Annotated in this window: 34 protein-coding genes, 6 pseudogenes and 1 riboswitch (1 of these 41 only partly in view); of the genes and pseudogenes, 19 read left to right on the top strand and 21 right to left on the bottom strand. The window is 58.8% G+C overall.

Translation table 11 applies throughout. The annotated features are described in order from the left end of the window. Nucleotides 1-78 precede the first annotated feature (78 nt). A complete protein-coding gene (locus SO140_RS22520; RefSeq protein ID WP_498543159.1) occupies nucleotides 79-681 on the top strand; it encodes an SPASM domain-containing protein in 603 nt (200 codons plus the stop codon). A gap of 969 nt (nucleotides 682-1,650) precedes the next feature. Here the strand turns inward: SO140_RS22520 and SO140_RS22515 are convergent. Next, nucleotides 1,651-2,090: pseudogene (locus SO140_RS22515) on the bottom strand (IS5 family transposase); the annotation flags it as partial. A 385-nt stretch (nucleotides 2,091-2,475) separates the two neighbouring features. Here SO140_RS22515 and SO140_RS22510 point away from each other — a divergent pair. The 3 genes and pseudogenes from SO140_RS22510 to SO140_RS22500 form a co-directional block, all read left to right on the top strand. Beyond that, a pseudogene (locus tag SO140_RS22510) lies at nucleotides 2,476-2,859 on the top strand (carbamoyltransferase N-terminal domain-containing protein); the annotation flags it as partial. Nucleotides 2,860-2,918: 59 nt separating this feature from the next. Continuing rightward, nucleotides 2,919-3,098 (top strand): hypothetical protein, encoded by a 180-nt coding sequence (locus SO140_RS22505; protein WP_498543158.1) that lies wholly within the window; start codon nucleotides 2,919-2,921, stop codon nucleotides 3,096-3,098. An 84-nt stretch (nucleotides 3,099-3,182) separates the two neighbouring features. Continuing rightward, nucleotides 3,183-4,285: pseudogene (locus SO140_RS22500) on the top strand (S-(hydroxymethyl)glutathione dehydrogenase/class III alcohol dehydrogenase). Nucleotides 4,286-4,552: 267 nt separating this feature from the next. Here SO140_RS22500 and SO140_RS22495 read toward each other — a convergent pair. The 3 genes and pseudogenes from SO140_RS22495 to speD form a co-directional block, all read right to left on the bottom strand. Next, nucleotides 4,553-5,362, bottom strand: a pseudogene (locus SO140_RS22495) (IS630 family transposase); the annotation flags it as partial. A gap of 291 nt (nucleotides 5,363-5,653) precedes the next feature. Continuing rightward, entirely contained in the window at nucleotides 5,654-6,685 is a 1,032-nt protein-coding gene (locus tag SO140_RS22490; RefSeq protein WP_498543157.1) for a spermine/spermidine synthase domain-containing protein, read from the bottom strand. Nucleotides 6,686-6,941: 256 nt separating this feature from the next. After that, nucleotides 6,942-7,349, bottom strand: coding sequence for an adenosylmethionine decarboxylase (gene speD, locus SO140_RS22485; protein WP_449378417.1), 408 nt, complete (start codon nucleotides 7,347-7,349; stop codon nucleotides 6,942-6,944). A 1,476-nt stretch (nucleotides 7,350-8,825) separates the two neighbouring features. On the opposite strand from speD, the gene SO140_RS22480 reads away from it, so the two are divergent. Continuing rightward, entirely contained in the window at nucleotides 8,826-9,665 is an 840-nt protein-coding gene (locus SO140_RS22480; protein WP_498541620.1) for an RMD1 family protein, read from the top strand. Nucleotides 9,666-9,988: 323 nt separating this feature from the next. Here SO140_RS22480 and SO140_RS22475 read toward each other — a convergent pair. Beyond that, a pseudogene (locus SO140_RS22475) lies at nucleotides 9,989-10,207 on the bottom strand (transposase); the annotation flags it as partial. A 17-nt stretch (nucleotides 10,208-10,224) separates the two neighbouring features. Here SO140_RS22475 and SO140_RS22470 point away from each other — a divergent pair. The 4 genes from SO140_RS22470 (at nucleotide 10,225) to SO140_RS22455 (ending at nucleotide 13,016) form a co-directional block, all read left to right on the top strand. Next, on the top strand, nucleotides 10,225-10,416 hold the full coding sequence (locus tag SO140_RS22470; RefSeq protein WP_498543156.1) for a hypothetical protein: 192 nt from the start codon (nucleotides 10,225-10,227) through the stop codon (nucleotides 10,414-10,416). 3 nt (nucleotides 10,417-10,419) lie between these two features. Continuing rightward, a complete protein-coding gene (locus SO140_RS22465) occupies nucleotides 10,420-10,674 on the top strand; it encodes an ATP-binding cassette domain-containing protein (RefSeq protein WP_498543166.1) in 255 nt (84 codons plus the stop codon). Between the two features lie 291 nt (nucleotides 10,675-10,965). Then, nucleotides 10,966-11,769, top strand: a complete 804-nt coding sequence (locus tag SO140_RS22460; protein ID WP_498543155.1) for a hypothetical protein — start codon at nucleotides 10,966-10,968, stop codon at nucleotides 11,767-11,769. After that, the gene (locus SO140_RS22455; protein WP_498543154.1) at nucleotides 11,769-13,016 is read left to right on the top strand and encodes an alpha/beta hydrolase; all 1,248 of its coding nucleotides are present in this window, start codon (nucleotides 11,769-11,771) and stop codon (nucleotides 13,014-13,016) included. The genes SO140_RS22460 and SO140_RS22455 overlap by 1 nt, the downstream gene beginning before the upstream one ends. Nucleotides 13,017-13,536: 520 nt before the next feature. Here the strand turns inward: SO140_RS22455 and SO140_RS22450 are convergent. From SO140_RS22450 to SO140_RS22440, 3 genes are all read right to left on the bottom strand, one after another. Then, the gene (locus tag SO140_RS22450; RefSeq protein ID WP_498543153.1) at nucleotides 13,537-14,691 is read right to left on the bottom strand and encodes a ribonucleotide-diphosphate reductase subunit beta; all 1,155 of its coding nucleotides are present in this window, start codon (nucleotides 14,689-14,691) and stop codon (nucleotides 13,537-13,539) included. Between the two features lie 10 nt (nucleotides 14,692-14,701). Continuing rightward, a complete protein-coding gene (locus tag SO140_RS22445; protein ID WP_498543152.1) occupies nucleotides 14,702-17,605 on the bottom strand; it encodes a ribonucleoside-diphosphate reductase subunit alpha in 2,904 nt (967 codons plus the stop codon). 122 nt (nucleotides 17,606-17,727) lie between these two features. Then, a riboswitch (cobalamin riboswitch) is annotated at nucleotides 17,728-17,944 on the bottom strand. Nucleotides 17,945-18,008: 64 nt separating this feature from the next. Beyond that, the gene (locus SO140_RS22440; protein WP_498543151.1) at nucleotides 18,009-18,455 is read right to left on the bottom strand and encodes a glycosyltransferase; all 447 of its coding nucleotides are present in this window, start codon (nucleotides 18,453-18,455) and stop codon (nucleotides 18,009-18,011) included. A gap of 546 nt (nucleotides 18,456-19,001) precedes the next feature. On the opposite strand from SO140_RS22440, the gene SO140_RS22435 reads away from it, so the two are divergent. From SO140_RS22435 to SO140_RS22390, 10 genes and pseudogenes are all read left to right on the top strand, one after another. Further along, complete coding sequence (locus SO140_RS22435) at nucleotides 19,002-19,583, top strand: hypothetical protein (RefSeq protein ID WP_498543150.1); 582 nt, start codon at nucleotides 19,002-19,004, stop codon at nucleotides 19,581-19,583. Between the two features lie 1,357 nt (nucleotides 19,584-20,940). Beyond that, nucleotides 20,941-22,011 carry a Gfo/Idh/MocA family protein gene (locus tag SO140_RS22430; protein ID WP_498543149.1) on the top strand — a complete coding sequence of 357 codons (1,071 nt, stop codon included), beginning with the start codon at nucleotides 20,941-20,943 and terminating at the stop codon, nucleotides 22,009-22,011. A gap of 1,073 nt (nucleotides 22,012-23,084) precedes the next feature. After that, complete coding sequence (locus tag SO140_RS22425) at nucleotides 23,085-24,158, top strand: DUF2169 family type VI secretion system accessory protein (RefSeq protein WP_498543148.1); 1,074 nt, start codon at nucleotides 23,085-23,087, stop codon at nucleotides 24,156-24,158. A 57-nt stretch (nucleotides 24,159-24,215) separates the two neighbouring features. Next, nucleotides 24,216-26,237, top strand: a complete 2,022-nt coding sequence (locus SO140_RS22420; protein ID WP_498543147.1) for a pentapeptide repeat-containing protein — start codon at nucleotides 24,216-24,218, stop codon at nucleotides 26,235-26,237. Beyond that, a pseudogene (locus SO140_RS22415) lies at nucleotides 26,227-26,595 on the top strand (pentapeptide repeat-containing protein); the annotation flags it as partial. The gene SO140_RS22420 and the pseudogene SO140_RS22415, both read left to right, overlap by 11 nt. Nucleotides 26,596-26,634: 39 nt before the next feature. Further along, nucleotides 26,635-27,303, top strand: a complete 669-nt coding sequence (locus tag SO140_RS22410) for a pentapeptide repeat-containing protein (RefSeq protein ID WP_498543165.1) — start codon at nucleotides 26,635-26,637, stop codon at nucleotides 27,301-27,303. 3 nt (nucleotides 27,304-27,306) lie between these two features. After that, the gene (locus tag SO140_RS22405) at nucleotides 27,307-27,714 is read left to right on the top strand and encodes a DUF4150 domain-containing protein (RefSeq protein ID WP_498543146.1); all 408 of its coding nucleotides are present in this window, start codon (nucleotides 27,307-27,309) and stop codon (nucleotides 27,712-27,714) included. 32 nt (nucleotides 27,715-27,746) lie between these two features. After that, nucleotides 27,747-28,691, top strand: a complete 945-nt coding sequence (locus tag SO140_RS22400; protein WP_498543145.1) for a hypothetical protein — start codon at nucleotides 27,747-27,749, stop codon at nucleotides 28,689-28,691. Between the two features lie 17 nt (nucleotides 28,692-28,708). Then, nucleotides 28,709-29,365, top strand: a complete 657-nt coding sequence (locus SO140_RS22395; RefSeq protein ID WP_498543144.1) for a DUF3540 domain-containing protein — start codon at nucleotides 28,709-28,711, stop codon at nucleotides 29,363-29,365. Nucleotides 29,366-29,370: 5 nt separating this feature from the next. Further along, nucleotides 29,371-31,146, top strand: a complete 1,776-nt coding sequence (locus tag SO140_RS22390; protein ID WP_498543143.1) for a tetratricopeptide repeat protein — start codon at nucleotides 29,371-29,373, stop codon at nucleotides 31,144-31,146. A gap of 629 nt (nucleotides 31,147-31,775) precedes the next feature. Here the strand turns inward: SO140_RS22390 and SO140_RS22385 are convergent. From SO140_RS22385 to tssF, 13 genes are all read right to left on the bottom strand, one after another. Beyond that, a complete protein-coding gene (locus SO140_RS22385; RefSeq protein WP_498543142.1) occupies nucleotides 31,776-32,615 on the bottom strand; it encodes a radical SAM family protein in 840 nt (279 codons plus the stop codon). Between the two features lie 375 nt (nucleotides 32,616-32,990). Next, a complete protein-coding gene (locus SO140_RS22380; RefSeq protein ID WP_498543141.1) occupies nucleotides 32,991-34,043 on the bottom strand; it encodes a type III polyketide synthase in 1,053 nt (350 codons plus the stop codon). 473 nt (nucleotides 34,044-34,516) lie between these two features. Beyond that, nucleotides 34,517-36,112 carry a hypothetical protein gene (locus tag SO140_RS22375; protein WP_498543140.1) on the bottom strand — a complete coding sequence of 532 codons (1,596 nt, stop codon included), beginning with the start codon at nucleotides 36,110-36,112 and terminating at the stop codon, nucleotides 34,517-34,519. Nucleotides 36,113-36,711: 599 nt separating this feature from the next. Next, nucleotides 36,712-37,224, bottom strand: a complete 513-nt coding sequence (locus tag SO140_RS22370; RefSeq protein WP_449380408.1) for an Hcp family type VI secretion system effector — start codon at nucleotides 37,222-37,224, stop codon at nucleotides 36,712-36,714. Between the two features lie 574 nt (nucleotides 37,225-37,798). Continuing rightward, complete coding sequence (locus SO140_RS22365) at nucleotides 37,799-39,280, bottom strand: type VI secretion system Vgr family protein (RefSeq protein WP_498543139.1); 1,482 nt, start codon at nucleotides 39,278-39,280, stop codon at nucleotides 37,799-37,801. Nucleotides 39,281-39,405: 125 nt separating this feature from the next. Beyond that, the gene (locus SO140_RS22360) at nucleotides 39,406-40,332 is read right to left on the bottom strand and encodes a serine/threonine-protein kinase (protein WP_498543138.1); all 927 of its coding nucleotides are present in this window, start codon (nucleotides 40,330-40,332) and stop codon (nucleotides 39,406-39,408) included. 256 nt (nucleotides 40,333-40,588) lie between these two features. Then, a complete protein-coding gene (gene tssM, locus SO140_RS22355) occupies nucleotides 40,589-44,203 on the bottom strand; it encodes a type VI secretion system membrane subunit TssM (RefSeq protein WP_498543137.1) in 3,615 nt (1,204 codons plus the stop codon). Between the two features lie 10 nt (nucleotides 44,204-44,213). Continuing rightward, nucleotides 44,214-45,086 carry a type IVB secretion system protein IcmH/DotU gene (icmH, locus tag SO140_RS22350; RefSeq protein ID WP_498543136.1) on the bottom strand — a complete coding sequence of 291 codons (873 nt, stop codon included), beginning with the start codon at nucleotides 45,084-45,086 and terminating at the stop codon, nucleotides 44,214-44,216. Then, nucleotides 45,079-46,449, bottom strand: coding sequence for a type VI secretion system baseplate subunit TssK (gene tssK / locus SO140_RS22345; protein ID WP_498543135.1), 1,371 nt, complete (start codon nucleotides 46,447-46,449; stop codon nucleotides 45,079-45,081). The genes icmH and tssK overlap by 8 nt, the downstream gene beginning before the upstream one ends. A 65-nt stretch (nucleotides 46,450-46,514) precedes the next feature. After that, entirely contained in the window at nucleotides 46,515-47,021 is a 507-nt protein-coding gene (gene tssJ, locus SO140_RS22340; protein WP_498543134.1) for a type VI secretion system lipoprotein TssJ, read from the bottom strand. Next, on the bottom strand, nucleotides 47,018-48,760 hold the full coding sequence (locus SO140_RS22335) for a type VI secretion system-associated FHA domain protein (RefSeq protein WP_498543133.1): 1,743 nt from the start codon (nucleotides 48,758-48,760) through the stop codon (nucleotides 47,018-47,020). Before SO140_RS22335 ends, tssJ begins: the two co-directional genes overlap by 4 nt. Before the next feature lie 609 nt (nucleotides 48,761-49,369). Beyond that, nucleotides 49,370-50,353, bottom strand: coding sequence for a type VI secretion system baseplate subunit TssG (tssG, locus tag SO140_RS22330; protein WP_498543132.1), 984 nt, complete (start codon nucleotides 50,351-50,353; stop codon nucleotides 49,370-49,372). After that, a protein-coding gene (tssF, locus tag SO140_RS22325) for a type VI secretion system baseplate subunit TssF (RefSeq protein ID WP_498543131.1) crosses the window boundary here: on the bottom strand, nucleotides 50,317-51,422 show its 3' portion. The gene runs 649 nt beyond the window's last position; only the last 1,106 of its 1,755 coding nucleotides appear in the window; the start codon falls outside the window, past its right edge; it ends in the stop codon at nucleotides 50,317-50,319. Before tssF ends, tssG begins: the two co-directional genes overlap by 37 nt.

The raw sequence follows: 51,422 nt of genomic DNA, 5'->3' as shown, positions 1-51,422 counted from the left end.
TGTGAGTATGCCTGTCCATAAGGACAGTTCTCAACACAACGGTCCACCTGACAAGGCGGCCCCCAGCGGAGGATTACGATGGTCGAGCAGGCTCACGCGTGTGGCCATGGCATCCGAATCTACACAACGCTTGTGGGAATGAACGAGCGCGATCTACGCCGCTTACAGCTGCTGCGCTTTAAAGCGTTTGTAGTCCACGTATTTGATAGCGGCGAGCACATGAATAGCCGCCTTGTCAGGAAACCTTATCTCGATTTTTTCCGTCAATTGGTGGACGCAGACATTCCCTCGATACAATTCCTTGCCTTCGGCGAGATCCATCCTGATCTCGTCAAGCTCATCCCCGCCGAGGCGCTGGTTCGCAAGGGATCGCTGATTAGCAGGGGTGGAAGCGTCGACCCTAAGATCGCTGAACCACGAGCGCCGATAGCTGGAGTTCTCACATGTGCTGAAGGAAGGCATTATCGCAATGTTCTTTTGCCAAACGGCGACATCACACTCTGTTGCATGGATTTCGAGAGGCGCCATGTTTTTGGAAATCTTCTACGTGATGACTACAACGAACTCTTCGAAGGGCAAGATTTTCGGCAGATCGTTGATCGTATGAACGGGGCGAGTGGCTTTCTGCTTTGTAGAATGTGTGAACACGCCAGGCCAAAGTTGCTGGATCACTGGCGTTGATCGCCAACACGTCGCGCATGCACTGATCGATCAGCCGACCGTATGGTGTGGAGTTGCTTCGCGCTTTGTATATTCGGCCGAAACGCCCGTGACTTGAGCGCGTCGCAAGCGATTGGGCTCTATGCGCTGTGTGTGTCGTGCCGGGCCCGGCCTGCCGGTGGCGCTTTCTCGCGCGTCCTGGTTGGACGACTCCGCCGACGGTGTCACGCGGCCGGCCAAATAGGAGATCACTTCAATCCAATGAGCCTGTATTCAAAAAAGGAGGACGTTCGCGTCACCCCGGCATGACTTCCACGTGGCCTATCAGGCGTGCGCTCTCGAGCGCGATCGCCACTACGATCGCGAAGACGAGAAGTTGTATGGCGGGCCAAGAGCGACGGCTGAAAACCCGCATCCTTCAACCAGCTCAATCGACTTCTCGAACCGCCGTCGCGATTTGGAATCCGTGCGCCTACTAGCGGACTGGGTAGCCCTTTCGGCTCCCTGCTTGAGACAGGTTCTCTGACTTTCAGCTTTGGAACGTTGAGCAGGTGCTCCGCTTCCCGGCGCCCGCAAGGGCCGACGGCGCTCGCGCTGCGGTCTCCCCGGCCTTCGGCGCTGCGCTTGAGCAGGCCAGGCGATGCCACTCGGTAGCCGCGCCCCTGCGTGCGCCCCCCTCCTTCTGGGGCTCGGCAAGACGTTTCGGCCCCGGAGTCTGGTGCAGACTGTAGTTTAGCTAACTATCAGCTGGACCACCTTCCAGGTCGGCACGGCGTCCCTGCGGCGGACGGGGAGAATAGATTGTCCGATTTTTTTCGGCCTAGTATCGTATTCTACGACGAGGACGTCATCGACCTTTACCATCGGATCTGCGCGCTGTATCGATAAGTAAGGAAGATGCAGAAACAAAGGAAAAGTAGCCGTGCGACGTCCGATCTTAAAACGTCCCACGAGACTCGTTTTGTTCTCTACAGACATCTGGCGAAGCTATTGTGTTGCATCGCCCTTCTGGCCCGCAGCGAGCATGAACCATACCGGACATCCCAAGCCGCGAACGGTCATATGTACCTTCGGCTCAGGCCGCCGCGCGAGCGGCAGGCGCCTGATCTTCAGCCCCCCTTTTTCGCCCCGGCGGCGTTCTGATCCGCCCGGACGATGGTGGAATCAACGATCAGATATTCGAAGTCTGGATTATCGGACATCGCCTCGAAGATCCGCCACCCTTGATGCTCCATCGACTGAAGCGCCGGAATACGCTCTTCCGAACGCCTCCGGAAGGTCACGCCAGGGTGAGCCCGTGCGCACGATCCAAAGCACACCTTCCACACACATCCTGTGTCCCGCCCGGTCGAGCCCTTCTGATCGGGCCGGCCTATGATCAGCGGCGCCAGTCGCTCCCAGGCGGCCTCGCTCAACACCAAACGATCCATCACACCCGAGGCCGCCTCCCAAAAAGAGAAAAGGGAATCTGCGAGCAGCCGTCTCTTTCTCGTTCTGCAGATCGAGATTCAAACGCGCCCCATTCCAGGTCCCACTTCCTAGCGCGGAGCAACTTTAGGCCAACTTTGGTGTCGCTCGCCGAGAGTCCACAACGCCGCGTCTCCTATAGCCCGCTGACGGTGCGGGCAGTCACTGCACATCACGTGTGTGGTTACATCAGACCGAACATGCCTGAGTCTGCAATCAGACAAACCTGCTAGCTGAAACGACATTCGGGAGCGAATACATCGCGCGATTCCGCTGGTTCGCTTGGCCCAGTTTCTGCATCGAGATACGGCGGAAGCTAGATTTTTGGACGTTAGACATGGAGGCGCTATGCGAATTTGCGGCCTCAAATTGAGCCATGACGGAGCGATTGCTCTTATCGAGAACGGACGGCTTGTCTTTTGCGTGGGGCAAGAGAAGCGGAATAACAATCTGCGGTATCAAGCTATCGAAACTCTTGATGCCGTTATCTCCACCTTGGCGGAGCACCGGCTGAATTCGCGCGATGTTGATCAGTTCGTGATCGACGGCGGCGCGGACGGCCAGTCCCAGGTGCTCAGTGGTACTGAGTTGGTCATTCTCAAATGGGGACCGTATGTGGAACCTCATGCGGAAGGGCTTGTCACTTCGTACGACGGCTCTGGTCTGATTCTCGAACGCAAAGCATTTCCCTATAGAAGCTATTCACATGTCTCGGGCCATGTGGCCTCCGCATCACGCCGAATGCGCAAGTATGTCAGAGACACCTGGAGGCCAGCACCGCGGTTGCGACGGTGCTCACCCCAGCGATCGGCTACGAGCGTCCGGCCAAGCTGGCGAAGAAGATGCTCATCTCGAGCAAAACAATCCGGGAGGTGCTCGACGACCAGTCGGATCTTTTCCCGGACTTGATCGCCCAAACGACTGATTCGCATCGTCTTACAAGGCCGACGCGAACGCGAGCGGCACCATAGATCGCGATCACTGACGCAAAGAGAATTACGGGGTGACGAATGCTGATCGTCGTCCTGCAGAATTTGTCACTCGAAGGAGCATGTATGAAATCCAGAGCAGCCGTCGCCTGGGAAGCCAAGAAGCCGCTGTCGATAGAATCGATCGAAGTCGGCGGTCCGCGACAGGGAGAGGTGCTTGTCGAGATCAAGGCGACGGGCATTTGTCATACCGACGCCTACACGCTGTCGGGTCTGGACTCGGAAGGTAAATTTCCAGTGATCCTCGGCCACGAGGGCGCGGGAATCGTGCGCGAGATTGGCGAACGTGTAACCTCGCTGAGGCCAGGCGATCACGTCATTCCGCTCTACATGCCGGAATGCCGGCAGTGCACGACCTGCCTGTCGCAGCGGTCCAACCTGTGCACTTCGATACGCGCTACCCAGGGCCAAGGTCTAATGCCTGACAAGACGACCCGCTTCTCCTGCGACGGACGTGAAGTCTTCCACTACATGGGCTGCTCGACCTTCTCAAATTTCACGGTGTTGCCGGAAATCGCTCTGGCGAAGGTCCGCGAAGACGCTCCCTTCGACAAGATCTGCTACATCGGATGCGGCGTTACGACCGGAATCGGTGCGGTGATCTACACAGCGAAGGTGCGTCCGGGATCGAACGTAGTGGTCTTTGGCCTCGGCGGCATCGGTTTAAACGTCATTCAAGGCGCGCGAATGGTGGGCGCCGACAGAATCGTTGGCGTCGATATCAACCCAGCGAAGGTCGAAATGGCCAAGAAGTTCGGTATGACGGATTTCATCAGTCCGTCCGAAGTCGGTCATGACAAGGTCGTGCAGGCGATCCAAGACTTGACGGACGGGGGCGCCTCGATGCCACGGGCAACGTGAACGTCATGCGACAAGCGCTCGAATGTTGTCATCGCGGTTGGGGTGAATCGATCATCATCGGTGTCGCGGAGGCCGGCAGGGAAATATCGACCAGGCCGTTCCAGCTCGTCACCGGTCGTGTGTGGAAGGGCACCGCCTTCGGCGGAGCACGCGGTCGCACGGACGTGCCGCGGATCGTGGACTGGTACATGGAAGGCAAGATCAAGATCGACGATCTGATCACCCATACGATGCCTCTCGACGAGATAAACACAGCCTTCGATCTCATGCATGGGGGCAAATCCATTCGATCTGTCATTGTCTATTGATCGCGACCATTGCGCTTTACGAGGAGGGAAGTATGACGAAAAGACTGTTGCATCGGACGATTCATGACGCTGGCTTTCGCGGAGGAAGCTCCTCATTCGCGGGAGGTCGCCTGCCATTGAGACCTTGCCCCCTGGACTTACCCCAGATTGACGTTCGCTCTGGCGCATATGAGGACCAGAGCATGAAGCGCAGCCGCCTTTCTGAAGAGATGGGGTATTCGGTCCCGGTCGCCTGACCTATTTGCCGTGCGGCCGGCCTCAGATCAACACGTTGTTGAGCACCACGCGAAAGCGCTCCGCTGCACGATAATGGATATCGGTAAGGTCGCGCATGCAGGCAGCGAAGTCCTCTGCGACCCGGCGCTCAGTGATCTTCACTCTGCGCCAGGGGCGACTTACATCGACGAAGACAAACAGATTGGCGGTACCGTTGCGTCGGTACTCGCAGTCGTAGCGCTCGAGCTGCCACGGCTTCGCCGGGATCGGCTGGCGAACCTCGCCGATCAGCTGGATCGGGCTCTCGTCAAAGCAGACCACCGGGTGCTTCGGATCGGGTGCCTCGGCATAGAGATCGAGAACGTCCTCCATCCGGGCGACGTAATCGCCGTCAACCTGGGGAATGCACCACATGTCCTTGCGCCACGGCTTCAGACCGTTCTCGGCCAGGCGGCGGCGCACCGTCTCGGGCGACAGGCTTCCGTGCGCGGTCAATGTGACCATTGCGCCCGCCAACAGCTCCAGCGTCCAACGCGCGCGCCCTGCGGGCGGGCTCGAGCGGGCGGTCGCCACCAGCAGGGCTTCCTCCTTGCCGGTGAGCTTGCGCTCTGCTCCGGGGCGCGGTTCTTCGCTCAGCGCTCGCTCCAGGTTGCCTTCGACAAACCGCCGCTTGGTCCGGTAGACCGTCGAGCCGCCAACCCCGACGCTTGCAGCGATGTCCTCGTCGCTGACGCCGGCGTCGGCAGCCAGCAGGATCTGGGCTCGCTTGAGCTTGCGCGCCGCCTGCTTGCCGCCGCTCATAAGGTGCATGAGCTCTGCACGCTCGCTTTGGCTCAATTCGACCCGATAGCGTACATTCATCCGTGCCTCCTCGTGTTGAGGCACGGATCACCAGCTGAATCGGATGGCCGGCGTGAGTCGCTCGGGAAAAACCTTCACCGCCAAGCAGGGCCAATATCTGGCCTATATCCACCTGTACACGCGGTTACACCGCCGTCCCCGGCCGAGACCGACATGCGGGAATACTTCTGCGTCAGCCCGCCATCGGTTCATCAGATGGTGCTGACGCTCGAACGGGCAGGATTCATCCGAAGGCGGCCGAGGACACCCCGCAGCATCGAACTGCTCGTTGATCCCAGCCAACTGCCGGACCTACTCTGATCCAACGCTCAAACGGTCAAATTCACCGTGCAGAGGTACCAGTTGTGCGAGTATCTTATCGAGATCGCCCATCTTATTATCTTCAAAGATAGGCCCGTCCGACGCAAGTAGCCTTTGCGCTTGTGAGCAATGGGTACAACACGACCTAAAGAATTCACCGGTTAAGTGAGAGAGAGATGCCTCCAAGCGTTTTGAGATTGTCGAATTCATAGCCGACGCGGATAGTCGGCTCGGGTCGAACCAGTCAGATGCGACGAGAAACCCCCAACCTCGCAAGAATGACGGAATCAACGCGCTGTAAGTATGAACTTGCTCAAAGACGCTCTTGAGCGTTCGCGCCAGCATTGCATGAGCGCGGCCGTCAGCAAAAGAAAACCTCAGCGCCTGAACGGCAACAACGCCGCCAGGCCTCAGCCGCCTTTTGATACGCAGATAAAATTCCCGAGTGTAGAGAGCCAGCGCCGGGCTGTCGGAAACGAGATCGCTCAAATCGATGACAATGACATCATAAAGATCTTGGTCGTTTACGATGAACTCTCTACCATCCGAGAAAACGAGCCTGCATCGGGGATCATCGAAGGCTCCTCGATGCCAGTCTTTCAGATATTTCCGGCACACATTAATCAGTTCGCTGTCGAGATCAACCATCGTTGCCGTCTCGACCGACTTATGGCGTAGCGCCTGCCAAATGGTCGCTCCTTCTCCCCCGCCGATAACCAGTACATTCCTAGGTGCTGGATGAGCGAGCATCGCGGGTTGGACCAAGAGTTCGTGATACAGTTCCTGATCCAAAGCAGCGCTTTGGATCATGCCATCCAAGAAAAGAGTGACGCCATGATTCGCGGTCTCCGCAACGCATACAGTTTGAAAAGGCGTATGGCCGAGATGAATGATGCGGCGCAGACAATAGCTGTATCTATCGAAGAGATCGCTGTCTTCCGAGAACGCAAGATAAGTCGGATGTTGATTGCGTTGCCTTGACACCTCGGGTTTGCGCGTATGCGAAGAAGAATTCTCACTCATCATTCGATGACCTTACGCTTGAAGATCAATGGAGTTTTGCAGTGCGGACGACAAATCCAGATGCGGTGACTTGACGAGATCGGCGCGAAACTATGTCTGTCTGTCAAGACTATGAGGGTGAGCGGCAGTAGCCCGATGCGAGAGATCCGGCGGGCCGAACTGATCGGCTCCCTTGGTGCGTTGTGCCCTACTGTCGACGGGTCATGACCACCAATCGCATGCCCCTCCCGCGACCACGTCTGGCTGCGGCGCACCCTTATGGGCTTTGGTCGTAAGTTCCACTTGCCTGACCGCTACCTCTTCTCACACTGCGGACGTCAGATCGTCTAGGCTGGAAAGCCTCGATCAAAACCGCGACTGCACTTTTTGCATCACCGCTGCCACAGACAAAAACATCAGCAGCCACGTAGCCGCTCTCAGGCCAAGTATGTAAGGTCATGTGCGATTCGGCCAGCAACGCTACTGCCGAAACGCCGTGACTTGGGACGAACCTATGCACATGAAGGTGGATCAGCGTCGCTTTCGCTGCGCGAACGGCTTTTCGGATTGCGTCTTCCGCGATGGACGGATCGTAAAGGTGGTTCGCTTCCCAAAGGTCAAGCAGGATATGAGATCCACCAATAGAGTTTACCGGTCCAGCATCAATCGCTCCGTCATCGGTCATTTTGCATTCTCAACTGAATTTTCGATCCGATAGTCCTTTTGAAGGCGCGGGGCAATTGCCAACGGAAGACGAGGCGACACGATCGCAGGTATTGAGAGAGGTGTGACGCAGCGCGGTGAAATCAAACCGCATCGATTCTTCTCCCCTCCCGGCCTCGCGTTGCGCGCACGACATGTGCCTTCCGAAACAGCTAACTTAGCTGATAGGTGAAGAGCAAGAAAACTATCAACTCTGGTAGTATGGCCGTGCCTAAGTCCGACTGGCGCAGCAACGCTCGCGCAGCCGCCGGGCGCTTACAGAAAGGCAATCAGTTTCCGACGAGCACATCCAAATGGATTGTTGCGAGCCCGTTTTTGGCGGTGCGAAGTTGTCCTCTATGGTCCGGCGATGGCCTTCCACCGACACCGGCTTCTGCATGAACGTGCCCCTCGAGATCTGCGATGAACGGCATCATCATTGATGCGAGGGTTGGTTCAATACTCTCATGTTCGGCAATTTGGAAAAACTTGGGGCGCTGACGACAGGATCTGCATTACCCGGTAAAGGTCCACTTCCTTCACAGCCCAATGCTTGCGCTGCGATTCAAATTCGTGGAGCATGTCAAGCGCCGTACGATTGAGGTAGATCGTGCTGTTTTGGAGCGGAGACACCTCGGCATGGAGTGGCATTCAAATGAAACTCCCCGCGGTCCGTTAAGCTGACCAACATGCGCAATCTCGTCCGGCACTTCTTCCTGCATGATCAAGCAACCAAGAGGGAGCCGGCCCACCAATTCCGGCAGGTTGTTAGCGGCGAGAGCGAAGCGTAGATGCTGGCCCGGAGATAGCGCATGTTCTACGTTTACAAGTACGCGCGCATGCCCGGCCGGGTAAATGGACCTTTGCGTTGCAGCACTCGAAGTTGGAAGACCCGAATTGGCAGCGCGGAGGCTTTGCCCACAAGGCATTGACATATGCACGGAACCAACCACCAAACCGCGACATGGCTCCCTCGGCTCCGTGCAGGGGCTTGATTGCTGCGCAATGATCGTGCGGCAGAAACTCAAGTAGAAGCGGATAAGGGATGGAGACTCACCAGCCCATTGCCCATCCTTGACATGCTTCGCTGGGTCGAAGTGTACGCGCCAGCCTCAAGCATGAGACAGTCACTTGCTTGATATTCGCTTCAGTCGCGACAATGCGCCGCCGAGCCGCCTGATCACGAGCGGAACATGATCGCATTAAACGGCGCTCCCGAACGAACAGTAGGTGCAACTTGCCCAAGATGACAGAAAGCCGACCTCATCGCGATGGAAGTGACTGTGTCCTCGCGTGCGCGATCCGACGAGCGTAATCGACTTTTATCGCGAAGATTGTCGGGACAGTGCGACTGATTACATCCCTGCAAGGATGGCGGCCCTTTCGGCGTGCGGCCGTCGCGTCTCGACGAGCAAGCAAGCAAACGGGTGATCTGGATCTGTCCAATGAGGATTTTCGTGTGAACGCCGATCAACTTTCTGTGGCCACGTTCGCAACATCACCGGGGCAGGACGCCGCGCCGAGTTTGGAGTTTCGTGCTCTGATGCTGGGCGACCGCATCAATGCGGCGGGCCTGGAGATCGGAACGATGGTGTCGTCGACGCCGGCCGCTTTCCGGGTCCATGCCGGGCTCGCCGTGATCTTCCGCTACGGCATCGTGGTGCTGATCGGCCTCTCGCCCTCCGAAGAGAAGGTTCTGGTCGACACCTTGAAGCCGCGCGTGATCGGCGAATTCAGTCCCTACGAGGAAGAGACCGCGCAGGCGCAGCTCTGCAACGATGACGCCTCCGAGACTATCCAGCCTGGCGGGCCAATCTGCATCGCCAAATTCTCCGACGACCGGCTGCTCCTAATCGCGGACGCGATCGCCAAGAGCACCGCGCTTGCCCGCGACGAGCGCCGTGTCGGCGCCGTGTTCGACGTCATCGAGCCCTTTGCGCGAGAGCTCGCCCAGCGCGGCCGCACGCCGCGCCGACGCAAGGGAATCCTGCAACTGATTGGTAACGTGCTGTTGGTGCAGCAGCGCGTCGCTGGCCGTGTCGCCGTCGCGGAAAAGCCTGACGTGCTCGGGGAGAGGCCCGGGCTCGACCGTCTCTATTCGCGTCTGGAGGACGAATATGAACTGCTTGAGCGTCTCGACACGCTCGAGCGCAAGCTCAAGGCAATCTCCGAGACTGGGAATGCGCTAACGGATATTATCGACACGCAACGCTCTTTTCGCCTGGAGGTCGCCATTGTCGTGCTCATCCTGATCGAGGTCGTGATCGGCTGCGTCGAGATCCTCATTGGAACTCACTAGCGATTACGTTCGCTCAATCGCGAAGTCCTAAGCGTCTACGAGCATTTCCGATATAGCATCGGTGGCCAGAGCTCCCCCCAAGCCGTTCAGTTGGCTCGACGTTTGCGAGACGTGTTCCGCGCTCCGGGACGCCTTCCCTCCCATTTCGCTGGGGCAGCAAGCTGGCCAAACGACATCGGCGGCAAAAAAAAGCCAAGGTTGCCAGATGCAAGTCCAGTCAGCACAGCAAGAGACTAGCTAGGGATTTTAGAAGCGGTCGGGCTGAATTTTGGGCTGCCCGAATGAGCGATCACAACGCTGGCTGGATTACGAGAAGATCATTATTTCGTCTGGTGAAGCAGAACGGTAGCTGCCTCGAAAAAGTAGGTGCGGAGAAGACGGTCACCCCATCGGGATATGTTGCCATTGATGTCGGTCTCGCCAGACTGGCTGCCCGGCGGGCTTAGACCCAGATAGGCGCCGACGCTGGATGCCGATCGAAATCGCGATGGACGATCGATCGCATGACGGAACCTCAAGGCAGTCACACCGCCGACGCCCGGCCGAGGGTGGTCGTAGCATGCTTGACGAGAAGGGCAGAAACCGCGAGCATGTGGGCATGGCCTTTCAAAGCTTCAATTTGTTTCCGCTTCGGACAGGGCTCCAGAATGTCATGATGGGGCGCGTGTCGGTTCAGCGCCGAGACAGGGCTGAGGCGCGGCAGCAGGCGCTGGCGTTGCTCGAGAAGGTCGACATGGCCGAAAAGCGCTGACCAATATCCGCCCGCCTCTCCGGTAGCCAACTGCAGCGCATGGCAATCGCCCGCGCGCTCGCGATGCGACCCGCCGTTACACTCTTTGACGAGGCGACATCGGCTCTCGACCCAGAACTCGTGGGTGAAGTGCTCCGCGTCATGAGAGAAGTGGCCAAACAAGGCACGACGATGATCGTATTCGCATACGAGATGGCCTTCGCCCGTGGCCAAGCGATTGCGGCATTCATCAGCGAGATGCGTCAAGGCGCGCCCTAGCCAGCTTGATGTCTGCTGTCGGACTTGTAGCACTCGGCGTCGCACTCGCGTGGTGTCACGAGGATGTTTGGAGCAATACGCTGCTACACCGAACTCCCGCCTACGCGAACTTTGCCTGTCTAAGCGGATCACTCCCCATAAATGATGAGCCAAAAGGGAGCTTGTTCGTTCGACCGAATGGCTCGCGGGCAGTGCGTGTTTCGGATCTATTTGCAACCTAACATCACCTGTGATACCGCAATGAAGCTATTACGACTTTAAGTTACTTTTTGATGGATTTTGGAGGCACGGATGTCATTCGCCGCGCTGGATATCCCGCAAAAATCGATCAGGCCGAGCCGGCGTATGACCGCGAATGGCGTCACGGCCCTCCTATCGATTTTCGCGCTTTCAGCAACCGATGCTTTGGGCGAGGAATGTGGCTGCCGCTTCCAAAAGGCTCGGTCCGAATCCACAGTCGGGACCTGCGCGGTCCGGGAGGACATGGCGCGCGATTGCGACCTGGTCTGGGGAGCGCCGGCCGGTTCTAAGGAAGCCAATGCCGGGCCTTCGGACAACGACGCCATCTTCTCGGATCTGACCAAGGCCGCCAATGCCGGCCGTTCGCCAGACGCCGACAAATTCGCTCCCGGCGCGTCAGGGATGTCAGACCCTGGTTTCTGGAACCAATTCCGAAATGAGGTGCGCCGGCGCTCTCAGATTCCGGATGGCGCGAAAGCCAGCACGTTCGATCACGCGTTGGCTTTTTTGGCCAACCAAGGCGCTACATCTGATTTCCGGCAGTATACGCTCGCCGCCATCATCTTCACCACGGCCACCAACTTAAGCCAAGGCCGGATCGATCCAGAGCTTCGTCTTGCGATCGTTACTGCCATGATGAGCAACCGGGATAAGCTGACAGCTTTTGTGAGTGGCGGGTCCGAGCCCAGTCAGTTCACCATGCCTTTGACGGTCAAGTCGCCGGTAGCTCCATCCAACCAGGTGACGCTGAACGGACAAGTGACGCGAGGTTGCTTCGACATCTGGACCGAGGCGCCGACCGTCGGATCGCTGGTCAAGGCGCCCTGGGCCTCCGTTAAAGGAGGCCGATGCTAATGAGGATCGTCTGGCTAGCCGTACTGCTTGTTCTGGCAAGCATTTCTCTCGCGAGCGCGCAAAGCGTCCGCGTTATTGAGTGGAGCCACGGCCGCTCTCCAATCGCGGTTCTCTTCCTTCATGGCCTGGGCGGCTGCGCGGTGCCTTCAGGAAAGACCGCGAGGGAATCTTGCGCCGATGGCGCGATCGACAGCTTCCGCAATCCCCAGAGCTCCAAGAGCTGGCCGGAAATGATTGCGTCGGACGATTATCGTTTGGCGGCGGCGGCTCTCCGAGATGTATTGCCGGCTCCTCTCCGCCTTGAAGATTTGGGCGTCTGGGGCGTCGACTACAGCCGATTGACGACGTCGGGCTGCGCCACATTCAGCGTGCCAGAGGCCGCGAGGCTGATCCGCGGACAAATCGAAGCGAGCAGGCTTTTCGAACGCTACGAGCAGGTCATCATCGTTGCCCATAGCATGGGCGGCCTGATTGCCAAGAACATGCTTTTGTCGTGGCAAAATTCCAACGATCCCGACGGAATGTTGGCCCGCACGATCGGCGTGCTGCTGCTCGGCGTGCCCTCTCAGGGGAGTGATATCGCGCCAGCGCCAGGCGTTTTGCGGTATGTGCTCGAAACTCTCGGCGTCGATAAACTCGCAAACGCTTGCGGCCGCCAGGTCAAGGACTTGTTTGCCGCGGATGAAAACACTTATCTTCGCGACCTTGAGCGACGGTGGGAGCAGCTTCTCAGCGCACGCCGGTCAGCCTCCCATTCGCAAGCCCCGCTGGTTTATTGCGCGTACGAGACAATGCCGGAGCCGATTGCGACGAAGTATATAAGCGCTACCGTCGTCAAACAACTGTACGCCCAGACGCAATGCAGCGACGAGCAATTTGCCATTCCAACCTACCATACGATGCTTCCAAAACCGCTGAACATGGAAGACGACGTGCATCGTGCCTGGTTCGCCCGCCGTTTGGACGATCTGTTCCGTCAGTGGACTCAGTGGGACTTCGTCCGTTTCGACTTCCTCGCGAATGACACACTCGAAACCTTCGCCCGAGCTGTGAATCGCAATCAAAGCGCGTTTGTACTCGATGTCGCCGACGTCAAGGATGTCAAAGTCGCCGCTGGCAAATTCACGGCGCCGGACAACTTCGCCTTGGCGACGAAAGTCGCGAATGTGAATTCGCTTTGTCTGAATCAGGAATGGCCTGATGGCAAACCGGGCCACGTGTGGATGCGGCCTATGGGAAAGTGCTGACGCGCGGCGGTGTTCGTACGCAATGTGCCCACGGATAAGCCGTCCAATGCCATCTCGGCCGTGAATTTTCATCGCGCATCAAAGGAAGCCAGCGGATCTAGAATCGCTAGATCGCGGGCATTCGTTCAGCAGCGTCACGTGGAGAAAGGAAGGCACCTGACAGACGCCTCCCCTCGTTAGCCTAGATTACGTAAGTAAGGAGAATATACAGAAGCAAAGGAAAAGTCGCCCGGTAATCCAGCCGTGCCACGTCCCATCCTAAAACGTCGCACGAAATTCGTTTTGTTCTCAACAGACATTTGGCGAAGCTACTGGAAACCAAAGATTTCCCCTTGGTAGGCGCACCAGGGCTCGAACGTGGGACCTGCTGATTAAGAGATAGCGACGGTCGAGAACAATCAATATTCGTCGCACGATCATAGCGATTGACTGCCTGCCGGGTATTCGCGCGAGCAAAGGGGCTCTCACCGAGCCGAGTGCGCGCGTCAGAAACCTGACGCGCGACTGCTGCTACTCGACGTCAATCCCAGCTCAGTGCACCGCCGTTCTGGTATTCGATGACGCGGGTCTCGAAGAAGTTCTTCTCCTTTTTTAGGTCCATCGCCTCCGACATCCACGGGAACGGGTTCTCGACCTCGGCGAAGACGGACACAAGTCCAATCTGCGCGCAGCGTCGGTTCGCGATGAAGTGCATGTATTGTTCGCACAACGCAGCGTTCAGGCCGAGGAAACCGCGGGGCATCGTATCGCGACCATAGGCAGCCTCGAGCTCGGCTGCCTCCCGGATCATGCCGCGGACCTCCTCCTGAAACTCTGGCGTCCACAAATGCGGATTCTCGATCTTGATCTGGTTGATCACGTCGATGCCAAAGTTCAGGTGAATGCTCTCATCGCGCAGAATGTACTGATACTGCTCGGCGATGCCGACCATCTTGTTGCGTCGGCCGAGCGACAGGATCTGCGCGAAGCCGGTGTAGAACCACATTCCTTCAAACACGACGTAGAAGGCAACCAGGTCGCGCAGGAAGGCTCGGCCATGGTCTGGCGTTCCCGTCTGGAACAAAGGGTCGTTCAGATGCTGTGTATGCTTGAGCGCCCAGGCCGCCTTGTCGGTGATCGAGGGCACCTCGCGGTACATGTTGAACAGCTCGCCCTCGTCCAGGCCAAGGCTCTCGACGATGTACTGGAAGGTGTGGGTATGGACCGCCTCCTCGAAGGCCTGCCGCAACAGATACTGCCGGCATTCCGGATTGGTGAGATGACGGTAGATCGCCAGCACGATGTTGTTGGCAACGAGCGATTCCGATGCGGCGAAGAAGCCGAGGTTGCGCTTAATCGCGCGCCGTTCGTCCTCCGTCAGGCCGTCCCGCGACTTCCACAGCGCGATATCGGCCTGCATCGAGACCTCGGTCGGCATCCAGTGATTGTTGCAGCCGGAGAGATATTTCTCCCAGGCCCATTTGTACTTCAGCGGCAAGAGCTGGTTGACGTCGGCGCGGCAGTTGATCATCCGCTTCTCGTCGACGGACACGCGGCCGCCCGTGCGATCGATCGCGCCGAGACCGGTCCCATCTGCCGGCTCGAGCTTGAGCTGGGTCTGTGGGTGGAGCGCGGCGGTGAAAGCCGAGGCGGCCGGAGCGGCCGCCGTGGTTTCGGTATCGGACCAATTGAGCATCGTCATTTCCTTACTGACACACTTCACATTCGGGATCTTCGATCCGGCAGGCCTTGATACCATCGAGGTCCAGGGCTGCCGCGGCTGGCATTATGATTGGGGCGTGCGAGGCCGCAGCCGATACGGAGACCGCGTTGAGTTTGCCGTCGGTGCCCTTCAGGGTCGATTTTTCGACGTGCGTGGCGCTGCTGGAGCGCAGATAATAGGTGGTCTTCAAACCGCGCCGCCAGGCGAGGCGATAGAGCGCATCGAGCTTCTTGCCGGAGGGATTGGCGATGTAGAGGTTGAGCGACTGCGACTGGTCGATCCATTTCTGCCGCCGTGCGGCAGCCTCGATCAGCCAGGCGCTATCGATCTCGAAGGCCGTCGCGTAGAGCGCCTTCAGATCCTCCGGGACGCGATCGATCTGGCCGACGCTACCGTCGAAATATTTGAGGTCGGACACCATCACCTCGTCCCAAAGCCCCCTCGCCTTGAGGTCGCGGACCAGGAACTCGTTCACGACCGTGAAGTCGCCGGACATGTTCGACTTGACGAACAGGTTCTGGTAATTCGGCTCGATCGACTGCGACACGCCGCAGATGTTGGAGATCGTCGCTGTCGGCGCGATCGCCATGACGTTCGAATTGCGCATGCCGCCTGCCACTATCTTCTTGCGGAGGCGATCCCAGTCAAGCGTCGAGGAGCGATCGACATCGAGCCCGCCGCGCGAGTCGGCAACGAACTGGATAGAGTCGAGCGGCAAAATGCCCTTCGACCATAGCGAGCCCTCGAAGCTCGGATAGCGGCCGCGCTCGGTGGCGAGATCGGAGGATGCCTGGATGGCGTGGAAGGAGATCGCTTCCATGCTGATGTCGGCGAAAGCGACCGCCGCTTCGGACGCGATCGGGATACGCTGGACCTGAAGTGCCTCCTGGTACCCCATCAGGCCGAGCCCGACCGGCCGGTGGCGTATGTTGGAGCGGCGCGCTTCCGCGATGGTGTAGAAATTGATGTCGATGACGTTGTCGAGCATTCGTACCGCCGTCGTCACCGTCCGCTTCAGCTTGGCCTGGTCGATACCGTTAGCTCCGACATGGGCGAGCATGTTGACGGAGCCGAGATTGCAGACCGCGACCTCGTCGGCAGAGGTGTTCAGCGTGATCTCGGTGCAGAGGTTCGAGGAATGGATCACACCCATGTGGCGCTGCGGCGAGCGCAGGTTGCAGGGGTCCTTGAAGGTTATCCAGGGATGGCCGGTCTCGAACAGCATGGTCAGCATGCGGCGCCAGAGGTCGGTCGCACGCACGGTCTTGAACACACGCATGCCACCGGCCTTCGCCTTGGCTTCATAGGCCTCATAGGCCGCCTTGAAGGACGTCCCATACAGTTCGTGCAAATCGGGCGTCTCGTCCGGCGAGAACAGCGTCCACTCGTCGTCGGCGTCAACGCGCTGCATGAACAGGTCCGGCACCCAGTTGGCGGTGTTCATGTCGTGGGTGCGGCGGCGGTCATCGCCAGTGTTCTTGCGCAGATCGAGGAATTCCTCGATGTCGACGTGCCAGGTCTCTAGATAGGCGCAGACCGCGCCCTTGCGCTTGCCGCCCTGGTTGACGGCGATCGCGGTGTCGTTGGCCACCTTCAGGAACGGGATGATGCCCTGGCTTTCGCCATTGGTGCCCTTGATGTGGGCTCCGAGGCCGCGCACCGGCGTCCAATCGTTGCCGAGGCCGCCGGAGTACTTTGCCAGCAGCGCATTGTCCTTGATCGACTTGAAGATGCCATCGAGGTCGTCCGATACGGTGGTGAGGAAGCAGGACGACAGCTGCGGGCGCAGCGTGCCGGAATTGAACAGCGTCGGCGTCGAGGCCATGAAGTCGAACGACGACAAGAGATCGTAGAACTCGATCGCCTTGGCTTCGCGGTCGAGCTCTCGAATTGCCAGGCCCATCGCTACGCGCATGAAGAAGGCCTGCGGCAGCTCGATCCGCTTGCCTTGCTGATGCAGGAAATAGCGGTCGTACAGCGTCTGAAGGCCGAGGAACTGGAAGTTCAGGTCTCGCTCAGGCTTCAGCGCCGCGGCGATGCGGCCGAGATCGAAGCGGGCGAGTTCGGGATCGAGCAGTTCGGCTGCGATGCCGACCTTCACATAGGCCGGAAAGTATTCGGCATAGTGCGTCGCCATATCGCCCTGCGAGGCCAACGTCGTAACGCCGTGGACATGCGACAGCACCTCGCCGCGGAGCTTGTCGAGCAGCAGGCGTGCGCTGACATAGGCATAACTCGGCTCCTGCTCGACCAGCGTGCGCGCGGCCATGATCGAGGCCAGCGCCAGCTCGTCCTGGCTGATGCCGTCGTAGAGATTGCGGGTGGTCTCGGCCAGCACGGGGGCTGCGGAGACGCCGTCGAGACCGTCGCAGGCCTCATTGATGATCAGTTCGAGCCGGCGCGTGTCCAGACCGACGCGCGAGCCGTCCGGCAGCGTCACGTGAAGGATCGGTGCGGCGATGGGCGCCGGCTGCGCGGCCGCTTCCTCGGCGCGCTGGCGGGACCGTTCCTCGCGGTACAGCACATAGGCCCGGGCGACCTTGTGGTGCTCGCTGCGCATCAAGGCGAGTTCGACCTGATCCTGCACATCCTCGATATGAAAGGTGCGCCCCTCACCTGCGCGGCGCATCAGGGCTGCTATGACTTCGGCCGTCAATTGCTCGACGCTCTCGTGAACGCGGCGCGAAGCAACCGCAGTGCTGCCCTCTACCGCGAGGAAAGCCTTGGTCATTGCGACCGCGATCTTGGCGGAATCGAACGGCGAGACCTTCCCGTTGCGGCGGATGATCTGCATGGCCGGCTCGCTGGAAGCAGCCGCAAGTGACTGTGGACGCAACTGGATGATGGGTGCGGAAGCGGTGTCCGCGTCGTGCAGGTTCAGTGACATCAAAGGGCCCCGTGATGCGCGCGTTGTGTTTGGACGGGGCGATAAGGAAGGACGCTGCCGGAACGCCGGCAGACGTGTTGCCGGACGGTGCGTGCAAGCGACCGCCGGACACCCCGCCCGTGGACGTTCAGATCGTCACGGCAGGTCTCCTGGCTCGCAGGTCGTTGCTTGCTTCCTGTCTTCCCGGCGCGGGCGCACCAGTGACGTTGTCCGGAAGCAGCTCGCTGCTGACAGTTGCGGGGGCAGCGCCGGAATTCCGCACCAAAGGCGCAGTTCACCGGCTTCCCTCTTAGCCACTACATCTTGCGACGCAGTAGGACCGTGACACCCATATATGGAGATATTCGAGGCAAGCTGTCAATGATTGATTTCACGGGGGGCGCACGCGGACGGCCATCCCCAATCAGTTATCGAGTATTGACGAGCTCAAGAATGCTTCTGATCGTCGCCACCATAGTCGATTCGCACAGCCGGCTAATGCTCTCAATCCTTGCTCATAGCGACAAAGCTTTTTAAGCGCGTCGAGGCTTCTCTCGGCGCCGGCTCTCGCAGCTTGCTTCATCCCTTTGAGCAAATTCCGATCGAGCGCAAGCTTTTCAATTCTATTGGCAAATTCGCAAATCTGTCGCGGCTGGCAAAGAAAGCCGTTTACGCCATCCTGTATGAGCTCCGGCAGTCCACCAGCGGCGGAAGCAATAACTGGCACCCCGAGCGCGAGCAGCTCTAGCACGACCTGGTCGACCATCGAGCCGCGAAGGCAGCACCAGCACATCGTATGATCCAATCCATGGACGGACGGACTTCCCCAATCGTCCTTTTCTGCAAAGGGCATGAGGCGTACGCGCACCATGGACTTCCAAGCAGCTTCATCTCTGTCCTACGCCAGTGCTCTTGCGGAGGATCGCAAAATCGTACCTGGCACCAAGTGGGGTGGGGCGTTCGGATCTCGGCAATCGGCTCGAGATTGTCCCAGGCTTTTGAGGTCGCCCCCTTATAGCCTGTGGATCAGGTCGAGATTCAGTTTTTGAAATTCGATTTCAGTTGCACACGCACGAATAGTTTTCTTGCGTTTGTAGCCGATGGCCCATCTTTGGCCGTTCGCCGCGGGCCGCCTAGACATCCCAAATCAAACCAGACGGGGCTTCAACAGAAAAAGGGCCGTCTCATCATTGTTGCTTTAGCCATGAAACCTGCGCCTGCTTCGATGATTGCGTGCAATACTCTGCGATCCGGCCAACTGACCGCGCTAACATTGATCCAAGCGACAGCAACACGTTAGCCATCAATGGATAAACTCAAGCGCACGTGTAAAGAGTTCGACATGCAACATCAGCAGCCGCCACCGAGTTGCCCTGACGATAGGCACCCAAGCGTGCCACCCAGGAATCCTGGTTGGGTGAGCAGCAAGATAGAGGAACTTCCTGCGGGGACCAAGTTCAACCATGCTAATAGGGATGGAGTGTGGGGCGGCGCGGGGCAAAGCGGGCATTCGGGCAAAGCTATTTGGATGGCTTTAGAGAATGATGTGAACGCTGCACACGGCTATGCAGGTAGTTCTGGGCGGTACTCCATTGTCGAGGCGCGAGAGCCACTCAAATTGGCGGTCATGGACGAGTGGTATGATCAAGTTGAACCTGACGAACTGGGCGCATGGGCTGCGATGGCGCAGAAGCATGGCTTGGACGGAGTGAAAACGGAATATGAGAGCTCCTACGAGGTCGTTCTGTTTGACACAAGTAAGGTTAGAAGTTTAGGTGAACGTCTTCTGGGCCTTCCCGGCGAGATAGGCGTTGTGGTCCTCCCCGAACAGGAGCACGATCCAGAAAAGACTTGGCCGGAGATGGAAGTCTCGACGTTCTCAACTACTGAGGATTCGAAATCGCGCTCGAGATCAGTGGTCTGTGGTCAATGTGGGATTTCGGACGTGTCGTCGGTGGGAGCTGGGACCATGGCAAGCAACCGGCCCCCGACGCGCTGATCGGCGCATTGAACAGAATGGGCGTCCTGCCGAGGCTGTTCCAGCCGACAAATCTGTACATCCGCGGTTGGCCTTACACGGCGCGATTGGACGCCGGACGACGGGAGGCAACCCCGAACAATGCGCAAGGCCACATCATTACTCTAGTTCCTCGGCTTGAACGCGGCTGAACATCAGACACTTTATAAGTGCTGGCGCTGGAGCGCATTTGGGTTGGTCGGCAGTTACGACCGCAGTTGCCGCAAAGTGCAGGACATCCAAGGAGTCTTTGGGCCCAGTGTCATGCATTGCCCCACTGAGGCAGGTGGGTGCTGGGCTCGCGAGATTTGCGCCTAAAGCCTGACGTCGGCTCAGTATGCGTCGCCTCCTTCAAACAAGGTTTGCACGAGGTCTTTGGTGGCACGGCAATTGCTGGAACGTGGACGTCGGTCCCTGCCAACCTTTGGTTCTGATGTTCTTGCGACTTGAATCATTGCCGCAACAGAGAGCCAGCCGCGACAATGCATCCGCAAAGTCAGGCGCAATTGGCAGGCCCGACTCGATCTGGCCGCAGGTCTAACAGTTAATCCACCGGATCAGTCATCTGGTGGGACGTTCGGAGGGGAGCTGAAATGAGCGTCAAAATAGGAACTCTCAGGACGGAGGTAATGCGGGCCAAACATACTACGATACTCCCGCAGATAAATCCCGGTGTTTACCTTGCGGGGGTTTTGGACGCCGATGCAGCTCGCGCGCAGGAGGCTCCCTATGGAGCATTCGCCCTTCGGCGCTCCGAAACGCGGGTGGCCGAAGTGGTCTATCGGTCGGGCGGCCGTCACGAATTCGTGGGTCCACGCGATCAACATCAGCGGTTGGCTTTTGAAATCGAAGATGGTTTCTGCGCACGTGGAGGGCATGCCCAACGGTGAACCCCTCGCGACTCGATGTATACCGACAAGAACGAGATCGGCGGAGGTTTACATAAACGCCAGTGCGGCATCACGTTCATGTCGAATTGATCGGTCGGCAGGGCGCGGTAGTCGCTGGCTGCCGCATCGCTTCGGCTCTTCAACAGAGACAGCCTCGGTGATCATTTGTATTCAGACAATGGGTGCTGCCGAGATTGAGGACGTTTACCGCAGGCAGATGGCTGAATGGATCAGCGCAGCAAAAGCCGGCCCTTCCGGTCGGGCGAACGTATGACACCTTTGTCGCCTCGGCCGTCGCAGAGAAACTCGCCGAGCCTCGCGCCGGAAATGGCGTGGTATCTCCTAATTGGACCACGTCGCCGTATGACTGACAGATAGAGGGTGAAGACGCCGAACGGAATTCTATCGGTCTCGCACGCAATTCGATGCGAGCCATGTGAAAGGAAACGATGATCAACTATGCAGTTGTCGGCGCGGGCTCGATCTCGCAACAAGCCTTTCTGCCAGGTGTCGGACAGTCCGCAAACTCAAGGGTTGCCGCGATCGTGACCGGCGATCGGGACAAGGCCGCCAAGTTGGCGGATTTTTATGCTATTGGCCAGATCGTCGACTATGGCGAATACGATGCCCTTTTGAAGAGCACTGACGTCGACGCTGTGTACATCGCTCTACCCAACCACTTGCATGCGGACTACGCTATTCGCGCCGCTCGCGCCGGCAAGCACGTCCTGGTGGAGAAGCCGCTAGCTACCAGCGAAGAAGATGCTTCTGCCATGATCGCCGCTGCGCGCGACTCTGGTGCGTTTCTGATGACCGCGTACAGGCTTCATAATGAACCTGGAACCGTCGCGATCCTCCAACATATCCGCAACGGCGCGATCGGCCGACCACTTTTCTTTCAATCGGTTTTCAGTTTCCAGACGGCGGCAGGGAACCACAGACTAAAGGCCGCGAGTTGGGGTGGACCACTGCAAGACGTCGGTGTTTATTGCGTCAATGCCGCTCGTCACATCTTTGCAGAAGAGCCGATCGAGGCCATGGCGATGGCGCACCGACCGACTGATGATCCGCGTTTTCGCGAGGTGGAAGCGTCCGTCGCAGCTATGCTGCGTTTTCCCTCCGGCGGTTTGGCGCAATTCGTCGCCAGCTTCGGGGCGGCCGTCGTCGACAATTATCGGGTCGTCGGAACAACGGGCGATCTCGAACTCGACCCAGGCTTTAGGTTCGAGACGGCAACAAGATTGCGCCTGCGCCGTGGCGGCGAGGTCGGCGAAACCCACTTCCCGCAAATCGACCATTTTGGTGCGCAGGTGGAGTACTTTTCAGCTTGCATCGAGGCTGGAACGCCGCCCGAGGCTGATGGCGATGAGGGATTGGCAGACTTGCGCGCACTAATCGCAATCGAAAAGGCCGCCCTGACCGGACAGCCGCAAACCATCTCATCCCCTCCGCGTGCCCGGCATCCAACGCCAGACATGGTGCGATTTACCCCTTCGACCGATCGACGACTGGCTCTCTGAGGAGACTTCTGCCTGCTTCTCTACGCGGGCGACACGAGTTCGACCAGCTTGTGAACCAGCCTCGCGCAACCGACGATCTTCCGGCTGAAGAGGTCCATGATCACGGCCAAGCTACACCCAACCTCCTCGCAGTCGGAATGTACGTGATATCGACAGTTGGATTCGGTTCACCGCGGCGGCCGTCAGAGTTGCGATCGTGAGCTTCTGCGATCAGCAGGCCATGATGAGCGCAGCGTGCCATAAGAGCGCGGATGCCGTGCCGATGAATCAGGTGTTCGATCCGGGCCACGCCGTCGCCACGTCCCCGCACTCGCAGCGCAGCATGGAGCCGCGCTGCTATAGCGTTTCGCACTGTCTTAATTAACCGTCGGATATCGCCCAAGCGCGCAGCATTTGTCGTTCTGCTGTATTCACCCCGCTCACGCGAGGTGAAAGCCACTCATACACTGAAACGTGCGAACTATTTTGTTGCGCCCAGCGTAGTGGTGAGAGACCGAGCTCCCTTATCCGGCCTGCGGACGTTTTTACTGCACGAAGTGTGTCGGGCGCTGCAATGATATTTTCGTGGCTCGTTGTAGGCCGGTACTCACAAGCACTTAATCTCAATCTGTCGCGGGATACCGCGAGTGTGGACTGTTTGCTGTGGACACCAAGCCAGCCGCGGAACGCGCGAAGAGAGGAAGTGCAAACGTTGTTTGAAACGCTGCCAGTCAGTCGTTGCTATAATGCGCAGGCAAGATATTTCCCTTCAGACGGCGACTGAGGCTCCCGATCCCACTTTGATCAAAGACGCGCGACAGACCACGATTGCTGTCTCGAACACGACAGGCGTTGTGCGTTCGTCAGAAACGGGACACGGACAAGCGGCCGTGCTCGCGAAACGACTTCGTTTCCCGCGATTATCGCGGCGACCGTTTGAAGGAGATTGTTGCACCCAATCGCACGATGCCCTCTTCAGGCGAACGACTGCCATGCGCGTCAATTCACCGCGCCCGTGGCAACGGATCAATTCGTAACTCTGTCACGCCGGAGAACTAAGGTTGCGAACGTGGGACATTTAGCGGGGCGCTCTCATGCCCATTCTTATAAAGCCCCGAACGCTCGGTCTGCTGACTAAATGCGAGCGCCGCCCTCGCGGGGCAAGCCTCATCATTTCCGTCTACGCAATGTTCGACCTAGCCAACCCAGGCGCTGACCGTCTGGAAGGCGAGCAAGAACTTTGGGTATTGGGCGCGAAAGAGCTTCCGCCCGGCAGCCCGCTTGACATCGGGATGCCCAAACCACAAGCGGAAGTGCTCATCGGTGGACATGCGGCGGCGCCCAAGGGACGGCCGACCCAGCGCATGATGTTAGGATGGTCGCTCGGACCGATGCAGAAACGCCTTTTAGTGACTGGCGATCGTTATTGGCAGATGACGACCTCCGGCTGGCGACCAACAGCTGCCAAACCTTTCCGGCAGATGCCGCTAACGCGGCAGCGCGCCTTCGGCGGGGTCGGACATCCCTCGAACCCGACCGGCATCGGCCACGACGCTTTTGGCCGCAGCATGGCTGGCGAGCTGGTGGCGCTACCCAATGTGGAGGATCCCGAGCACGCGGTCCAGTTCATCGAAACAGCGGCGGAGCCTGCGGCGTTCGGACCAATGGCACTCGACTGTCAGGAGCGCCTGCGATACGCCGGCACTTACGACACCGCCTGGCTGAAATCGGTCGCTCCGGCGTTGGCGCTTGATGTCGATCCGCGCCTCTTCCTGTTCGCACCGCCAGACCAGCGCCTAAGCGGCTTTCTTTGCGGCGGTGAGCCGTACGTGCTGCAAAACTTCTCCTCTGAACAGGCGTTGATCGAAGGCCACCTGCCCACGTTTCGCGTGCGCTGCTTCATCGGCTGGAGCGATCCGGCGCGCGCCGTTAGCGAACTTCAGACGCGCATCGACACGCTGTGGCTGTTCGCCGGTGCCCGCCGTGGCATCATGATCTACCGCGCCGCGATTGCCGTGCAGGAAAATGACGGCAGTGACGTTACCGACATTATGGTCGCCTACGAGCTACAGAGCGACCCTGCGCGGTCGACAGACCATTATCTGAATGTCAGGCGGCTGCGTCTCGATCCGAGAACCGCCGCGCGCTACGCCTTTGCGGAACATTAACTCACGCCCGAGCTTTCGACTGCCGAAAGCGAACGTCGCGCAGCACGGCGAGAAGAATTGGCCAAAGAACGTGCAGCGCAGCAGCAGGCCTCCAGGCGCTGGGCGCTCGATCAGGAACTCGCCCGTGTCGACCTTCCTCCTGTGCTGCGTCCTACAATCGAGACTCCGCCCGTTGAACCATCAAGTATTCCCGAATTGTTGCCCGAGCAACTCGAAAGCGGCGAAATCGACTTGGCCGAGATCCTCGACGCGGTGGAGGCTGTCTACGACAAGGCCAGCTCCGACATCGACAAGCTCGCGGCTCAATGCGAGCCCGTGCGCGGAGCTTATGAAAGGCTTTCGAGCGGCAATGCCGCATCGACCGATATCGACGCACTGCTTGCCGCGATCGGCAGCATGGACGCTGCGCACGCGATGGACACAAGCTTTGAGCAGATCCCGTCATTGGCTGCATTGCCGCCGGAGATCGATCCGGCCCTCCTGCACGATCTCGACACTACGCTCGCGGGTACGAAGGATTGGCGTGGTGAGATTGTTGGCGCTGCAACCCCGTCTGTCGACGAGCACAAACAACTCGAACTTGCGCATGCTCGCTTCTTTGGCCTGCCAGCTGGAAGACCGCTTGAGTCGATGCGAACCGCGTTGTCGGACGATGCTTTTTTACCACCCGACATCCCCTCCCTTGCGCTGCCAGAGGAAGCCTACGTCAGATGCGAGCCGCCACCGCGACCCACCATTGATGAGATCGCGGCGCGGATCGAGAACCGTGGCCTACCCGCTGAAACCGTGCAGCCTCTATTTACGGCCTTCACCGATGCCGAGGCGGCGCTCAGCAATGCGCTCCCAGCGTTAGCCAGCGATGGTCGCGCACCGTTCGAGGCCTTGATCGGGACCGATCAGCCGCCGCTCGCCGATACGCCCGACGCGGCGCTGGACATGGCTATCGTGGAAACAAAGGAAGCGGTGAGAAACCTTCGGACTGAGATCGACAAAGCCGAAGGTCAGCTGACAACCGCCATGGCAGCAGTCAGGCTGGCCTCACCCAAGCCGCTCGAACCTCAATCGGTGCTGGCTCCAGCTGTGGCGCGCGCGCTGGGCGACGTCGTTGAGGAAGAATTCAGCCGCGTCCGTTCGCTAGCCGGCCGCGATCTTGCCGGCGCCGACCTCTCTGGCAGGCAATTCGTAAAAGCGGATCTTTCTGGCGCCTTTCTCGAACGCGCCAAGCTGAACGGAACCAACCTCGCCGGCGCCAAACTGATGAAGGCCACACTTGCCGGCGCGGTGCTCGTCAACGCCGATTTAAGCGCGACCGACCTTACCGACGCCAATCTCGGTCAAGCTGACTGCCGTGGGACGCGTTTCGCAAGTGGCCGGCTTGTTCGTACGAACGTTCTCGGTGCACGAATGCTGGGCGCGTCCTTCGACCAGGCGCATCTCACCAATCTTCAACTGTTGCAAGTGCCAATGATCGGGGCAACGTTCCGCTCTGCAAAGTTGCAGCAATGCGGTTTCATTCAATCCGCCCTGGACAATAGCATATGGCAGGGTGCTCTCCTCCAGCAAACCCAGTTCTTGGACTTGTCGCTGTCTGGTGGGGCTTTTTCCGGCGCCCGCCTCGCGCAAACCTGCTTTCTAAAAGTGGCAGCGCCGCAACTCGATCTCAGCGCCTCGGAATTCGACCAAGTCAGCTTCATCGGCGAGATCAACCTGCGCAATGCCCGCTTCGACCGTAGCAGCGGGGACAGGCTTTCGTTTCAGGACGCCGACATCGCCGGCGCCGAATTCAGCATGGCGCGGCTTAACGGTGTCTATTTTGGCAAGTCAACTCTGTTGCACGCGACCTTCCGAATGACCTCGCTGAAAGGTGCGGTCTTCACCGGCAACGATCTGCGCGGCTGCGATTTCTATGCCGCCAACCTGCTCGAGGCACATCTCAATCAGGCTGATCTGGCCGGCGCCAGTTTGCGCCATGCAAATCTTTACGGTGCCGACTTGATGGATTCGACATTGGTCGCAGCGGATCTGAGCAATGCCAATATCGATCGCACCGTCCTTATAGTCCCTCGCCATGTCAATTGATCTACTGCTGCAATCAATCGCCCACCGCGTCCCGATACGCCAAGTCAATCTCGATGGCGAGACGCTGTCTGGACTACTCCTGAACGAGGGCATCGTGCTGAGCTCCTCCTTTTGCAACAGCGACTTCAGCAGCGCCTCCCTGACTGGCATGACGTTTCAGGACTGCGACTTCAGCGGCGCCTTGTTCGCCGACGCTTGCTTCGACAAATGCACGTTTATCAGTTGCTGCGCGGGCCATTCCAACTGGCGACGGGCGACTTTGGTCCAGTCGACGTTGATGTCTTCGGATCTCAGCCGCAGCGACTTCAGCGAGACGCGCTTCACCCAAACGACAGCCATACGCTGCGTCCTGGCCTACGCTGTCCTGCGTGACGCCACCCTGTCACAAAGCGCCATCATGGACTGCGACCTGGCCACGCTCGTGCTCGACGGCGCGACCCTCACGAACGCCGCCATTACCCAGGCCGATCTGCGCAGTGCGAGTCTCACCGGCATGCGATGCGACACCATCCTGTTTGCGGAATGCGATCTCTCCGACCGGGACCTCACAGGCCTCTCGCTGACGCGCGCGAACTTGAGTGGTGCCAAGCTGAACGGCGCCAATTTGTCCGGTGTAGACCTCTCCGGCTCGATACTGCCAGGCGCCAGCCTCGTCGGTACAGATCTCTCGCGCGCCAACGCCTCGAATACTCTGTTTGACAAGGCCGACTTGCGAGCGGCCAACTTGCGAAGCGCCAACTTGAAGCAATGCATCTTTCTGGAAGCGCGCCTTGACGGCTGCGATCTCACGAAGACAACACTGGAGATGGCCGTATTCACGCGTGCGTCCGCCAAGGCCGCCTCATTCCGCGGTGCCGACATGCCCTATGCGCTAATGCACCATGCCAAGGTCGACGGCAGCGACTTTTCCGGCACACGGTTTCTACGCACCGAATTTCATTGCGCGTCGACTGAAGGCAGCCTGTTCGTGGGCACGCGTGGAAGCGCCCTGCCAACGGTACCTGAACGCGCCGTCGCCGAACTCTACGACGCCAGCTCCGTGATCCCCTTCAATAGAGAGTTCTGAACCATGTCCTTCGTCAATGCCAACGGTCCGATGTCAGCGCAAGATCTCGGCTTTCCTGACGTATGCAACACACCGGTCGGTCCCGCCGTCTCGCCGAGCCCCTATCCAAATATCAATCTGAACACGTTGGGCGTGCCCACCCAATCTCGTTGCCTGCTCATGTGTATGCCGGCGCATAACATGACGACGGTGCGAGCGTCATCCACGGGCGACAACGCGGGTGTGGCCCTCGGCGTCATGTCCGGCACCGTCATGGGTCCAGGCCGCGCCATGACGGGATCTACTAACTTGTTTATCGGTGGCCCGCCGGCAACCAAGATGGCGATGCCAACCAAGCAGAATGGTTCCAACCCAAACACATTCGGACTGTCGATATCCCCGTCCCAAACACGATTCATGGCGCTGCGCTAAAGCGCAGATAGCCGAATAATGGAGGAGCCACTATGCCGGATGCCTACGCCCGATTTTTCGTCCCCGAAACACCAAACTCTCCCCTGACGAGCTCGAGCTATCTGCGCCTCGGCGCATATTCGGTCGGCGAGGAGGAGATTGTCACCGATCTAACCACGACTAGCGACAAAACTTCAACCACACACGAAACCGACCACGCTGGTATACTTGCCTTCACCAAGAAGGACTTCCAAGTAACCGCTGATGGCGCTGCACTCATGAAAATAGGTCGCGGCCACACGACCGAGGTCAGGAACGGCGACGCCAAATATACGGTCTCAAACGGCAACTATGACATCTCGGCGCAGAACGACGTATCGATCAGCGCCGGTGGCGACGGCAGCGCAGGCGACATCAGCATGACCGCGTTGCATTACAAGCAGACCGCCAAGGGCGACTCCTCGGAGATCACTCATGGCAACTCGAAACGGATCACGCGCGGCTCGGCTATGGAACTCTACGGGGGCGCCAAAGTCACCTGCGTGGCGGGCGCGTGCGTTACCGCGGCTATGGGCCTCAGCGTAGCAGGGTTCCTCGGCGCCGCGATCTCAATCCGGCATGGCTACAACCTTTCAATCAGCCGTGGCGGCAACTGCTCGATCAGATTCCTCTTTGCAAATACGCTCACGGTCGGCAAAGAATTCAACAAAGTCACTGGAAATGTGACCAGGATCATCGGTGGATACAACGTGCAGGTCACTGATTCTGACATCCGTTACGTCAAGGAGACCTATCTCAAGGTGGTGGACGATGCTGACGTGAAAAAGGTCAAGCTCGACGGCACGTGGTGCGAAACGCGCGTGCAGGTCGCAGACGCACAAGTGCAACGTAGCGAATTGAGCTCCGATGAGCACCAGGTTGTCAACAGAGTGTGCGATGTCGAGAGCGCGACCGGCCGGTATAAGACTCAAAACTGGCGTACGATGTTGTACCTGTAGCCAGCAGGAGTTGGAAAATGACAATGGCCTTCCGCTCCGCAAACGCTGACCTCTTGGCGACGACCGAGCGCCTGCTTGGCTCGGGCCATCACACTGCCCGCGTCGTGGCAGTCGATGAAAATGGCGTAGCCTCGGAGGTGGAAGTCGCCGGCGCCCGTCATACGGCGACGGTGGCTTTCGGCTGCCTGGTTCGGCCGATTACTCAGGACCTCGTGTTGGTTTTCAGCGATGCGGGGCAAGTCTTCGTTCTGGCCGTGCTCGAGCGGAGGACGTCAAGTTGCGGAACCATTGCTTTGCCTTCTGGAGGCAATATATCGATCGAGGGCAACACCATCGCTTTCGCCGGGCGTCAGCGAATGTCCCTGCGCGCCGACACTATCGATCTGCAGACTGAACTGTTTGCCGTGCTTGCGGACAAGGCCACCTGGATTGGCAGGCTCTTTAGTTTGATTGCGGATCGCTTCCGCAGCGTGACACGCATCCAGGAAGCGAGCGCCGATTCGCTTACGGTAAAGGCAGGCGAACGGATCGCCATCATCGACCGTATCGACTCGCTGCAGACCGAAACCCGGGCAGTTAAGGTGACCGGCATTGCCTCCGAGACGGCGCACAGCAAGGTCATTGCCGTGACCGAGGATCTCCGCCTCGACGGCAAACGGGTGACGGTCGCATAGCGAGCATGCTGACCAGTAGCTTTCCGGCTCCGACTGGGCAAGACCGCCTTAGAACGGCGCAGGAGTTCATTGCCGCCAACCGTCTCGATGATGCGGAGGCGCTGCTGAACGATGTCAGTATCATAACGAACGATCCGGATGTGCTCAATGCAAAGGCAACACTGGCGCTCGCGCGTCGGCGGATCGAGCTTGCGTTCGAGATGCTGGCGGAAGCGGCAACTCTCTATCCTGAGCACGCTGGGCTCGTTACTAATCTCGGCACCGCTCATGAATTGCTCGGCCGCTTCGACGAGGCAGTGATCTGTCTGGAACGCGCGGCGGCGCTCGTCCCGTACAACGAAGACATCAAGCTCGCCCTCGCTCATGCTCTGCTGTGCCGAGGCGACATTGCGCAAGCGCGCGTGATCACGCAGGCGACTCTAAAGCGCGATCCCGCCAATGCGCGGGCCTTCCTGCAACTTGGTGCCATCGATCTCGCCTTGCGTGACTGCGCGTCGGCCGAGACTGCCTTTCTTCGTGCCCTGGAACTTTCCCCGGACGATCCCGATACGCTGCGCAACTTGTCGGTACTCTTGCTTGAACGGAGCCGCTTCGACGAAGCGCTGAGTCTTGCGGAACGCGCGCATTTACGGGCCCCGCTCGATACGGCCGGGCTTCTGCATCTGGCCTATTGCCGGGCCGCGGCCGGACTCTGGCCGCAAGCGGAGGTCGCTTGCCGGAAGTTGCTTGCCTATGCGCCGACGCATCTTGGCGCACGCGAAATCCTGGCCCGTGCTACGATCGCCAACGGTGAGGTGGATCGGGGCATTAAAGAGCTCACGCAGTTTGCACGCAGCCGCAAATCCGATCTTTCCGCCGCGCTTGTTCTGGCGCGCACCCTGCAGCTTGTCGGCCGGTTTGGCGACGCCCTCACGCTTGCCAGCCACGTCGCGTGCACGCGCCCAGACGATGAAACGGCAAGGTGCCTGAAGACGACCCTTGAACTGACGCTCGGTCGTTTCCCGACGACCGAGCCGATCGCCTTGCCTCTTGCTTCGCCGGTCTTTGTGCCGCCGACAACGTGCGTACTCGAATTCGTGGCGCTCGTTCGCCTGTTGCGTCGGCTGGCGAGCCAGCAAGTTGTACGGGTCGTCGCGGAGCCACATTATCAGGCAATTCTTGCTAGCCTAGCTGGGCAGGTCATTTCAGAGGAGCCAAAGTCTGGGCTCTCCACCACCCCGCTTCAATCCTTATTGCGTATACTTCCGATCGACGCTCGCAACATTGCCGATGACATCCCTTATCTGCGACCGGATTCACAGCTTTTTGCCAAATGGCGCAACGCTCTGGCCGAATTTGCACGACCGTTGGTCGGCATCGTCTGGGACGGTGGTGTTCTCGGTCTATCCATGGAACAGATCGCCGCTACGCTCCCCGCCCCAATCACGCCGGTCAGTTTGATGACCGACGCGCAACGGCACGACATGAAGCGATGGTGTGGCCCCATCGATGCTGGTGCGCACGTTGACAGCCCAGCCGAATTAATCGCAGCGATCGCTAATCTCGACGCGGTGGTCGGCCCCGACAGCTTCGCGGTGCATATTGCGGGGGCGCTCGGGATTCCCGGCGTCGTCTTCGTGCCAAACGGCTATCCTTGGTACTGGGCCCAGGACAACGGAAAGCCGCTCTGGTACCCATCGTTCGAAGTCGTTATGCAGGAAGGGCTCGGGAATTGGTCGGGAGCGATCGACGAAGGTCGGCGCCGGCTCGCCGCGCTACTGCACGCGGCCGCCATCGATTGAACGGCTTGCGCGGATGCCCGAGAATCTAACGTCTGGGTTTGAGCCCACACGATCGCCTGCTTTCGAACTGCCCCAACCTCGCACCTAATCTAAAGCGCGATGAGATTAGGAGGAATCGTCTTCGCGCTTTCGGTTACTGTTTGAGCATGATCTTTTCAAAAAACCACGCCACATTTTTCCCCATCGTGCTCTAGCTGCCGGATCCGCACTCCAAAGCGAATGTCTTTAACTTGACCTCCTTCTGCTGAGCGAGCGCGTGATTAGCTGGCACTCAGCAAAAGCGCCGGTCGTTACCTGGCGCCAATCTCGGCAGTGATGAGTGAGAGCCCGTTAGCGAGCCTTCTGCCGGACCAGACTGTCGCGTCGGCTCTCAGGTCGGAGTTACGCGTTTGCGGATTGCTGTCTACAAGACACAAATGGTGACCGCCGGTTACGGTTTGAGCGCCGAGCTGTGTGCCGGCCATGCGCGGTACAGGCGCATAGGCTGAATACGCTCTAGGCCGACAAGCGGGCTATCTTTGCCGCTGTTTCGAAGGCGGGCAAAGCAGTGCTCTTCCTGCACGACAACTGGCAAGCAAGAAATAAAGCAACTGTCTTCCATAACCTACCAAGTTGCCCAACTAGGAAAACTATTTCGCGAGACTGCGGCGAGCCCATTCGATCGCCGGCCTACTGCGCATGAAGAATGGAAGGTTCAGGTCGGCGCACAATTGTGACACGCTCGCTTCAACCTCTTTAGCTTCAAACACCTTCCAAACCTTTTCGTTTTCGTCAAAGTCCATCTTTTTCAGTGTGAAGGGATAGTTTGCAGACGCGTCCCGGAACACGCGTTTATCCAGCTTCCCGGCTTGGTCCGCGTACCAGACTTCTCCAACAACAATGTCCGCACGTGTTTGCACGAGCTTGACTATCTCGAGGTACTCCTCGACCGGTACGTTTGGAAGAAATGGGCGCAGAGCCAGTACGCTAATAAGTCCGTTGGCTTTGAAGCGGCCCAATTGCGCAATCCGTTCATATGGAGATGGGATAGGACGCGGTTCAAGATGCGGATGATGAAGCTGTGCAACACTCACGTAGCCGAAGACTCGCCGGCCTTTCGATCTGCAGCGGTCACTTATGTCTTTTAGTTCGCGCAGATGGTCCTCATTGAAGGAAGCCCGGGTCGTAAAGAGGAGATCGACGCCGAATTGGAGAAGAGCTCGAAGCAAAGCTAGTCCCATCTCCGCTCGCGGAGGGCAAAACGAATCGGTGTCGCCGCTTATGTAGATAATATCGTACGGCTCACGAACCGACTTGATCCATTCGATGATCTCGGGGATCTTCAGGGCAGCGTACTTCAGGAAGCCGGCCTCGACATAGCAAAACGGGCACCGATAGACACAATATCGACGTTGAGTCAGCGGACCCAACGAAACCATTATCCGCCGGTCCCGCACGTCAAAGGGCCGTTCATGCGGTCGGTGTAACATGTTCCGCTCCCGTCGATGTTCGAGATAAGCTGCGTAGCCGACTTTCCGTCACCTGCGAATTCTTGTAGTTGCCTAGCCAGACGAGCCTACAAACGCCTCTCTCCACTCGTTGTGTTGGAGGCCGCCCCGTCATTCGTCATGATACGCACAGGTCGTGTGGGGGAGGCGCGATTGAAAGTAGGATCGCGCGGACAAGCTGCATGGTGGCGGAAATAATCAAGTTAACAACTTTCGCTGTGCAGTTGACACGATGGTTCCGGACTAGGCACGGAGCGCAATGATTTCCGGCTCAAGGCAAAACGCGCTGAAAGCTCTGATTCAGCGCTTGCGCTCCGCACTTAAAAGGCTGATCCGATTGGCGCGTAACACCGTCGCTTATGTCCATTTCAACAGCGACATTTCAGCCGAGAATCCTGGTCCGAACGCAGCCAAGATCCCGTACGATCCTGAAGCCTGGGGCTCGTGCCCAAGCACGTAGTCTAGCACGAACAATACAGTTGCGCTGGACATGTTTCCATAACGTCGAAGAGTTTCGTAGCTGGAAAAGAAGTCCTTGGATGGCCTCCCAAGGGCTTGCTCGAAAACCTCCAATATTTTTCTTCCGCCCGGATGGAAGACCAAGCTCTTCACCTGACTAAGATGAATTTTATCCTCCGCTAGCAACGATGCCAGCGCATGCGGCATCAGTTCCCGCACCGTTGATGGTATCCGCTCTGAGACGACGATCTCAAATCCAGAATCGCCGAACTGCCAGCCCATTTGAGAAGTCGAGTCAGGGTAAAGCAGACTGCTGCTTTTGACGATTTCCAATTTGCCTGCACAGCTTTCAGCTGGGGCGACGAGAAGCGTGGCAGCGCCATCACCAAAAAGGCTCGTAGCGACTACGTTCTTAGGGGTGAGATCATTCGGCTGAAACGTCAGCGACGTCAGCTCTACCGTAACGACTAGAATACGTTCCTTTGTTGCCCGACAAATTGCTCCTGCCAAACCGATTCCCGATGCCCCACCCGCACATCCCAGGCCAAAGACCGGCGTCCGTTTCACATCTCTTCGCAAACCCAATTTTGAGATCAGATCCACGTCGATGCTAGGGGTTGCTATCCCTGTCGTAGAAACGAATACGATCCGATCGACCTCTTCTGGCTTTACGTCTGCACGTTCGAGACAGCGAGCGGTCGCTTCACATGCGAGCTCTTTGGCCCACGCCAGATATGCTTCGTTTGTATCACCTATGCGATGCTCGCTCAGAAACCATTCGGGCGTGACGCACACGAACCGCTCATCGACAAGCGTATGATCGAAGACTGTGAGATATTTTCCCAGCGTATCGGTCTTAGATCGGAAGTGTCGGCCAGCTAGTCTCTTGGCCTCGCTCTGCGAGAGGCGAAATGGCGGTAACGCCGTCCCAACAGCCAAAATCCTAGACATCAGTTCCCCTTGGTGATCAGCGATGGGCTCGAGTCAGGCTGTCCGGGTGGAACGGGAAAGAGGACGCGACGAAATCAGCGCAATGAGGGCGACCTGCTCAGCGGGAATTTTCATTCTTTCTGAGCCGGTGTTGAATTTGGCTTTCGTGCCGGTGTGCCGACCACGGTTGCCACGTGTGCATCTCTCCATCAACTGCCATGGCTGGTAGTGGACTCAAGTCGCAATGCTTTGCTTGAGGAGTTGGCATCCGGCGTTGGCACCTAGCACGTTTGGATTATTCGACCCGGCCAGCGTCCAGGCAATCTCGAGTCTGTTTATAAATACGGGATAGCTCCTTCGGCTTGAGACTCTTTGCGCCGTCAGAGACCCGCCGAAAGTCCATTGGCAGGGCGGCCAGGCCCTTCAGCTAACCGGGCTGCAGAGCCTGTCAACGCTGAACTCGCGAACCCATAGATTGCCGCCAGTTGCGCTGCTCAGAGACGGGGGTGATGGAGAAGATATAGGTCGTCGCCAATCCACTGCGCTGTGTAGAGCTGGCCCCTGATGGCAAGCCTTGTCGTTGACGCAGAATCGTTCGGCACGAGTTGCCATTGGCGCAGTTCAGTATAGAGACCATCGGGAACGAGTTGGTCACCATCCTGAAAATCCAACGCAACGGCGTATCCGAAGTCTGGCAGGTCGTGCTGCGCTGCCAAACCGCCGTGCGCGGAAGACGATGCCCTAGCTGCGGACGATGCCGCTCCCACAGATCGCGGGACCGGTTCGAGGCGCTCCTGCACTGATCCGTGGTGTTCAGGCTGCGGAATCAGAATAATTTCAATACCTAGCGGATTAGTTGGTGTCACCACCTCGCGTCTTCCTGCCCAGTGCGCGGTATTGGGCAGACCGTGGATGCAGAAATTTGTCGGCTGGAATGGCCTCGGCAGGAGCCTGTCTCTATCAAGTGCGCGGATCAGCACGCCCGGGGCCGTTTGGGTACCGTGCTGCCAGCCCAAACCGACGATATGTCCGAAATCCTCAACTAGCCGGCGACCGCCGAAGCTCGAGGACGCCTCCGAAGCAGCGGCAGATGACGATGGTCCGGCGGGGGGAGGCCACGGCGGCACCGCAACATCAACGCGTCCGCCAGATTCCGGCGATACGCCATGCTGTGAAGGGGTTGCCATGCTTTCCAGAAATGGCCTCACCAGTTCATAGTCCTCCTCCCTCAAGACGAAGGCCTCTGGCGACACCGCGACCTCGGGCGACACACGGGGCACCGCCGAACCGCCGTACCCGGAGGCCGACTCCCCAGGCCTCGCAGCCGACAATGGCCCAAAGACATCCGCCACAGGCGCACCTTGACAATCCTCACGCGGCTCTGACGTCGCGGGCGCATACGACGCCGTAGTGACGTGCTGCTGAGTGCGTGCCCCGGCGCTCGGGTCCTCGCGTTCGCGGTATGCCTCTCGAAGATACCTCAACGCGGACATAATCTTGGGGGCATAAGCCCTGTACTCTTTCACATCCTGCGTCAACGCATCGTCGTGAAGGCGGCCAGCCATTGGCTCCATTTTGCGCTCTTGGAGCCAATCACTGAACCCGCGAAGAACCGACGCGTAATCGCTGACAGTGGTCGGCTGCAGAGGCGAGGGTGCCCTCCTCCTCAAGTACGAAATAAGGCTCTCGTCCTCGGCACACTTTGCTTTGAGATGATCGCCGGACTTGGCGGTGCGGCGACCCATCGGTGTTCCAGCAACGACCTCTCGAAGGCGCGTCAGCGCTCTTTCGAGCGTAAGGACCTCCTCCTCAAAAAGTCGTAGCTCCCTTGTATAGGCCTGCACATCGGCATTCAGTTGGTTAAGCCAATTGGCCATTGGCGGCCTTCCGGACTTGCGAAGCCATCCGCTAAACCTCGCCGCGTTTGCCGTCCATCGCACGTAATTCCCGGTGAGGTCACTCCTTTTGGCTTCCGTTTCGAAGCGGGAAATAAGTGCCTCGTCGATGTCGAAGTCGAGCGTCTCATGTTGGTCAGAGGGCCTGTCTTGCGAGCCATGCCTTTGCTTTTTGTGTGGCGGACTATCCGTCATAGTTCATCTCCGAGCCAGAATGTACTCCGCACCCTACCCCTGTTGGAGATCTCAAAGGCAAGCGCCGCGCCAACGGAATCAACGCAAATTCTCAAGCTTGAAGGTTCGCACCCGACAACCGGTCTCCGGTGTTCTAACTCCGACATGCCTTGCACAACGTCAGAAGCAGCACACGGTCAGCTGTCGTTCGCGCGCGAACAGTTTCAGTTCGGCGCTAGCCGCATCAACTGCCGAAAACGGAACTGAGCTAACCTCAATCAAAACCGGTCAGTCTGGATTGAAGAGAATGCAGATGGCCGTAAACGAACGAGGCGTGTTCGTCGGCATTGATGAAATCGCCCGTCGAGGCTTGCCATGCGTGCTGCACGACCAGTTCGAAATCACTTGCCGCACGAAACGCAAAAGCCCCGAAGCGACGCTACCCCTGGCTACAAACGTTAAGGTCGCGCGACCAACAACTTGAGCTCGACCGCAACCGTCGCCGCTCGTCTTTTACCGTCCTCAGCCCTGGCACGGGCAAGGCGCCCCCAAAAGGGCGGAGCCCGAAGCCGAGCTGGGACAGCTATCACCGCCGCAGAGCGGCGCTGGGCTGAAGCCGTTCACCACTTGTCTTCGCCTGTCGTACTGCCGGGAATGTGCTCCCATTTCACTTCTTTGTAGGTGAACGACCAATCCTCCATGTTCTGGAAGAAGTTATTCTGCGGGTTGATCGTCAGTGGCACAAAGGCCTTGCCTTCGATCAAGGTCGCGTCCTTCCAGGTCGTTTTGAAGAAGTTTTGCGGCTTCGGCATCCCCGCTGGATCGGCGCGGTAGAACTCGCACACGACCTCTTCAAGCACCTCGTTGGTTGCCAGTGCCTGCCAGAGCAGCGGCGAGGCGCGATCGAAAAACTTGGTAAAGACCACCGGCTGATGATTGCGCGTGCCGGTGGCGACACCGCTCGTCATATCGCGCGGAACAATGATTCCACTGCTGAACGCAACAACGGTGATCTTTGACTGGTTGTCGGAGTCGCTCTTGGCAACCTGCCCGATGCTATCCGGCTTGGACGCATCTTGGGAGATGTCGCCCTGCTTCTTGCCTTTGATCGTTATATAAGCCTCAAGCGACACTTTTCGTCTCCAATGTCTGGCATGCTCCCGACCGAGCTGATATGGCGCACATCGCAACATCCGTGCCAAACGGCGTCGGCAAAGGGATCGTTTTAACCGCCGGACTGGATATGATGGGTCAAACAACGCTGGCAGATGTCCGCGCACAGCCCCGTCAAGGGAAGTCGTCTGCGCAAGTCCAGCGATCTTTCACGGCATAACAGAGCCGCCTACTGACTCCAGCTGGCACTCGACGTCCAGAAACGCACGTGTGGCAAGGTCGAGCACAGCCTGCCCCGACACTCGGTAGCCGATGCGATTGTCAACGACGGCATTGCCAGATATTGTGTAGACGACCACGGTACGAGGGCCGCGTTGTCGCTGTTCCAGATGCTGCGTAGATAGCCGCAGACGTAATTCACGTCCGTCGCGAAGCGATAGCGAACGTATGCCATCGGACGATGGCGGCGGCACGTTAATCATCGGTGTTGGCAGGATGGTTGCGCGCGCTGCATTGGCGACCGCTTCCACCAACGGGTCGATCTCGCGGGTCGCGGGTCGCCAGACGGTCATAAAGCGCTAGGAGTTGAGCAACTCAGGCAGGCCCATCGTAGATCTCGAAAAAGGCACCAGATTGCGACTTGATGCGATTGAACAGGTGCGTTTCGGAGGTCACTACGCCCTTCATGTCGGGATTGTGCACCGCGCCGACCACCACCGGCCGGTCAATATCGCCGTTCATGTAGCCAACCAAAACTTCCGTCCCGGCGACCAGGGGAAAATGGAGCCCGGTTTCACTCGGGCCAACATAAGGCTCGAGCTTCCTCACGTAGTCGCTACCACGTCCTTTTGGCGCTGCTTCGTCGGCGAACGTAAATTGCAGCTTGTAGCGGCCCTGTTCGTCGATTTCCGCCCGCTCGTTCCATGCTTCTCCGTCGATCCTGGCACTGTAGAGGCCGACGCCCGGTGGCACAGGCGTCATCGCGACAGGACGGTAAGGTACGTCCGACCGGATACAGTGGACCATGTTGTAGTAGGCCCGCCTGTTCCGGGGCAAGGCGTTGAACCCGGTCGGAGCCGGCCTATAGGCCGAGTGATCCGCGGCGACGACGAGATATTCGCCATCGAACCGTGGATGGCCCTGGAGTTCGAAAATGGCCCCTGCGCGAAGCTGCGGCGCATCGCTATGGGCGATGTACATCGTCTGACTGGCGCCGATTTGCTCCGCACGGATCTTGGCGAGCGTGATCGCTTCTCCTTCGGAAGCAAAATGTCCGCCGAACCGTTCGGCTTTTCCCAAATAACCATTGCCTTGTCCGACCTCTTTATCGGCGGATATGACGGACGGCACCGTTTCGTTGTAATCGCGGAGCCCGATCGTCTTTGTCGAGAGAACGCAGCGTTGCCGGAAAGACAGAACTGCGCTTTCGTCGACGCGGCGCGACGCGCTGCGGTCGCGTTGGTGCGAATAGAGGATAGCCGCGCCGCTACCGAATTTGATCTTGGGAAATGCCAGGTTCTTGTCGCCAAAGACAACTGTCTCACCGTCGTCTTCCTGTTTGAAAAAATAGAAAATTCCGTTCCGTTCGCAAAGACGCGAGATGAAATTGAAATCACTTTCATTGTACTGCGCGACATAATTTCGCTTTGGATAGCTATCCAGATTGTACTCGGCCGGAATGCTAATGGCTGCCCTGTTCAGCTCTTCTTTGACGATGTCATCCACGCTGACTGGTTGGCCAGGGCCATAAACGCGGCTCGTTATGGATAGTTCGGTAACCGAGAAGCGCGGGCGTAGAACAAACTGAAGCACCCGCAGGTCAGTTACCGTCGGGTCCAGTTCTTCTACCTGGGCGCAGAGGCCCGATGCAATCCATCGCCCGCATGCGGTTTTGACCGTCAGCCTGGCGCGTTCACCAATCATTGAGCCGATATCAGCATCGCTCGATGACGTGGCATAAACCAAGTAGCTGAACGGCAGGGAAATGCACTCTGTGCCTTCGAAGCCTTGCACGTCGAGCTTGAGCTCTGGCTGACTGAGAATGTCCAGACTCATGCTGAGATTGTAGTCGGTCATCGGTACCATACCACGTCGAAAACGTCCGCAGAGCCAAGCAGCTTTTCTCAGTTGCCCCGGAGCGAACTAACGTAACGGCAAGCGTGTGCCGCAATTCCCAAGCATGGGAATGTTCAAATAGTATCTTATTTCCTTACACGCTTTACGACAGCCGCATGGCGAGCACCGCCCCACAAGCGGTAAAACCAAGGCGGTCGGGTGAGACTCTGAACAAACTCACTGACCGTCTGGATGCGGTCACGGCGGTTCAGGGCAAGACCGGAGGCGAGTGCCCGCCATTGCGCTGTGGAAATGGTCGAAGGCGGTGCCGGTGTCAGATTATCGTAGAGCGCCTCATCGGCCGGCCGATGCGCATATGGATGCATGCCGGTCAAGACCAGATAGGCGACCACAGCGAGAGAATAGACATCATCGCTTTCCGCGCGCGGCTCACCCATCAGCATCTCCGGCGAAGCATAGGCCGGGGTCATGAGAGCGATCTGATCGGGTGGCTCCGCACCCCTTTCGGTTAGCGGCGCAGCCTCAAGCGTCAGCACAGCCCCAAAGTCCAGAATCTTGATTGCGCCGTCTGACGTCATAAAGATGTTGCCCGGTTTCAGGTCGCCATGGACAAGTCCGAAACGGTGTATATGGGCGAGCCCCTGCCCCGCAGCGCGGATGATACGAAGGGAAACAGCGGGTGAGAGCGGACGTCCCTGATTTTCAATCAGGATCTGCGCCAGCGACCGGCCCTTAAGAAACTCCATGACTAGGTAATGGTACTTGCCGTCGTAATCGGAATCATAAATACGCACCAAATTCCGGTGCACGACCATACGCAAAAGACGCGCCTCGCGATGCAGCAGCCCGATCAATTCCTGGCGCATCCTCGGATGCGGTCGGATAACCTTCACTGCCACCTCGGGGTTTGGTTCGCGCGCCCACAGACCAATCCGATCTGTCGCGCGATAAACGGTGCTGATGCCGCCGACGCCGATCACCTCCACCAGGTCGAAACGGCCGCCGAGTATGTATCCCACGGGCGCGACCGAGCCCACTGAAGATGGGTTCAAAGTGCATTCTCGCTTGAGCTGATCGCCCGGACATCACCGGTTATTCCACGTCCGCCGTCTCCGAACAGGCAGAACGCCGAGGTCGCGGTATCGGTTCTAAATCGCAATGGCGAGCAGTAGCCCGACGGCCAGGGATCGCCTTGCGCCAGACGCGATGCCGCCAACGGCTCGTTGAGCCGCTGATGCCTTGACCCGACGAGGCACCAACGGCCAGAATCCTCCCGCAGATACAAAAGAGAACTCCGACGCCCGCTGGTCATAGGCTATCTGGGCACCGGAACGAGCGAAGGACGCTCAGGCTGAACGGATTGCTGACACTTGCTGCGCGCAGTTCGTAGGTCACGTTGGTCCCGTCCGGCTTACCGATTGTCATGGCAAACCGATCCGAAGCGCCACCTGAGGCCAGTTGTGACGCGTCGAGCAGCCGGAACAGTGCCCAAGGGCCTGACCGTTCGATCCTCTCCTCGGTTTTGTCCGCCGCGGTGAGCGTAATGGCGGCAATACTTGCCTCGGTTCGGGTCGGCCATTCGAGCTCGTAGGCACGCGGCGCCTCGTGACGATCGGCGATTTCCTTGCCGTCCAGGACAAACGTCGCGCCCATCAGTTTGGGGCTGAGATAGACTGGCTTGATGCTGAACTTCACTGCCGGTGCCGAACCAGGGCTGCTGAAAAACGCATTGCGGATCTCCCGCGCGCGCTGAAATTGTATCAATGCATCCGCGCGGATTGGTGCCTCTGCACCGTCGATGATCGCCGGTGCAAGGCCGGTCCAACGGTCGACGACCAGCGGCGAAAGGTATTTCTGAGAAAAGTCATCGACGATGCCGCCGGGACGAAAGAAATCGCCGAAGTCCTTGAGCGTCATGTCCTCGCTCGCCAATTCGAAAACTGGATAGCGCTGGAAAATGATACCCTGGCAGACCGGGACCACTTCGCGCGTCCAAACCGCATCGACATGGTCATGCGCCCGCTTGAGCAAGGTGCTCCATGTCTGAAGCGCGATCTCGTTCATGATGGTGCGGATCGGCTCCGGTCGCAGCGCCGAGTCGGCGCGCAGGGCACCGAAAGCATCGTTGTTCGGATCCCTGGCGCGTCGCTGAACGAGCTGAAACGCGGCCTGGTTCGGATCCGGCGCTGTCGCGATGTTGGCCATCGCCACATAGAGGCCGCCGAAGAGACCACGGATATGATCCATGCCCGTCGGTTGTGCAGAAGCCCCGCCTGTGGCCAGTTGGGCCAGAGGCCGGAACGCTTCGGTGATCCGCGTTCCCGGCCAAGGCGCATCGCCGAACGCAGCATGGAACAGAGCACCCGCGGCTTGATGGACGGCGACCGAGGAAGGGCCGGCGGCAGAGCCTGCATCTCCGGCCTTGACCGGGGTCTGCTCTCCTAACGGCAGCAGATTCGAATTGTCGTGCACTAGAGAAACGATCTGCTGCAGCGTGCTTTCCGAGCCGGCCAAGGCGCGCATGATCGCTGAGCCGCGTTGCAAATCGTCAAACTTGACAACGTGGATACTGCTCAGGACATTTGTCCAAACGCGGATATAATCGTTAACATACCGATCCATGACTTTGAGGGCGATCGGTTGAATATCTGCCGTGTCGAACGGGGCGCCGGAGAGTAGCCAGTCGGCGCTCTGCTCTGCTCGGACGATGAGCGGAAGGTTCGGCAGCACGAAATTGAGAAAACCCTCGCGCGTGAAGATGCCGGGGATCATGGCACCACCATTCGCATAAACCTGTTCCTGCTCGTCAATGGCGGGAAGGCCAATTTGGAAGGTGCGCATTTGGGTGATCTCAAGCTGCCCGGAACCCAGCAGACGAATAAAATCGACCGGCCGCAGGCGCGTGTTCTGCGCGCCTTCGCGTAGGAGGCGGGCATAGACCTGCTCAACGATAGGACGCTTGTTTAGCCGGGACCGCACCGCTCCCACGAATTGCTGGTCGACACTGATGGGTTTCGGCAGCAACTCGATAAGCCGCGTAAAATGCTGGTTCAGTTCGCCAGCCGACGTCGGATCGAGCGCAAATGTGCGCGCGATTTCATTGCGCGCCGCCTGTTCGACTTCGCCACGGTCAAAATGGCCCGGATCGCTCAGCATCCGATAGGTGCGGAACACCTCCTTGACCTGGTCCAGCAAAGCATCGTTGCCGGCGCGCAACAGGGCATCGATGCGGACGGCGAGCCTGCCGGCGAAAACCGGCAGCAGGCGATTGAGCAGGATGCGGTCGTAGACATCTTGAGCAGCTGGCGCAAGCACGGGGGGCGCCGAGATGCCGAGATCATCAAGCCAGGCAAACCAGCCGTCTTCCCCAGCCACTAGACGTAGCCGGCGCGCGGCATTGAGTGTCGGCAGGATGGCCTTAAGGTCGAGCGGGCCGCGGTTTTCCAAAAGACGCGCCTCTGTAGTCTGCGCGGCCACTCTGGTTTGTTCGATACGCGCCTCGTTGCGTGTGAAGGCGCTATACCACAGAATGAACGCAGCCACCGTTAGCACCATTGCTACGATATGCCCACCGCCATCGACCAGAGCGAGCCGGCGCTCAAGTTTCGAATTTCGGCCGACTAATCCCTGCTCAGCGAAGATCACTTCGGTCAGCAACTGCTTGATAAAGAACCCCCTCCCCTGCTCGAGCGTCGGCACGCGCGGGGTCAAGTGCAGACCGAAGTTTCGGCCAATCGCATCGATCACGCGATCGATTGGCTTTCCCTTCTGTGTGCCGCTGGTGAAATAGACGCCACGCAGCATCGGCTCTACATCGAAGCGACGCGATCGGAAGACCTCACCAAGGAAGCTAGCGATTTCGCTCCGGACACCCCAGAACTCCTTCGGAAACGCATACATGAGTCCCCGTCGGCTGAGATCCCGTTCGTCGTGCATGCGAAGGGGCAGTCTGGCCTCAAGCCGCTCCGCAAGCTCCTGCATCTCCAAGGCCACGGCGTCGCCGACACGATCGCATGGCCCAAGAGGAAAGGTCTTGCCCCAGACTTGGGCACGGCCTTGATTGTCGAGATCGTCGAAATATTCTGTAAAGCCAGGCACCATATCGCATTTGGTAACCAGCACATAAACCGGAATGCGCATGCGAAAGGTCTTCAGCAGCTCCTGTATCCGCGAGCGAATGGCCTGGATGTGCTGCCGCCTCACCGGCTCGTCCCGCGACAAAAAATCGGCCAAGCTGACCGCAACCAGGATACCGTTGATGGGCCGCCGGCGCCGATGTGTCACGAGAAGATCGAGGAAGCCGCGCCAGGCCGCACGATCGACCTCGGTATCGATGTCCTGCGTCGTGTAACGGCTTGCCATATCGATCAAGACTGCTTCATCTGTGAACCACCAGTCGCAGTTTCGTGTACCGCCAATGCCGGTGACCGGCTCGACTCCAAGCTGCCGGGAGAGCGGAAACTCGAGCCCAGAGCTGCGCAAAATCGTCGTTTTGCCCACGCCCGGTGGGCCAATGATGATGTACCAGGGCAGTTCGAGCAGATAACTTGGTCCGCGCTTGCCCGCGAATACCGTATCACGCAGGACCTTTAGTGCATCCTCGAAGCGCCTACGAATTAATTCGACTTCCTCCTGGCTGCTATTGCCGGCAGGTCCGATCAGGCCTTCGCTCTCCATGATTGACTTGATGATGCGGCGGTTAGTGCGGCGCGCCAGCCAGTAACGAGCAAGCGTGACGAGCAAGACTACGAGCACGAGACTCGCGATCGCTGAGGCGCGAACAGTTGGCTGGTCGAGCAGACCTTGCTCGAACACGACGAGATGAGGACCGCCGAACCAGATGAGCAGGCTGATCGCAAGCAAGCAGATGAGCGTGATGATGCCTCGAACCGAGAAGAGTGCCGCCAAATGTGGGCCGAACACCTGCGCCTCCCTAAAGCCATGAACGGCCGATCGACTCGAGCAACTGCTCGACATCCGCGATTTGGTTTCCGAGGCGCCACCGGAAAAAGATGTAGCCGATGAGCATCACAAAAGCGGCAATGGCGAAAACGGTCCACAAGGACCCGTAAGTGCGCAGCCCGGTGCGGGCTTTGACGCCACGCCATTCGCCGGACAGTTCTGCCGGCGGCGCGGTGGTGTATTTCCCCAAAAGGCGATGGACCTCCGAACGCAGGTCTTCAAGCCGCTCGCGCCCTCCATCCATGACGCGATATTTGCCTTCAAAGCCCATCAGCAAGCAGAGATTGATGAGTTTAAGCAGTGCGAGGTATTTGGTGGGCTCGGCCTGGACGCGCTCGACGATCTGGAAGACCTTTTCGCCGCCCCACGTCTCGTTGTGGAACTGGTTGAGCAGGCTATTGTCGCTCCAGGCGCTTTCACTGCCCCATGGCGTGGTCATCACCGCTTCGTCGACCAGCGCGCAGATGACGTAACGCGCAGCGCTCACATCGCTGCGACTGGCCTGGTTCTTGACGGCCCACTCCTCGAAGCGGCGAATTTGCTCGACAGTTCCACGACGCATCGCCGCTATATCTGCGGTCTCGACCATGCGAAGCTGTGCGACAATCAAAAAGATCGGTGTTGCGGCCGCAACCAAAGCGTCTTCCGGCGCCGTTGGCTCTAACAGACTTTGTGCGACAATTTCAGCATGGTTGGCGATCCGCACTTCGCCAGGTGCTGGTGATGGCGTGACGGGGAAGGCTGCTGCGCCGACCTTGGACGGAACGCGAAGTGTCGATTGCTCGCGTTGAATATGACGGGTCGGACCGAGCGGTCTGCGTCCAATGACTGTCGGCTCATCCATGTGTTTCAGCCTGGTTAGCCACACGTTCTCCGCGGACGGCCCAGAACTCGAGATGCAGATCCGGGTAGTCACCGCTGACGTGGAAAGCAAAGGCCGCCGAGCGCCGCATGGTGCGCCACAGCTCTACTGATTGATCGAGCTCGAAATAGACGGCGTTCTGGATGTAGGGTATCTGGCGCGGTGCCACGGGCAGCGCGCGAACAGGAATGCCCGGAAGCTGAAGATTGACGAGATCTCGAATCTGCTCGACCGAGCCTACCTTCATTTGAGCGGGAAGCTGGATGCGCAGCGTCTCGGTCGCTACACTCGCCACTGCTATAAGAACGAAGCGAGCATCCTGAAATATGGCGCGATCAGCAATGATAGCGATCCGTATGCCATGACCGCGATCCTGTAGCGGGAGTGAGATCGCGGCGCCTTGGATTACGACGGACAACAGCTCGCGCAGAATACGTACCAGAGCTGTGAAGCCGGGTTCGAGATCCTCGTGACAATAGGCAGGCATATCTACGGGTATACGGCGGTCACGGGCAAAACTCGACAGCTGTCCCGCGAGGCCGAGCAGCGCGCGAAAGAGGGTTTCGGGATGATGCCCGCGTGTTGCTGCGAAATGGTCGAAAACGGCTTCGGCGCTGTTCACGATGGATAATGTGACAAGATCGATCAGCCCCGCGCCATCTGCCCTCACGCGGGATGGATCGGCGCGCGCAGCAAGAGCCTCAGCGCGGGTCCGAAGCAGCGACCTGACCTCGTTCAACAGCGCAATCAGGGGTCGGACCGCATGGATATCGAGGGCCGGCGGGAGGTAGGTCTTGGTCAACGTAATGGCGCCGGCCGAATCGATCTCGTGGATTCGACCAATAGGCATCGTAATCAGCTCGCCCTGTTCCTCAGCGTCGAACACAAGATGCGTTGTCAGCGCTGCAACATCGATATCGACGGGAGGCTTCTCAGGCGCAGTCGCATTCCGGACCTGAAGGACCTCTTGACGATGACGGCTCAAAGGTACGTCCCCGGGAGAGAGTTCATTGCCGGCGTGCCGGCGCCGCGCCACAGCGATCTTGACCGGCAAGTTCTTCGCCGCGGCTGGAGGTGTTCGTCCAGGTGGAAGCTGACCGTGCTCAGGCAAGCGAAGCGCAGTACCGTCGGGCATAATGCCTTCGAACTCGGTAAGGACGACCTGCCCGAGCGCGAGGCAGCCACGATCGAAGGCGATCCTCCGAACACCCCAACCGTGACCGATCAGACCGGCGATGCGATTCTCGAGCAGTTGCTCGACCCAGCGGTCGTATTGCTGCAGGTGCTGCGGCCGCACCAACATGCCTTCCGACCAGATCGGTTTACTCGCCCCAGACATCGCCATGTCGCCTTATGAACTCCAAAAGCCGGGATCTGCTCAGAGCCTCGCCTCGATAGCGACAGAGGCGATCAGAAGATCTTCCACCAGTTTTGGCTGGCTTCAACGCTGATCGCATGCGCCGTCAATTTCACCAAAATCGTGTTGTCTCGGTCGGGTTTGATTTCGGTCGTTGATCGCCATTGCGCTTCGTTACCCAGTCGGAAACCGGCGATCACGCCGATATAGCGAGTTTCAATAGGCGTATTGCGCTCGAAATCGTATTTCTCGCCAGGCTTGAGTTCAGTCTCGCGTTTAGCCACCAGATCGGGCCCGAGGCGTTTGGCGTCGTTGTCGAACAGCTCGAAGAACTGCGCCCGGTCGAAATTAGTCGTCGACTTCAGCTCATAAATTCGCACGACAACAGGCGACGGCTCACCGCGCGCGTTCTGATTGACGAGTGGATCGCTGTGGATGACGAATTTGAGTGGCGTTGTCTTCAAGGTCTTATCGATCGAGCAGCTGGCCACCGCGGCGGCCGCCAGGAATGCTCCGCCAACGAGAGACAACCGCTGAAGTTTGGTCAGCGGTACCGTCATGTCGCGTTCCGCTCGCTTGAGCCAGGTGCCGAGAGCCGCGTGTTGTAGGTTCGGGCGAACTCTTCTGCGATATAGATGCGCGCAGTCCGGTCAATGTCATTGACCATGGACGCGTGCAGCTCGACAAACCGGTCCCACAGCTTGGCCTTGTTGATGCGGGTGCCGAAGAGACCTCTATTCGCGCCATCACTCTCGATCCGTTGTGGACTGATATGCGTCAAGACATTGCTGACCGCCCCTCGCATCGCCGCTATGGCCGCGATCTCATGCGCTTTGATGTCGCAGAACCCATCACGGACCGATCGGGAAAGCGGCAGTAAAGCATGATCCTTCGCAAGCGCCGCGCGCAGCGCGCTATGACCGCTCTTCATAAACTTGAATGCATTGTTGTCGTCAGCGCGTCCCCGTGCTGCCTCAATGTGGAGTTCGTTCTTGAACTTGGTCCACGCGGCCAAAGTCGATTGCAGACCCTTGGCCGTTTCGGCGAGCGCGCGGCCGAGTTCAGCGAGGACCTCCTGGCGCTGCGCCAACGGCAGACGCCCCGGATCGACCCCCAATGCGTTCCAGAACTCCTGGAGTTCATCCGATTCTGCCGGCGATGACGCGGGAGAAAGCGACGCTGCAAAGCACGTCGCGTCGTGCACCTGCGGACCCTCGATCGGCCTTCCCGCAGCTTGCGCGTTTATGACCGCCGCCCCATCGAGCCTGCGCTCTCCAGGACGCACATCCGATGCATCGGGAGCGCTCAATGGTCCACGATCGGCAGAAGCGGAACTGATTGGATTGGACGAGACCTGAAGTGGGGTGCTTGGCGCGTGGAGGCACAAATTTGCCTCCAATGCCGGCGCAGGCGGCGGCGCTCTGAATGAGCCCCCTTCCGGCAATAGATCGCCAATGTCAAGGTCCTCTGGAATAATCGGTGCAGGACGGCCATTCGCCGGTGCAGTCCAGCTTTCCTTGAGTAGTGTAGGCGGTCGATGCAATAGCTCGACAAATGAGGTCGCAGCGTGTGGCAACGGATGCGAAGGAGATTCGCGCAGCCGCGCATGCAAGGACGGCATCTCCGTGTCGGCCATGCTCGACACTTGCGCCATCCGAGGCAAGTCTGCGAGCAGATCTGGCTCGGCTGATCCCGCGTCCTTGGCGGGAACCTCGTCTTCAAGGAGACACAATAGATCGCGCACTTGTGGTGAAACGACCGCCTGTAGCCTCTCTTCCGCAGCTGGATGAGAGGACGAGATCGCGGTTGACGGATCGAGCGGAAGATCTGTATCTCTGCCCAACAGCCCGGGAGCCGTAAGGGGCACATCGGCCAGCTCCTGCGCGACTGAAGGCGACGGCACGGCCGGCGCTGCGCCACCGATGCGCACGGCGTTCGAACCTGTTAGCCCGAGCTGCTGACGTTTCTCGTCAGGATCGTACTCGATCATCACCGAGATGATGTAGCTTGCCATATATAATGTATCGCCATCGGCCAACGGCGCCGCGTTGCCGCGTCCCAACGGCGCGTCGATGGTATTGACGTAGACGCCGTTAGTGCTGGTGTCCGTGATGGAGAATCCGAGACCGTTAAATGCGATCTGCGCATGGCGTACCGAAAGAGTATTGGTTGGATCCGGAAGCTGCCAGCTGCAGCCAAGTCCCCGCCCGATAACGCCACCTTCCGGTCCGAACGTATGCATTGCGTTTCGGCCCAGGGCTTGCGCGTTCTCTCCGATAATTCCGAGTATGAGATGCATCCCATGCCTTGTTCGACTTCGCTTTTCAGCGCCTGCGTATGCGCCGCCGGACCAGACTTGTGCGAGGCGCTAACGTAGCTACCTCCTTCCATGTTGTGAGGTCGGTCGACTGTTTCGCGCGCATATTCGCTTTTTGTGCGCTCTCGGGCACGGTGAGGCACGCACTGACTTCCCTCTCAAAAGCGAGTCACACTGGTGCAGGAGAAGAAGATCATCGTTCGTCCCGCGTGTCAGCCTGCACTTAAAGTCCCTCAATCTTGCGACATCCTGCTAGCAACCGCCGTGCCAACGGCTCTCGCGCTCCAAACTACTGATTGGTCCTTGAAAGCCGAGACGCTGCAAATCGCGGCCGGTGTTCTGAACGTGACAGAGGCGCTATGGCTGTCAGATACTAGACAAGGGTCAACCTGCGGCTGCTCCGATATGACACCCTCCACTTCATCGCCAGCGTCGCCGATCCCTGCGGGCTCGGCAAAGGCCACTTCGGCGGCCGCTGGATGCCCGCGGGCCTATCCTCTGGGTTAGTCCTTTCAAGGTGTCAAAGACGAAGGCCCGCCAGAAGCGCGCGCCGGACTTAATCGAACCTGCCGAATGAACTTGCGATGGCAATCACAGCAGAACCGAGCTTTCTATCGCCTCAAGTGGTTCTATCAACGTCGTCCAGCCCAATTCTCCTTCACCCAGGACCCATTCCGGCATCTCTCCCGCTGCCAGTTCCAGCTTGAGATCCCAGGCCAGCGGCTCGCGCAAGATCGGGTTCATAAGACGGCAAAGGATAGCGTGCGCCTCGCGAGCGGGCAGCAGCGACAAAAACTGCTGCTTGCTGAGCGGACCGAGGCGAAGCCGAAATTTGCCCATGATGTCCGGCATCGTTTCGCCAGCAAGGGTATCAAAGCCGAGCTGAATACCGGGACTACCTAGACGCCACTGCGCCTCCGGCGGAATATCGATTTCGCGCCAGATGAATTCTTCAATCTGGGCCGGAACGCCCAAGTGGCTGGAAATGACGCCGCCTACGAGCTGTGCCGATCGGCTGTACAGGGCAAGCTTACCTGCATGAGGCAGCAACCGGGCCCGCCATTCCCGTTCATCAGCTGTGTTTTCCGTGGGCATGAGCCCAAAAAGCGCACCGACCAGCAGCGAGATCGCATCTGTTGCTCCCTCTTCGAACCGCAAATGGTGGCGATAGTACCTCCAAATTCGCAGCAGTAGGCTAATCAGACGGTGATTGAAAAAGTCGAAAAACTGGCCGAGCGCTCCAGTGTCGTCCCCATGCATGACACGTTCGGTAAAAAAGGGGGGCAACGGCGAGGATGGGCCGTGTAGCCCCAGGAAATTGACAAACACCTCCAGCCGCTTGCCGGCCTTGACTTGCCTGATTTCGGCGATCTCTTCGGCGGGAAAGCCGAGCATTGGCGCCGCGCGGAAGCGCACGGCCTCGCGCCCGGGATCGTCGGTGGATCCGATTGACGGAGCTTCGCTGAAGCGCCGTTCAAGAAGGGCTGCGAGAGAGAAAACTTCGTAAGTCGCGAGCTCCTTGACATCGTCGGGCGCGGTTAGAACGGCGTGATCTGTCCGATTCTCGCTGGCCATGTGTAGTGCGCGTTGCTCTCCGTGCCATGGATCGAAAACCGGTGCAGCATGTTGATGCTGGCGAAAGCGGCGAGGAAGCAGTCGAGTACCGAGCCCAATAGGAACAATTCGCCCTCACTGCCGATCTTGCTGTCAGCCACGGCCAATTCGATGTTGCGCATCCGGATCGGGGCACCGCGCACCACATGATCGGTATCGGTGGTCACGAACCGGTCGAGGCCCTCGAGTAACAGCTCCAGGCGACGGCGCGCCTGACGGTCGTACACCGCACGGAAATCGTAGCTGGAAATAACGGTCCGCAACGCATCTATATTGACCATGGGTCCGTAATTGCGCGCCAGATTAGCCGTCAGGCGGCGCAACAGGCCATCACTGATGGGTGGTGGCACCTCTGCAACGACGGCGGTAATATTGGAGAAGGTGACCGAGCGAGGCGTGTCGGAGGAAGGCTGATCCACCGCACCAACCGGCAGCCGCTCGGCGATGGGGCCGTTGGAACAGGTCAACCGAAGCGAGACGACATCGATCGGCGGGTGCTGGGAGACGTCGAGCCGATCAACGAAACTCACATAGTGATCGATGCCCCGGCCAATCACTGCTGGGCGAATGCGCCGGCGAAAGTAAGCCCTGCTGTGACCGGCCCCGGGCAGATCGTGGCGCAGCAGATCGAATGGCTCGAACTCAATGCGTTCGGGATGTCCTTGCATGTGGCCGGTCACGCGATCGACAGAACGGATGCTAAAATTCGGTCCCCCCGAGGAAAGCACGCGGTATTCGGTCTTCTTCTGCTCCAGGCGGATCGGCGATGCCTCGTGAGCGAAGACATTGATGGCTGGCGTGCAATTCAAGCGAATCTGATCCTTGCTTAAGCGCAATTGCGCGGGGAAGGGACGATGAAACTCAATACTGATCTTGCACTCGCTCTCCGTCTGGGTCGTCCCGGCCGGATCGAGACCGGACAATTCGAGATATAGAAATTTCGAGGGATAAGTCAGATATTCTTGAATGATCCGGAATCCTGAGAAGGCGTTCGATGGCCAAGGCAAAACCGCCTCGTCATCGCCAAAAC

The sequence above is a fragment of the Bradyrhizobium sp. UFLA05-108 genome (genome assembly GCF_059803455.1).
The sequence above is the reverse complement of the archived record's forward strand: the minus strand, read 5'-3'. Positions and strand labels throughout refer to the sequence as shown.

Coding starts and splice junctions, on each gene's coding strand:
- SO140_RS22520 (WP_498543159.1), top strand. CDS start 79: ATGGTCGAGCAGGCTCACGCGTGTGGCCATGGCATCCGAATCTACACA.
- SO140_RS22490 (WP_498543157.1), bottom strand. CDS start 6,685: ATGAGTGAGAATTCTTCTTCGCATACGCGCAAACCCGAGGTGTCAAGG.
- speD (WP_449378417.1), bottom strand. CDS start 7,349: ATGACCGATGACGGAGCGATTGATGCTGGACCGGTAAACTCTATTGGT.
- SO140_RS22470 (WP_498543156.1), top strand. CDS start 10,225: ATGCTTGACGAGAAGGGCAGAAACCGCGAGCATGTGGGCATGGCCTTT.
- SO140_RS22460 (WP_498543155.1), top strand. CDS start 10,966: ATGTCATTCGCCGCGCTGGATATCCCGCAAAAATCGATCAGGCCGAGC.
- SO140_RS22455 (WP_498543154.1), top strand. CDS start 11,769: ATGAGGATCGTCTGGCTAGCCGTACTGCTTGTTCTGGCAAGCATTTCT.
- SO140_RS22450 (WP_498543153.1), bottom strand. CDS start 14,691: ATGCTCAATTGGTCCGATACCGAAACCACGGCGGCCGCTCCGGCCGCC.
- SO140_RS22445 (WP_498543152.1), bottom strand. CDS start 17,605: ATGTCACTGAACCTGCACGACGCGGACACCGCTTCCGCACCCATCATC.
- SO140_RS22440 (WP_498543151.1), bottom strand. CDS start 18,455: ATGGTGCGCGTACGCCTCATGCCCTTTGCAGAAAAGGACGATTGGGGA.
- SO140_RS22430 (WP_498543149.1), top strand. CDS start 20,941: ATGATCAACTATGCAGTTGTCGGCGCGGGCTCGATCTCGCAACAAGCC.
- SO140_RS22425 (WP_498543148.1), top strand. CDS start 23,085: ATGCCCATTCTTATAAAGCCCCGAACGCTCGGTCTGCTGACTAAATGC.
- SO140_RS22410 (WP_498543165.1), top strand. CDS start 26,635: ATGGACTGCGACCTGGCCACGCTCGTGCTCGACGGCGCGACCCTCACG.
- SO140_RS22405 (WP_498543146.1), top strand. CDS start 27,307: ATGTCCTTCGTCAATGCCAACGGTCCGATGTCAGCGCAAGATCTCGGC.
- SO140_RS22400 (WP_498543145.1), top strand. CDS start 27,747: ATGCCGGATGCCTACGCCCGATTTTTCGTCCCCGAAACACCAAACTCT.
- SO140_RS22395 (WP_498543144.1), top strand. CDS start 28,709: ATGACAATGGCCTTCCGCTCCGCAAACGCTGACCTCTTGGCGACGACC.
- SO140_RS22390 (WP_498543143.1), top strand. CDS start 29,371: ATGCTGACCAGTAGCTTTCCGGCTCCGACTGGGCAAGACCGCCTTAGA.
- SO140_RS22385 (WP_498543142.1), bottom strand. CDS start 32,615: ATGTTACACCGACCGCATGAACGGCCCTTTGACGTGCGGGACCGGCGG.
- SO140_RS22380 (WP_498543141.1), bottom strand. CDS start 34,043: ATGTCTAGGATTTTGGCTGTTGGGACGGCGTTACCGCCATTTCGCCTC.
- SO140_RS22375 (WP_498543140.1), bottom strand. CDS start 36,112: ATGACGGATAGTCCGCCACACAAAAAGCAAAGGCATGGCTCGCAAGAC.
- SO140_RS22365 (WP_498543139.1), bottom strand. CDS start 39,280: ATGACCGACTACAATCTCAGCATGAGTCTGGACATTCTCAGTCAGCCA.
- icmH (WP_498543136.1), bottom strand. CDS start 45,086: ATGGATGAGCCGACAGTCATTGGACGCAGACCGCTCGGTCCGACCCGT.
- tssK (WP_498543135.1), bottom strand. CDS start 46,449: ATGGCGATGTCTGGGGCGAGTAAACCGATCTGGTCGGAAGGCATGTTG.
- tssJ (WP_498543134.1), bottom strand. CDS start 47,021: ATGACGGTACCGCTGACCAAACTTCAGCGGTTGTCTCTCGTTGGCGGA.
- SO140_RS22335 (WP_498543133.1), bottom strand. CDS start 48,760: ATGCATCTCATACTCGGAATTATCGGAGAGAACGCGCAAGCCCTGGGC.
- tssG (WP_498543132.1), bottom strand. CDS start 50,353: ATGGCCAGCGAGAATCGGACAGATCACGCCGTTCTAACCGCGCCCGAC.